Here is a 55,072-nt window from a genome sequence, read left to right as displayed (position 1 = left end):
ATCCACTCCACCCGCAGCCATATCCGTCTGCGAGACCGGCTTGTGCGCGACCGGCTGCCAGTTGTCACGAAGTTCGCGCACGCGCTTGTGCAGGGCGGTCAGGGCTTCGAGTTTGCCGCGACTGCTGCCGCCGCCGGTGCTGCTCAGCAGTTGCTGCAGGCCGGTGGCGTCACGGTTGATGGCTTCCAGGCGTTCGAGGTGCTTCTCGGCGGCGCCAAGCGCCTGAGTGACGATGTCCTCGAACTGCAGCGAGCGCACTGCCTCGGCCACAGACTGGTCGATCACGCGGGCGCTGCTGGCCACTTCGCTGATGCCGGCGGTCAGGCTGTCGTTGATTTCCTCCACCTGCGAGAACAGTTTGGCGGCTTCGTGCTTGGCCTGGTTGCTGCGACTTTGATCGCGGGTGGCCATGCTGGACACGGTGTCGCGCACCTTGTGCACAGCATCCTTTGAACTGTTCGCCAGCTTGCGGATCTGCTCGTTGAAGCTGGTCGAGCGCTCCGACAGGCTGCGTACTTCATCGGCGACCACCGCAAAGCCACGGCCTGCTTCACCGGCGCGCGCGGCTTCGATGGCGGCGTTCAAGGCCAGCAGGTTGGTCTGGTCGGCGATCGATTTCACGTCTTCCAGCAGGGCGAAGATGCCTTCCAGATGCTGGGTCATCGCGTCGATGTGATTGACCGTGATCGCGCTCTGCTCGCTGACCTGCTCCAGCGCCGAGGTCAGGTCGCCCATGTGGCGGCTGGCCTCGGAGGCGAAACGCCGCACGTCGATGCTTTTGCCTTCGCTGCTGCGGTCGACGATTTTGGCCAGGGTCTGGGTCTGATGTCGGGCGGTGGCATTCATGGTCTGGAAACTGTCGGCCAGTTTGCTGACTGACTGGTTCAACAGCGTTCGCGTGCGCCGGATCTCCTGCTGTGAGCCGGAGACCTCACGCGAAACGAACTCGCGCAGCTCGCCGAGCAGTTGGTCCTGCTCTTTCAGCAGGCGTGATTCGTCGGGCGACAGCGCATGTGCGTAGCTGGCGAACCACCAGCCGAAGGCGCCCCAGGCAAGGAACATCGTGGTCATCAGGGCGAGGTTGATGCCCTGCGGCCAGTCGACGAATTGCGCGATGACGAGGGCGATGCTCAGCAGCAGCGCGGGTGTCATGCGGATCAGGATTCCGGTGTGCATATTCGATGCTTCCTTTGACTCGTGCAGTTATCGGCAGGTCAGCGCAGTGCTTGAATCGGACGGACGCGCGGAGCCCGGCGAGGTCGACGGCAATCGTTCTGCAAGCGGCGTTCCATCGCGGCGTGGGCGGGCTTCATGGGCTGCGCCGACGCTCGTCTGCGGCGAGTTCGAGCAGGCGGCCGGCAATCCGGTTCAGCGGCAGGATCTCATCGACGCCCCCCTGTTTGACCGCAGCACCGGGCATGCCCCACACCACCGAGGTGGCCTCGTCCTGGGCCAGGGTGGGAATGCCAACCTGGTGCATCTCCAGCATGCCTGCGGCGCCGTCACTGCCCATGCCGGTCAGAATCGCCGCCACCGCATTGCGGCCGGCAGACGCCGCGACCGAACGGAACAGCACATCGACACTGGGCTTGTGCCGGCTGACCGGTGCGTCATCGCCGATCCGGCACAGCCAGCGCGCGCCGCTGCGCTCGATTCGCAGGTGATATCCGCCGGGGGCGATATAGGCATAGCCGGGCATCACCTGCTGGCCGTCTTCGGCCTCGCAGACCGCCATCGGCGAACAGCGATTCATGCGTTGCGCAAACGCTCGGCTGAACTCGGCCGGGATGTGTTGGGTGATAACAATGCCCGGTGCGTCGGGCGGCATCATCTCCAGCACCACCCGGATGGCTTCGGTGCCGCCAGCGGAGGCGCCGATTGCGATCAGCCGGTCAGTGGTGCGGAAGCCGGCGGCGCCGCGTGCTTTCGGCCGTTCGGCGCCGCGTGCGGGTGCCGAGCGTGCCTGCACGCGCGCGCCGGCCGCGAACTTGACCTTGGCCGCCAGCTCGCCGGCGTACTCCGTCAATCCTTTGGCGACTTCGAGCTTCGGCTTCGTCACGAAATCGACGGCACCCAGGCTGAGTGCATCCAGGGTCACTTCGGCGCCGGCCTCGGTCAGTGATGACACCATCACCACCGGCATCGGCCGCAGGCGCATCAGGTTTTCGAGGAAGGTCAGGCCGTCCATCCGCGGCATCTCGACATCGAGTGTCAGCACGTCCGGGCTGAGCAGCTTGATCATGTCGCGAGCGACAAAGGGATCCTGCGCGGCGCCGACTACCTCGATGTCGGGGTCTTCGCTCAGCACGCGGGTCAGGACCTGGCGCACCAGGGCCGAGTCGTCGATGATCAGTACGCGAATGGCCATTAGTCGAACAACTCCACGCCGCCCGCCGCTGGCTGCTGTCTGAGCTGGTTGCGGTAAGCGATTTCTTCAGTGGCCACCGTGGTGTCGTGCGCGTGCGGCAGGCGCCGCACCAGCACTTTACCGGTGGAGGGGATGTACCAGACCTTGCGCGGATGGATGCTGCCCAGATCCTGGGCGACCACCGGGATGCGCTCGGCCTTCAGGTAGGCGATCACGAATTCGGCATTGCGAGTGCCGACCGGATTGGTGGTGAAACTCTTCAGCACATTGCCGCCGCCGAACACCTTGGCCTCGATGCGCTCGCGGCGCGCGCCGGCTTTCAGCAGTTCGTTGATCAGCAGCTCCATCGCATAGCTGCCGTAGCGCGCTGAGGTGTCCTCGGCGCTGCCGTCGGGCAACATGAAGTGGTTCATGCCGCCGATGCGCAGCACCGGGTCGCGCATGCAGGCGGCCACGCAGCTGCCGAGCACGGTCGATAGCGCGATCTCTTTCGAGGTCACCACGTAGTCGGCGGGCATCAGTTTCAGCGCGTCCATCTGCAGCTGGACATCGAAGTAGGGCATCGGACCCTTCATGACCCGCGCAGGGACGCTCATGCACCCGGCTCCCGGCGATCACTCGGCACATAGATGGTGCGGCCGAGGTTCTTGAACAGGTCGGCGGCGTGGAAGAAGCTCTCCGAGTGCCCGGCGTACAGAAAGCCAGTCGGTTCCAGCAGGGGCTTCATCCGCGCCAGGATCGCGCGCTGGGTCGGCTTGTCGAAGTAGATCATCACGTTGCGGCAGAAGATCGCCGCGAATGGGCCGCGCAGTCCGTAGCTCTCGTGCAGCAGGTTCAGCGGCGCGAAATCGATCAGCGCCTTCAGCGCCGGATTGACCCGCACCTTGCCCGAGTTGGCGCCGGTGCCACGCTGGAAGAAGCTGCGCTTGCGCTCGGTCGACAGACGTTCGATGCGCTCCAGCGGATAGACCCCGCGCTCGGCGGTGGCCAGCACCTGGGTGTCGATGTCGGTTGCGATGATCGACACCGGCGGTGAGAGCGTGCCGAAGGCCTCGCAGGCGGCGATCGCGATCGAGTAGGGCTCTTCGCCGGTGGAGGCCGCCGAACACCAGATCTGCACGTTGCCGCCGGCCTTGCGCATGCTTGGCAGGTGCTCGCGCAGATGATCGAAATGGTGCTCCTCGCGAAAGAAGCTGGTCAGGTTGGTGGTCAGCGCATTGACGAACGATTGCCACTCATCGCCGCTGTCGCCGTCGCGCTCCAGAAAATTCAGGTAGTCGGAGAAGTTCTCCAGCCCCAGCGCGCGCAGCCGCCGCGAGATCCGGCTGTAGACCATGTCGCGCTTGCTGTCGGCCAGGGCGATGCCGGCGCGGGCGTGGATCAGGCTGCAAACCCGGCGGAAGTCGCGCTCTGAGAACTCGAACTCGCGCTGGCTCTCGATCGTCTCGTTGCTCATCGGGCGCGAACACCTGGGTCTGGCCGGGGGGCCGTGCAGGCCCGTGTTGAATCGATGCAGCAAGGCGTGTGCCGCGCGCGGATGGCGGGATTACGCCGGTGGCTCTTGGGGGAATGGGGAATGGGAAATCGTTCCAGACCTGCCGGGTGACGGAGGTGGTGGCTCCGGGTGGCGGGGTGTGGTGGGCCTGGTGGGTTGGGACTCACGCCATGGCGCCCGGATCACATCGCTCGCATACCGATGTGGGATTCCCAAGCGGGATTGACTGCGTTTTGGCGGATGCTTGCGCCATGCGGGGGCTTGGCAGTCGGGACTGCTTCGACACTTGGCTGGATTGGGGGCTGCGCTTTGGCCGAACCCTCTCCCCAACCCCTCTCCCGTGGGGAGAGGGGCTCAGGCGCAGACCACTGCAACGCGGTGCTTGAAGCTCCCCTCTCTCTGTGGGAGAGGGGCAGGGGGAGAGGGTTCGGGAGCCCTCAGGCTTCGCCTAGGAACACGCTCACCGCGCGATAACTGACAGTCGGGACGCCCAGACCGCGGCAGCCGACTCGCGCGATTCCCCTCGGCCCAGGACTCGGCCTGCGTTGACCTAGAACTCCGTCCATTCCATGTCGTCAGCCTCACCGCCCGCGCCACGGGCGGGCTTGCCTGCGCTCGCCACCGGTTTGATCGAGGACTTGGCGACCGGCTTGGGCGTGGATCTGGCCTGCGACTTGTCGGCCGGTTTTGCCGGTGCGCTCGTGCTGCGCACGGCCTGCAGCTCAGGCTTGCGCGGCGGCGCGGCGGACGCCATCGGCGCCCTTGCTGCGGGCGAACTGTTGCGGCTGGGCGTGGTCGCGCGCGGGCTGGCGGCCTGTGCATTGCTCGACAGTCGGAACCGCGAGACCGAATCGGCCAGCGTGCCGGCCTGGTCTTCCAGCGCGCGTGCCGAGGCGGTGGCTTCTTCCACCAGCGCCGCGTTCTGCTGGGTGACTTCGTCCATCTGGGTCACGGTGGCGTTGACCTGCTCGATGCCGCTGGACTGCTCGGCCGAGGCCGCGCTGATCTCGCCCATGATGTCGGTGACACGCTTCACCGAAGTCACGATCTCGGCCATGGTCTTGCCGGCCGAATCGACCAGCGCGCTGCCGGTGGCGATTTGATCGACCGTATCGCCGATCAGGGTTTTGATCTCCTTGGCGGCACCCGCCGAACGTTGCGCGAGCGAACGGACTTCGCTGGCGACCACGGCGAACCCGCGGCCCTGTTCGCCAGCGCGCGCGGCTTCCACCGCGGCGTTCAGCGCCAGGATATTGGTCTGGAAAGCGATGCCGTCGATCACGCTGATGATGTCGACGATCTTGCGTGAGGCCGCGTCAATGCCGCCCATGGTCGTCACCACCTCGCTGACCACGCTGCCGCCCTTCTCGGCGACTTCGCCGGCGCCGATCGCCAGCTGGTTGGCCGAGCGCGCGTTCTCGGCGTTCTGGCGCACGGTGGAGGTGAGCTCTTCCATGCTGCTGGCGGTTTCCTCCAGCGAGGCCGCCTGCTGCTCGGTGCGGGCCGACAGATCCGCGTTGCCGGCGGCGATCTCGCGCGCCGCGGTGTTGATCGAATCGGTGGCTTCCTTGACCTGGCCAATCAGCTCGCCCAGCGCCTTCACCGTGCCGTTGGCGGCCTGCTTCATCGCGTCGAACTGGCCCGAGTAGTTGGCACTGATGGTTTCGGTCAGGTCGCCTTTGGACATCGCGCCCAGCACGCGGTTGACATCGTTCAGGCCGGTATCGGTCACCTGCATCAGGCTGTTCAGGCCTTCGACCATGCGTTTGAACTCGTGCTGGAAGCGGTCAGCGTCACCGCGCGCGCTGAAGTCGCCGGCGTTGGCAGCACCGACCAGGCGCTGGATCTCGGCGTTTATCGCGCTGATGTTTGACTTGGTGGTGCGCATCGCGGCCGTGGTGCGCTTCTTTTCACCCGGCAGGTCAGGCATGTCGGCGCTGAGGTCGCCGTTGCCGTAGCGGCCCATCAGCTCGACCGCCTGGGTGTTGGTCTGGATATGTGCATCGACCAGCTCATTGACGCCCTCGGCCAGCTTGCGGTACTCGCCCTGGAAGGCCGTTCCGTCGATGCGATGGCTGATGAGCCCGGCCGCGTGCTGATCGGACATCTCGGTCTGCGCAGCGGCGAAGCGGCCGACGGCCTTGCTGACCGATTCCATTGCATTGGCGATCTGGCGCAGTTCGTCATTCGACGACACCGCGACGCGGTCGCGGAACACGCCGCGGGCCAGATCATTGGCGGCAGCGCCGATCTCGCGCACCGCACGGCCGACGCTCTGGGTGAAGCCGACGAACAGATAGCCGGCGATCAACAATGCCAGCACGATGCCGCCGATGACCAGGGTGCGTTCGTTGGCTGCGGCTGCCAGGCGCGACTCGATGCGTGCTTTCAGCTTCGGCTCCACCAGCCCCAGCATCGCGTAGACCGAGTTGTCCGCCGCCTGGCCGAGTGCCAGCAGTTCAGAGGCCTCCATCTGGATTTCCTCGGCATCCAGCAGGCCGGTCTTCATGCCGTCGCGCAGGGCAGCAAAGGCGGTTTCCACTCCAGACAGGCTGGTGCGCACATCCTCGTATTCGGCGTCCAGGTTGGCGACGACGGTCGCCAGGGTTTCCAGGGCTGTAGCGATCTCGCGGTCCGAGCTGGTGAGGTCGATGCGGTCGTCAACCCATACAGCGCCGCCATCGATCACCAGGTTTCCGAGCGCCTGGATGCGCAGCGACCGATCCAGCAGTGCAGGGGCATGCTCGGTGACGACTTCGCCCATCAGCAGGGTGGCCGGGTCGTTGTCCAGGTAGAGGTCGCTGGCCATGTGCAGCGCCGTCAGGAAGGTGCGTGCCTTGCCGAGGGCGGCCATGTCGCGCTGCATGACGACGTTGACGTCGTCGGAGGGCTGCTGGGCGTCGTCGAGTGCTGTTTTGAGCTCGGCGGAAGACCGCTCCAGGCGTTCGTCCGGCGGCAATGCCGCGCTCAACCCCAACAGCGCGGTGGCCTCCACATTGAGCTTGGCGAGGACAGTGGCTTTCTCGGCTTCGGCGCCGGCATCGCCGCCGAGCGCGCGCCGCGACAGCGTCGCATGCAGGGACAGGTCCCGCATCAGCGCAATCGAGTCAACAAACAAGGCTTCGCCAGCCGCCATTTTCTGCAGGTGAGCGATGTCCGTATTGGTCTGGCGCACCAGCACCACCGCCAGCACCAGCGACACGGCCACGAAGGCGGCAGCGATCAGAACCAACTTTGAATTGAGCTTCAGCCGGTCCATCAGGCGGGTGGCGGGCGCGGCGGCGGAGGTCAGCAGTTGGAGTGGCGTCATGGACGTGCTCGCAGTCGGGGAGGCGTTGCGACGGGCGGATACCCGGCGTGGAGTTCGCCGATCGGGCTGCAAGCGACGTGCCGGTGGCGGCGCCAAACTGTCGACATCCCGACGGTGGCGCTGCGGTACGCGGTTTGCACTTTGGACGCTGTTCGCAGTTTCGCGAGCGCCGCGGTTCACCCGCACCTCAGCCGCCCCAGTCCGATGAACGGAGACGCCCATGCGCCACATTGAATTCTCACCCTTGGTCCGCTCCCTGCTGCTTGCCTTGCCGCTGGCGACCTTGATCGGGATAGCCAGCCCGGCGCTGGCGACCGCCGGCCCGCCGACGCCGCTGAAGACCGATCCACCCAACTACCCCGCAGACGCCGCTCGCCGCGGCACCGAAGGCTATGTCGAACTCGAATTCGTGGTCGGTGTCGACGGTAAAGTCAGTGGCATCAATGTGCTGAAGGCCGAGCCGCCGCGTTTGTTCGAACGCGAGGCTCTTACCGCCGTGCGCCGCTGGACCTTCAACCCGGCGACCGAGAACGGTGCGCCGGTCGAAGCGCGGATGAAGCGGCGGATCGATTTCAAGCTTTGAGTGAGGCCAGGGCGGGCAGACCCCGACCCTTGATCGACCCGCTGCATTGGCCACTTGCGCTGCTGCCGAGTCTGCCGGCAGCGGCGTCGCGTGCGTGAATCCGCCGCGCTGATATCGCGCTGGAGCGTTCGCGCGATCGGGCCGATCTGCAGGCTCAGGGCTGGCCAGGCGGCGGCAATCGACCTGTGGCTCCGCTTGCCGCGCCGCGGCAGGTCTCCAACGCCGCCGTAAGGGCGCGCAACAGTCCGCCCGGTGTGCGGTTCAACACGGGTCTGTGCAAGCCAAGTCCAGATTGAAGGCGCCTGCGTGTGTAGCGCTGCCGCCTCGATCCGCTGCGAGAGCTTCGAGCGACGGCGGGACCCGCCGAGTTCGAGTGTCGGAACTTGCGCCGCGCCTACAGCTTGAACTGTGCGACGCGCTGCGCCAGCCGCTCGGCCTGTTTTTCCATTGTCCGTGCGGCGGCGGTGGCTTCTTCGACCAGGGCGGCGTTCTGCTGGGTGGCCTCGTCCATATGGGTGACCGTGGCGCTGACCTGCTCGATCCCGGCGCTCTGCTCGGCTGAGGCAGCACTGATCTCGCTCATGATGTCGGTGACGCGTTTCACCGAGGCCAGTATCTCGGCCATGGTGGTGCCGGCGGAGTCGACCAGTCGTGAGCCGCTGCCGACTTTGGCGACGGTGGCGGAGATCAGGTTCTTGATTTCTTTCGCCGCCCCGGCCGACCGTTGCGCCAGTGAACGGACCTCCGAGGCCACCACCGCGAAGCCGCGCCCCTGTTCACCGGCGCGGGCGGCCTCGACCGCAGCGTTGAGCGCAAGGATATTGGTCTGGAAGGCGATCCCGTCGATCACGCTGATGATGTCTTCGATCTTGCGCGACTGCGCATTGATCTCGCCCATGGTGGCGATCACCTGGGTGACCACCGCGCCGCCGCGCTCGGCGACGCCGGCCGCGCCGATGGCGAGCTGGTTGGCTGAGCGGGCGTTCTCGGCGTTGCCGCGCACGGTCGAGGTGAGTTCTTCCATGCTGGCGGCGGTTTCCTCCAGCGAGGCGGCCTGCTGCTCGGTGCGCGAGGACAAGTCGGCGTTGCCGGCGGCGATTTCGCCGGCAGCGGTATTGATCGCATCGACGCTGCGGCGCACTTCGCCAAGGATCTCGGCCAAGGCGTCGGCGCTGCGGTTGCCGTCGGCGCTCATGCGGCCGAACACCCCGGCGTGTCGCGCCGTGATGCGTTCGCGCAGATCGCCCTCTGCCAGCTTGGCCAGCATCCGCTGCACATCCTCGATGGCTGCCGACAGGGTGGCGATCAAGCCGTTGAAGCGTTCGCCGAGCTGGCGCAGAAAGCCCTCGCTGTGGCCGGTGTCAATGCGGCGGTCAAGTTCACCGCGTTCGGCGGCGGCAATGGCGTCGGACAGCGCTCGCTCAAGCTCCACTTCATCGGTGCGGTCGCGCCACTCGGTGACGGTGGCGATACGGCGCCCGGCCTCATCGAAGACCGGCGCACGGGTTTGCGCGAACACCAGCCCACCGATTTCCAGCTCGCGGCTGCCGTCGCTGAAGCTGGCGGGGGGCGCCAGCGCGGAGCAGGCCGTCCCGACCAGCTCCTGCGGCGGCGGCGCGCCGAGCGCCGCTTGCAGGGCGCTGGCGTGCCTGTCGATCAAAGTGCGCATGGCGAGGTTGGCGTAGACGATACGTTCATCGGCATCGCAGATCAGCATCGCCACGCCGGCACTGTCGAGCGCAATGCGAACGCGCTGGTTTTCGCGTGCGAGCGCACGCTCGCCCTCGATCCGGGTCTTGAGGTCGCCTTGCATCTGCCGCAGCGCCGCGCCCATCTGCCCCACCTCATCATCACGGCCGACCGGCACCGGGTAGTCGAGCTTGCCGGCAGCCACGGCGCGTACCGCCGTCACCAGCGCCCGCAGCGGCCGGCCAACCAGGGCGCGTTGGATCAGCCAGACCGCAGCCACTACCACCAGCACGCTCAGCAGGCCGATCAACAGGATGCGATTGCGCACGGCGCTGACGCTCTGCATCACCACATCGACCGGGGCGGAGACCTGCAGGATGAACACATCGGCGCCGCCGCCCACCTTGAAAGGCATGAACAGCTGGAAGGCGCGACCGCCGACGGCCGCGTCATCGCGCTCGAAACGCAGGATCTCACCCGCAGCCAGACGCGGCAGCGCGGCCTGCAGTTCGGGGTCAGGCAAAGGCTGCGCCAGCAGCTCGGTCTCCGGTGCTGCCATCACCATGCCGGAGGGCGACAGCAGGCGCAGCACGCCGCTCTCGAAGGGTCGCACCGCGCCCAGCGTGCGCTGCATGTCATTCAGGCTGATGTCGGCGCCGGCAACGCCGCGCACCTCACCGTCGATGATCACCGGCATCATCAGGCTGGTCATCAGGATTTCGTGTCCAAACACCTTGTAGAGGTAGGGCTCGAACATCATTTCGGCGCCGCGCTCGCGCGCGGCGACGTAATAGTCCTCCGTGGTGAGGTCGGTATCGTTTTCGACTCCGAGGGTGTTCTCCAGCGCCACCGCGCCGGCCTCGTCGCGCACCCAGTAGATCGAGAAGCGGCCGGTATCCGACGAGGCGAGATCGCCACGCCCTGCATGTTCGGTGTCGCGGGCGTCGAAGCCCTCGCGCTCGAACTCGATCCAGTAGCCGAGGCTGCGGCGGTCGGACAGCGCGAACTGGCGCACCACCTGGAGCATCCGCCCGCGGTCAGGTTCAGCGGTTCCCATCTCGGCCACGGTAGCGGCGGCCAGAGCACGGCTGAAGGCCAGCGGCGTTTCCGCCAGCCGCTGCACGTGGCCGGCCTGGGCTTCCGCGATGGCCTGGAGTTCGCGCTGCGCGGCGCGGGTCTGTTCGAGTGCGGCCTTGCTCTGGATCAACCACGTGGCCAAGGCGAAACTCAGCGCCGCGAGAAGGCCCAGAATCAGAGTGCTGCGAGCCTGGATGCTCTTGAACATTGCTTCGACTCCGCAGCGTGGGATGCGCCGGCCGGCGCTGGATCAAGCCGTTGCGGCAACGAGGCTGAGTGCTTCGGCTTTCAGCATTTCGTCAATATCGAGCAGCAGCACCATGCGTTCGGTGGCCATGCCGATGCCGGTCAGAAAGCGCGCGTCGACGCCCTTGCCGAACTCCGGCGGGGCCTTGATCTGGTCCTGGGTGAAAGGGGTGACGTCGGACACGCTGTCAACCACGATGCCGACCACCGTGGTGGCCATGTTGAGCACGATCATCACGGTAAAGGCGTCGTACTCGGCGGCGAGGCGGAACTTCAGCCGCATGTCGACCACCGGCACCACGGCGCCGCGCAGATTGATGACGCCCTTGATGTAGTCGGGCGTGTCAGGAATGCGGGTGACGTTTTCGTAGCCGCGGATCTCCTGCACTTTCAGGATGTCGACGCCGAACTCCTGGCTGCCGAGGCGGAAGGTCAGGAACTCCTGCTGCACCACGTTGGCCGCATCGGCGGCGCGGGCAGAGGCGGAACGCTTGGGGCCGGACAGGGCGAAAGACATGGAGGCTCCGCGGTAGGGCGATGATGGCGCTGATCAAGCAAGCGGTGTGCCGGGCACAGCGCCGGACAAGCGCCGCGATAGGAGGGCACGCGTGCCGGGCTGGAGCTTTCGGCTGGTCCACACTTTGCAGCAGACTGCGCTGCCGCCGGCACGCCCAGCCGAGTGATGAGGTTTGATCCGATTGAACAGCGGCAAGCCAGACAGGCCGAGCCCGGAGAGTGCTCCAGCAGCCCATGCGCCCAAGCGCCGGCGCAGCCTGGGGCGGTTGTTGGCGAGCCGTGTGCTGGCCTTCGGATTGGTGACCTTGCTGCTGCTCACCGGGCTGCTGCTGTGGTGGGAATACGGGCGCGAGAACGCCTCGATCGATGCCCACGCGAAGGAGATTTCTGCGGCCTACTCCGACAGCATTGCCTTGAGTCTATGGGCGCTGGACGTGGCGCAGGCGCAGCTGCAGATCGATGGCATCGCGCGTCAGAGTGGAGTGGCGTGGGTCAGCGTGCTTGAACTGCCGGAGGCCGAAGCGAGCACGCCTTGGGTACAGGCAGGTCGGGTTGATCATCGCCCGGTACTCAGCGTCGAGTTTCCGCTGCGGCCGCCCGCAATCGCGCGGGTCGGCGACCCCACCGAAGACCTGGGCGTATTGCGGGTAGGCTTCGATCTCGAAGCGCGCGATGCACGGCTGCTGCAGCGTGCACTGCAGAATGTTCTGGTGCAGGCGGCTTTGCTGCTGATCGTCTGCGTGCTGCTGCTGTGGCTGGTGCAGCGGCTGGTGATCCGCGACCTGCGTCAGCTGGCCGCGCGCGCCAGTGGTTACTCGCCTGGCGCAGTCGATGTCTCGTTTGCCGTGCGCGATGTCGCCAAAGCCCAAGGCGATGAGATCGACGCGGTGATCGGCGCCCTCGAAAGCATGCGCTCGGGCCTGGCCGACAGTTACCGCGCACTGCAGTCTGGCAACGAAGCTTTGCAGCGCGACGTGCTGGCGCGCGAGCAGGCCGAGGCGCAGGCGCGGTTTTTGGCGCGCCACGATGCGCTGTCCGGGTTGCCCAATCGGCTGGCCTTTCTGGAGGCGCTGGATACGGCGCTGGGTGCCGGCTCAGCGTCGCCAGCGGGCGCGGGCTGGGTCGCGTTCATCGACATCGATCGATTCAAGCGGGTCAACGATGCGCTGGGCCATCGCTTCGGCGATGCCCTGCTGCGCGAGGCGGTGAGCCGGTTGCGCGCAAGTGCCGATGGTGACGTTCCGCTGGCGCGGCTGGGCGGCGATCGGTTCGGGCTGCTGGTGTGCGCCGAGCAGGCCTCGCCGGTGTCGATCGGTGCGTGCCTTGATCGCCTGCAGGCTGCGTTCGCGGCGCCCCTGAGCGTGCAGGCGCAGGTGGTGCGACTGAGCATCAGCATCGGCGCGGTGCAGTATCCCGCGCAGGCCGAAGCGTCCGACAGCCTTATTCGACTCGGCGAGGCGGCGCTGGCGCTGGCCAAGGCTGAAGGCGGCCGCTGCTGGCGCCTCTACAGCGACGAGATCTGCAACAGCACCGAGCGCCGCCACCGGCTGCAGGCTGACCTGCGGCGTGCGTTGGACGACGCCTCGCTCAGCCTGGTCTATCAGCCGATTTTTGACAGTGAGGGCCGCTTGCGGTCCGCCGAGGCGCTGGTGCGCTGGCAGCATCCGGAGTTCGGGCCGGTGCCGCCGCAGGAGTTCGTTGCCTTGAGCGAATCGATCGGTCTGATCGGTGAGCTGGGCCAGCTGGTGCTGGACATGGCCTTGGCACAAGTCGCCCGCTGGCGGGACGCAGGGCTGTGGCCGGACGACGCATCCATGGCGGTGAATGTCAGCGCCGGTCAGCTGGTGCTGGCCGAGTTCGAAGGCGTGGTGCTGGCAAGCCTGGCGCGGCACGGCGTGCCGCCGCAGCAGCTCAGTCTGGAGATCACAGAGAGTGTGCTGATGGGCGATCTCGACGGCTGCTCGGCGATGTTCGCGCGGCTGCGCGATGCCGGCGTGCGCAGCCTGATCGATGACTTCGGCACCGGCTTTTCATCGCTGTCCTACCTCGGCCGTTTGCCGGTCGCTGGCCTGAAGATCGATCGCAGCTTCGTCGCGGCGATGGGCACCCCGGCCGGTGGCGACGCGGTGATCGGTTCGGTCATCGACATCGCCCGCCACTTCGGCCTGCAGGTCACCGCCGAAGGCGTGGAGACGCAGCCCCAGTACGAGCACTTGCGACTGTTGGGCTGCGACCGTTTCCAGGGCTTTCTGTTGGCACGGCCGGAAACCGCCGAACGTCTCGGTGCCCGGCTGGCGCAGCATGATGCGAGCTCGATTGCCTGACAGGCCCGGATATCGTCAGGCCCGTGAACCCTGCGTACGGCCCAGGCTCGCCTGGAGATTGCGCGCGCAGCGACGCCGGTGTTTGCAGTGGTTGAGTGGCGCCGCCGACGGATTGGCGTCCGCGCAGCTGCCGGCCGCTGTGCCGCCGGAAACCCATCGCAGCCTGCGGGTCAGCGCCGGTGAAAGCGCGGATGACCGCCGCTAGAGTTTTGCCGTCGAACTGCAGGCTGCGGCGCTGACTGCCGCGGGTGCGCCCAGCACCCTTGTGCCGCTGATCGGCAGGAACCAGCGCCGGATCCAGCGCTCGCTGATCAACCGCAGCCTGGACGTCGGCGTGCTGCCCTCGCTGGGGTGTGACCGCCGCCGGCTGGCGCATGCCGCGTTCCCGCTGCGCCGCGGCCTGTTGGGTGTGCGCCTGCTGCGGGTGCCTGCGGGTGAGGCTGGTCCGTTCGCCCGGATGGAAGTTTCAAGCCGGCTGAAAAAGGCTGCGCATGGGCGTCGGAGCCGACTGGCCCGAACGCCGATGCAGCTGTTCGACGTGCAGAAACTGCAGCCACTGCGCGGCGAGTTCCGCCTGCCGGCGAGTCCTTGAGCTTCGGCTCCAGCCCAAGGCCCGCGTCACGCCCGGTGGCTGGCGGCATCAACCGTGCGCCAGTCCCATCAAGCTCAGCTTGAAAAGACGCACACGCAGACGGAGCCCGGACTGCAGGACTCGAGTCGCGTCTTGAACGATTCCCCATTCCCGATTTTCCACTCCCAGCCCTCAAAGCCTGAAGCGCGACACGTTGGCCGCCAGCTTGCCCGCCTGTTCCTCCAGCGCGTGCGCTGAAGCCGAGGCCTCTTCGACCAGGGCGGCGTTCTGCTGGGTCGCCTCGTCCATGTGGGTGATGGTGGCGCTGACCTGCTCGATGCCGCTGGACTGCTCGGCCGAGGCCGCGCTGATCTCGCCCATGATGTCGGTGACGCGCTTCACCGAAGCCAGAATCTCGGCCATCGTGCTGCCGGCGGAGTCGACCAGTTTGCTGCCGCTCTCGACCTTCGCCACGGTGTTCGAGATCAGGCTCTTGATCTCACGCGCGGCGCTGGCCGAACGTTGCGCAAGTGAACGGACTTCACTGGCGACCACGGCGAAACCGCGGCCCTGTTCGCCGGCGCGGGCCGCCTCGACCGCAGCGTTCAGCGCCAGAATATTGGTCTGGAAGGCGATGCCATCGATCACGCCGATGATGTCTTCGATCTTGCGCGACTGCGCGTTGATCTCGCCCATGGTCGAGACCACCCGGGTCACCACACTGCCGCCGCGCTCGGCGACATCGGCAGCACCGATTGCGAGCTGATTGGCCGAGCGTGCGTTCTCGGCGTTGCCGCGCACGGTCGAGGTGAGTTCTTCCATGCTGGCCGCGGTTTCCTCCAGCGAGGCCGCCTGCTGCTCGGTGCGCGCCGACAGGTCGGCATTGCCGGCAGCGATCTCGGCGGCGGCGGAGCGCACGGTGCCGGAGGAGTCGGCAATCGCGCCGATGATCGAGCGCAACTGGTCGACCATCTTGTTGGCATCGTCGCGAATGCGCGCGAACACGCCTTCGGCCTTGCCCTGCATGCGCTGGGTCAGGTCGCCCTGGGCCAGGCCCTGCAGCAGGCGCGACACCGATGCCAGCTGGGTGTCGCTGGTTTCCATCAGGGTGTTCAGGCCCTGCACCATCGCGTGGAAATCGTGCTCGAAGCGACTGGCATCGCCGCGCACCGAGAAATCGCCGCGCGCGGCGGCCGAGGCCAGCTCGCGGATCGAGGCATTGATTTCGCCCAAGCGCCGCTTGACCGTGTCCATCGCCTCGGAGATCTGTGCCTGGCGGCCGGGCAGGCGGTCCATGTCGGGCTTGAGATCGCCCTGCGTGTAGTGATGCATCACCTCGGCCATGCGCATCTGCACGCGTACGTGGCCGTCGACCACGCCGTTGACCTCCTCGACCATGCGCGCGAAGTCGCCGGCGAAGCGGCTGCCGTCGATGCGCTCATCCAGCATGCCGGCGGCATGCTGATCGGCCAGCACGCGCTGGGCATCGCGCACGCTGTTGATCTGGGTCTGCATGTCGCCCATGGCGCGCAGCAGGCGCCCGGCCTCGTCGCGATTGCTGGCCTCGATCCGCTGATCGAAGCGGCCGCGGGCCACACCTTCGGCGACCCGTGTGGCCTGTTCGAGCGGCTTGGTGATCGAGCGGGTAATGGTCCAGCCGAACATTGCGGCCAGGACCACCACGACACCGAGCCCAATGCCGAGCTGGGTCAGGGTGGCGGCGAATTCGGCCTCGGAGGCGCTGACCTGCACAGCCAGCTGGCTGCCGCGCTCGTCGATCAGCTTCTTGATCTCTTCCATCAACGCACGCCGCGCCGGTCGGGCGACATCGCTCGACAGCGCACGCGCGGTATCGAAGTCATCGGCATCGATGGCGGTCGCCATCTGGACGCCCGCTGCGAAGTAGGTTTCGCCGCCCGTGCGCATGCCTTCGAACAGGGCGCGCTCGGCGTCGGACGCGATCAGCGCCGAATAGTTGGCGGTGGCGGTATCGAAGTCGCCGCGCAGCCCGGTCACGCGTTGACGGTAGTCGGCCAGCTCGGCCGCCTGGCCCTGGTAGCCGAGCTGAGCCACTTCGAATGTGCGGTATTCGCCGAGGATGCCGCGCAGCTCAAGCAGGTAGCGCTACGCCGGCATCGATTCGGTGGTGATGTTGCGCACCAGGGCCTGGCTGTTGCGCAGCTCGTACATCGCGAACAGGCCGAGGATAAGCGCCAGCAGGGTGATGGCGGTGAAAGCCAGGCCGAGTTTGCGGCCGATTTGCAGATCTCTGAACCATTGCATTTTGGAGCTCCTGAAGACGGGGGCAAGCGACGGCGAAGCCGCCGGCTCAGTAGCTCAGCTGGATGCGGAACTGGAACAGCGAGGGGTCGTCGCTGATGCCGCGTCGCGTGCTGCGCACATTGATGTGATTGGCCATCAGCCGAACATTCGGATGCACGTACCAGGTGGCACCGAGCGCCCAGTCGCGCTGCTGGCCGCCCAGCACCGGGCCGTCGTCGAGATCGATCCGGCTGTAGCGCACAAACAGTTCCCATGGCCGCTCGTTCTCGCCGGCCTTGGGCGCGCCGACCACGCCGTTCTTGTAGCTGCGCGCGTGTCCGCTCGGCGACCAGCTCGCCAGCACATAGCTCGCGTCGGAATTGAAGTCAGGCAGGATTTCGCGGCTGCTGCGGCCAACCACATGCTCGGCCTGCAGTGACCATGGGCCATGCAGCACCAGGGCTTCGGCCGCAACGCGCAGGTTCTGGTCCACGTCGACAAACACGCCAGTGTCGACCAGCGAGCGCGTGGCGATACCGGCCTCCGGACGGGTCGAGAAACGCGCGCTGTCGTTGCGCGGGTTGTCCAGCGCCAGCGAGCCGCCCAGATGCAGCAGGCCCTCGTCCCAGCGCTTGGCCACGCGGCTGTAGCGGGTTGCGAGGCCCACGCCTTCGAGCAGGCCGTCCAGACGCTTGCCGAACACCGACACGTTGAAGCTGTAGTCCGCGCCGACCTGACCGAAATCGGCGCCGATCCGGCGGCTGATCGCATAGGCGGTCGCCAGCGATTGCTCCATCAGCGGGGTCTGCCTCTCGTTGATGACGTCATCCAGCAGAAAAGGATGCTTGAACTGGCCGAAGCGCAGGCTGCGGCCGTTCTGCAGGAATACCTGCAGGCTCAGTTCGGGCGCTGTGCGGTTCTCGACATCGTGCTCGGCGCGCACCTGCCAGCGTTCGCCGCCGCGCAGGGTCAAACCCAACCGCGCGCGGCGAAAATCTGTTTTGTCGGGGAGCGGTCGGCTGTCTTCGTCCACGCGCAGCCAGTCGTAGTTGGCGCTCAAGGTCGGGCTGAGCTGCCAGTCCGAGGGCAGCAGGCTTTGGGCGGAGACAGGGGAGACAGACAGCAGGCTGCTGACAGCCAGCAGCAGGGCAGTGCGGCGACGCTTCATTGGGGGCCTGGGGAATTCGTAGGTGACGATCCACCCATGCAAGTGCTAAGCCGTGCTCACAAGAAAATGTAGTGATATTTCTGTGACGAATCTCAAATTTCTCGATGAAAGGTGATAGATGGTCAATGGTCTCGGGTGGCGACGCTGCGGTGGGGCTGCAGACGCGATTCAGAGCGGCGGAACGCCCTCGCCTTGAGCTGAGTCGGTGCGCATCGAGCCGGAGCGAACGCACAGAAACAACGACGGCCGCTCGCGCGGCCGTCTGTTTGAAGAGATCAGTGAGTTCGACCCTGCGAAGAGACTCCGCGTCCGCGCGCCTACAGCCGGAAGCGACGCACCGACTGTTTCAGCTGGGTGGCCTGGTCTTCCAGCGCGCGTGCAGCAGCGGTGGCTTCCTCGACCAGGGCGGCGTTCTGCTGGGTGCCCTCATCGAGCTGCACCACCGTGGTGTTCACTTGCTCGATGCCTTCACTCTGTTCGGCGGCCGAGGTCGAGATTTCCGCCATCAGATCGCTGACGCGGCGCACCGAGCTCAGCACTTCCTTCATGGTGCCGCCCGCGCTTTGCGCCAACGCCGCGCCGGCGCGGGACTTCTGCACCGACTCGCCGATCAGCGTCTTGATCTCACGCGCGGCGGTCGCCGAACGCTGGGCCAAGGCGCGCACTTCCGAGGCGACCACCGCAAAACCGCGGCCCTGCTCGCCGGCGCGGGCGGCTTCGACGGCCGCGTTCAGCGCCAGGATATTGGTCTGGAAGGCGATGCCATCGATGGTGCTGATGATGTCCTCGATGCGCCGACCCTGGGCATCGATTTCGCCCATGGTGGTGACCAGGCGCTCCACCGCATGGCCGCCGGTGTCGGCGGTGCTGCTGGCGGTCTGCGCCAGTCGATTGGCCTGCTGCGCATTCTCGGCAGTGCCGCGCACGGTGGAGGTCAGTTCCTCCATGCTGGCGGCGGTTTCCTCCAGCGAGGCCGCCTGTTGCTCGGTGCGCACCGACAGATCCTGATTGCCGGACGAAATCTCGCCGGCGGCGGTGGTGATGGTGTCGACCGATTGCTGGATGTCGCGCACGATCTCGGCCAGCTGCGCCACCGTGCTGTTGGTGGCCTGCTTCATCTCGTCGAACAGGCCCTGCAGCGGCACCTCGATGCGCTTGCTCAAGTCGCCATCGGCCAGCGCCAGCAGCACCGTGCGCACGGCTTGCAGGCTGCCGGCGGTACTGTCCATCAGCGAGTCGATCGATTCGGCCACGTTACGCACAAAGCCCGATTTGCCTTCCAGCGGAATGCGCTGGCTGAAGTCGCCGCGTGCGGCAGCAGCCACAACTGCAGCGACGTTGTCCTCGATCAGGATCTCGGCAGTGCGGTCGCGCCATTCAGTGACCGTACCGACCCGGCTGCCGTCGGTTGCGAACACCGGCGTGACCACCAGATCGAGCTTGCGTCCGCCAAGATCCAGGCGGGTGCGATAGGTCTGCTTGAGCGCGTCCAGCATGCGTCGCTGGTGGCTCGGATCCTTGTGGAAAATGTCGATATTCGAGCCGACCACTTCGCTGGCGCGGAACTGCGGAAGCACCTTGCGGATATCTGACTCGGCGGCGTCGAACATGCGTCGCAGGGCGGCATTGGTGTAGATGATCGTGTAGTCCGCATTGGCCAGCATGGTGTTGGTGTCAGCGGTTTCCAGCGCAGCGACGATGCGCGCGGTTTCGGCCGCTTTGATCTGCTGCTCCTGCACTTCAAATCCCAGCCGCACCTGCATCGACTGCAGCCCCAGCATCACCCTGCCGATGCTGTCGTTGCGGTCGAGCGGCAGCCGGCTGTCGTAATGGCCGGAGCCGATGCGGCGGAAGGCGGCGGCAGCCTGATGCAAGCGCCCGCTGATGTCTTCACCCAGCCACCAGGCCGAATAGAGGGCAAACACCCCGGCCGTACCCAGCAGCCACCAGCGCAGCGGGCTGGAGTCCAGCAGGATCAGGGCCAGCCCGAAAGCGATCACCCCCGCCGCAGACAGGTACAACCGGCTGCGCAGGTTCAACAGCCACAGCGGATTGAGTCGGTGCAGTGCGCTGGAGCGATCAACTGCGCCAAAGCGCAGCCGCAAACCCCCTGCAGTGCCGGTGCGCATGCTGGCGTAGACGCGTTCGGCCTCATTGATCTGGGCGCGGGTGGGCTTCTTGCGCACCGACATGTAGCCGGTGACGGTTTCGCCATCGAACAGCGGCGTGGCGTGCGCTTCAACCCAGTAGTGGTCGCCGTTCTTGCAGCGGTTCTTGACCATGCCGACCCAGGGCCGACCGGCCTTCAGGGTGTCCCAGAAGTCCTTGTAGGCGGCTTCGGGCATGTCCGGGTGACGCACGATGTTGTGCGGCTGACCGATGAGCTCGGCTTCGGTGAAGCCGCTGATGCGCACGAAACTGCGGTTGACCGAGGCGATCTTGCCCTTGGTGTCCGTGTGCGAAACGATGATCTCGCCCTCGGCGAGTTCGATCTCTTTGCCGGTAACCGGAAGATTGCTGCGCATGCGGGAGCCCTCCGAGTGTGGAGGTCCGCCCTCCAGAAGGTCACTGTGACGACTCAGTGACGGATCATGCAGTCAAGGCAATTCCCGTGCCTCTTGTTCACGCTCGCAACGACCGCCGGATGGCTTCACTCAAGCTGCGTCGGTCAAGGCCATATCACGGCCCAGCATCAGGTGCTCGATATCCAGCAGCAGCAGCATGCGCTCGCCAACGGTGGCCACGCCGCGCAGGTAGCGCGTATCGACCGAGCCGCCGAGGTCGGGTGAGGACTTGATCTCCTCGCTCTGCAGACGCACCACATCCGACACGCTGTCGACCACCATGCCGACCACGCGGGTGCCGAGGTTCAGGATGATCATCACCGTCAGTTCGTTGTACTCGGCCTGGCCGAGTTGGAACTTCAGGCGCAGATCGACGATCGGCACGATCACGCCGCGCAGGTTGATCACGCCCTTGATGAAGCTGGGCGAATCCGGCAGCCGGGTGACGTTCTCGTAGCCGCGGATCTCCTGCACCTTGAGTATGTCGACGGCGTATTCCTCGTCGCCCAGGCTGAAAGTCAGAAACTCATCGCCGATGCCGGCATGGGCTTCGTGGATGCGGGTGGTGTTGGCGAGTTCATTGCTCATGCCGGGTCTCCGGTGGCAGGGCGTGTTGGGGAGGGCTCAAGCTTCTGCTTTGAGTCGGAAGGCGGCGGCCGCCTCGACCAGATCGCGCGCCTGATCTTCAAGGCTGCGCGCCGAGGCCATGGCTTCTTCGACCAGGGCGGCGTTCTGCTGGGTCATGTCGTCGAGCTGGGTTATGGTCAGGTTGACCTGGGCGATGCCGCTGCTCTGCTCGCCCGAGGCGGCCGAGATTTCGGCGATCAGGTTGGTCACCTGCTGAACCGAGCGCACGATGTCCTGCATGGTGGTGCCGGCCTCGTCAACGAGCTTGGAACCGGCACCAACCTTGTCCATCGAGTTGCCGACCAGCTGCTTGATCTCTTTGGCCGCTTCCGCCGAGCGCTGCGCCAGCGCGCGCACCTCGGTGGCGACCACGGCGAAGCCGCGCCCGGCTTCACCCGCACGAGCGGCCTCCACCGCGGCATTCAGGGCCAGGATATTGGTCTGGAAGGCGATACCGTCGATAGTGCCGATGATGTCGCCGATCTGTTTTGATGCGGTACGAATCTCGCCCATCACGCTGATGACCTGGCCGACCACTTGGCCGCCCTGCACCGCGACACCGGCGGCGCCGGCTGACAGCTCATTGGCTTTGCGCGCGCTCTCTGCGTTCTGCTGCACGGTGGCGGTGAGTTCTTCCATCGAGGAGGCGGTCTGCTCCAGCGAGGCGGCCTGCTGCTCGGTGCGAGTCGATAGATCGACGTTGCCGGCGGCGATCTCGCCCGCGGCGGTGTTGATGCTGTCGGCAGCCGACTGGATCTGGCCGATGATCTCGCGCAGGCGGTCGACCGTGGCATTGGTGTCGGCCTTCATCTCGTCGAACACGCCGCTCATCGAGGCCTCGATGCTGCGGCTCAGGTCCCCGTGCGCCAGTGCGCCGAGCACGCCGCGAATCTCGCGGATGCCCTCATTGACCTTGTCGAGCAGGGTGTTGAGGTTATCGGCGAACAGTCGGTAGAAGCCGCTGCGGCCAGCCGCCTGCATGCGCTTGCTCAAGTCACCGCTGGAGGCCGCGCCGACCACATCGGCGATCTCCTGCTGGATCTGCGCTTCGGTGGTCCGATCCAGCCATTCGGCGACAAAACCCAAAGTGACGCCAGCCTCGTCGCGCACCGGCGACACATTCAGATCGAACACGGCCTCGCCGTACACGAGTTCGAACTTCTCCGGTGCAGTGAGCGCGGCCAGGCGTTGATCGAGATCGTTGCTGGCGTCGGAGAACAGGCCGAGGCGCTGGCCGAGCAGTGCGTCAGCATCGAAGTCGGGCGCGCGCTGGCGGATCTCCGTACTGCGCGCACCCAGCACCCGCGTCGCCATCGGGTTGACGTAGATGATGTGGCCGCCGCTGTCGGTCAGCAGTGCACCGACGCTGGCCTGATCGAGCGCCAAGCGGATGCGCAGATTCTGCTGCGCGATCGTGCGCTCGGCCTGCATGCGGCCCCTGATCTCCGCGCTCATGCGGGTCATCGCTGCGTACAGCCGGCCCACCTCGTCCTCGCGTCGCGTGTTGAGTGCGACATCGAGCTTGCCTTGGGCCACGCTCTCGACCACGCGCACAGCCTCACCCAGCGGCCCGGTGACCAATCGCCTGGCGATCCAGCGCAGGCCGAACAACAGAAACGCCAGCGCGAACACCGACAGCACCGCCATGGTGCCGAGCAGGCCGACCGCTGAGCTGATCGCCGCGTTGCGTGATTCCAGCGCGACCAGGCGCCAGCCCCAGGGGGCGAAGTCCCGGGTGCGCGCAACCATGGTCTGCACTTCGCCGGTACGCGATTTCAGTTCGACCTCAAGCTCGTCATCGCCGCTTTTCATCAGCTGTTCGAGGGCTGCGCGCAAGCTCGGATCTTCGAGTTCCTCGATCTTCTTGCCTTCGTGCTCCGGGTGCACTTCCAGGCGGCCGTCGGCAGTGTTGATCGCGATGAAATAGCCGTCGCTGCCCAGCTCGGCCTCGCGCAACGAGCTGCGCAGCCCGACCAGGGTCTCGCCGTAGGGCAGACCGATGAAGAACACGCCCAGCACTTCGCCATCCAGATTGGTGACGGGGCTGTAGTAGGTCATGTAGTCCTTGCCGAACAGGCTGGCTCGACCGATGAAGTCCTGTGCTTCAAACAGCCCTTTGTAGGCGGGGTGCGCCCGGTTCAGCGCGGTACCGACCGCGCGCAGATTGTTGTCGTCGCGCAGCGAGGTGGTGACTCGGATGAAGTCTTCGCCATCGCGCGCGAACACGGTGGCGACGCCGCCGGTGGCCATGGCGAACAGGTCGACCGGATCGTCATTGCCGTTCAGCAGGGTGTCGCCCATGTACAGCGCAGGCGGAGTGAACGTGCCGACTTCGATGCGCTGTTCGGGGTCGGCCACCAGGTCCTGCTCGGGCAGGAAGGCCAGGAAGGTGTCGTACATCCGCCGTGCGGTGTCCTGCAGGCTGCTGTCGTAGGTGCTGAGCAGGCGCTCGCCGACATCCGCGGCAGTGCCGAGTTCATCCTTGGCCTGCCGGGTCAGCGCACTGGAGGCCTGCCAGCCCACCACCAGGGTGGTGCTGCCGAGTACGGCCAGCACGCCCATGGCAACCACGATGGCAAGGCGCAGGCCGAGCGAGCTGCGAATCAACGCGGCGCCGCGGCTGAACAGCCGACCCCGGCGCAGCTGCGACAGCAACGCGGTGGCCACTGGCTGCACCGAGCGGCCCATGCGTGCGCCGAGCGCCCGCGCCTGAGCCGCGGCTGCGGCGATCCTGCCCTGCCACGTCGTCATCGCTGTCTCCCTCCGGTGCTGCGTTGCGCTGAGCTCAGGCCGCCGAAGCAGTGGCCAGCGCGCGAACCAGGCCACCGATGTCGACGATGAGAGCCACTCGGCCATCGCCGAGAATCGTGGCGCCCGACACCGCCGGGATACGCCGGTAGTTGGCTTCGAGATTCTTCACCACCACCTGCTGCTGGCCGAGCAGTTCGTCGACGACCAGGGCGAGCTTGCGGCCCGAACCCTCGACCACCACCACCAGGCTGTTGTCGTCGATGCGGGCATCGCCGAGCCGATAGAACTCCGCCAGGTTGACAAGCGGCAGATAGTCGCCGCGCACCTTCAACACCTTGCCGCTGCCGTGCACGCTGCGGATTTCGTTCAGATCCGGCTGCATCGCTTCGATCACATAGCCGAGCGGCAGCACGAAGGTCTCGCCGCCGACCGCCACCGTCATGCCGTCCAGAATTGCCAGAGTCAGCGGCAGCCGGATGGTGACCCGGGTGCCTTCGCCGGCGTGACTTTCGATATCGATCTCGCCGCCGAGTTCGGAAATGTTCGACTTCACGACATCCATGCCGACGCCGCGGCCGGACACATCGGTGATGGCGTCCGCGGTTGACAGGCCAGGGTGGAAGATCAGCCGCCAGACGTCGGAGTCGGGCATGCCCTCGTGGGCATTCAGGCCGCGCTCCATCGCTTTGCGCAGGATGCGTTCGCGATTGAGGCCGCGACCGTCGTCGGTGATCTCGATGACGATGTGGCCGCCCTGGTGCGAGGCGCTGAGCTCGACCGTGCCGACCGGATCCTTGCCGGCGGCCTCGCGTTCTTCCGGTGTCTCCAGGCCGTGGTCGACCGAGTTGCGGACCAGATGCACCAGCGGGTCGACGATACGTTCGATCACACCCTTGTCGAGTTCGGTACCTTCACCAGTGGTGCGCAGGTTGACCTTTTTGTTCAGCCGCGCTGCCAGATCGCGAACCATCCGCGGGAAGCGCGAGAACACGAATTCAACCGGCAGCATGCGCACGCTCATCACCGCTTCCTGCAGGTCGCGGGTATTGCGATCGAGCAGGGCGAGCCCATTCAGCAGCTTCTCGTGATCGCTGGGATCGAGTGCATGCGACTGCTGGCGCAGCATGGCCTGGGTGATGACCAGCTCGCCGACCAGATTGATCAGCGCATCGACCTTGGAAACGTTGACGCGGATCGAGCTGTCGACTGGATCGGCGGTGGTGCGCTCAGCTTTGGCGGCGCCGGGCTTGGCCAGATCTTTGCGCGCGCCGGGCTGCGGCATCGGGACGATGTCGGCGCTGGGTTGGGTGACGGGGGCGATGGCGGTTGCTGCGGTTGCAGCGGGGGCCGCGGGGGCTGCGGCTGTGGCGGGTGCTGCGATCTCTACCGGGGTGCTCGACGGTGCCGCCCCGACGCTGGTTTCGATTGCACTGATGCTCAGATCGCATTCGTCTTCGACCCAGGCAAAGGCGTCCTCGATCGCGGCCTTCTTGACGCTGGCGGGCAGCTCCAGGGTCCAGCGCAGATACGAGGTGCTCGCCTCCAGCGCGCCGAGTTCAGGCAGCTGGCTGGTGTCGCAGACCGACTTCATCTCGCCGAGCCGATCCAGCTCGCGCAGGATGCGCAGCGGGTCATTGCCGGTAATGAACAGGTTCGCATGTGGAGCAAAGCTGACCCGCCAGCCGGCGGCACGCGCCGCAGCGGCCACGGGCTTCGATGCAGGGGATGCAAGAATCTTGGGCGCCGCCGGCATCCCACCCGGGCCATCGGCCAGCATGGCCGACAGTCGCGCGTTCAACTCTGCGCTGGGGCTGGCGTCATCGGGGTCACCGGTTTCAGCCGCGACCAGCAGCTCGCGCAGGATATCGACCGACGCCAGCAGCGAATCACTGAGTTCGACGCTGATCGCGCGCTTACCACCGCGCACCTGGTCGAGCAGGGTTTCGAGCAGATGGGTGGTGTTGGTGATCGCCGAAAACCCGAAGGTCGCCGCGCCGCCCTTGATCGAATGGGCAGCGCGGAAGATCGTGTTGATTGTGTTGGGATCTTCGCCGGAAGTCTCCAGGCTCAGCAGGCCGGCTTCCATCGCATCAAGGCCTTCCCGACTCTCGGCGAAGAAGACCGCCTGGAACTGCTTCATGTCGATGGGCATGGCGGCCTTACCCCATCACTTTGCGGATGGTGGCGATCAGCTGATCGGGGTCGAACGGCTTGACGATCCAGCCGGTCGCACCCGCGGCCTTGCCTTCCTGCTTTTTGTCCATGCCGGCCTCGGTGGTCAGCATCAGCAGGGGGGTGAATTTGTAGTCGGGCAGCTGCCGCAGGTGGCGGATCAGGGTGATGCCGTCCATGTTCGGCATGTTGACGTCCGCCACCACGCAGGCGAATTTCTGCGTCTTCGCTTTGTCCAGCGCAATCACGCCGTCTTCGGCTTCATCCACCTCCCAGCCGGCAGATCGAAGCGCGAAAGCGACCATTTGCCGCATCGAGGCGGAATCGTCCACAGCCAATATGCGTGTCATCTCGCGTTACTCCGTATGCCTTTCAAAGTGAGGACCAGCCGAACACGGGGCTCAAGCCGGAGATCCGGGCGGCGGCCTTGAGTTCGTCTGAAGGGTTTTCGATTCGGGTTTCAAGCCCGGCAGCGCTGCGCTGCCGGAACAGAGCGGCGAGTACCTGCAGCGAGGCGGCATGCAGACGCCCGACCTGGCTGCCGCCCAAGGTCAGCGCGGGTGCGCTCTGCACCGATGTCTGCAGGCTCTCCTGCAGCGGGCCGGCGGACTCGATACCGAGATCGGCCGGAAGTTCGACTGTGTTCATGGGGTTGCAAGGTCCTCGATCAGATGCTGACGCGTTGCGTTGAGGGCGCCGTGTTGAGACTCAGGCAAGCTGCATGCCGCGATGGTGGTGACGGCTTAACGGCGCTTGGTTCTCGTGGGGAATCGGGATTCGGGATTCGGGATTCGAAGCGTGGCGGGGCCTCGATGAGTGGCGGCGTGGCTTCAAGACGGCGAAGGTCTGTGCGGCGGCGGAAGTGGGCTGCGCGGCGCGTGGCCTTGCAGCCCAGCCATCCCGCGAATCCCGAATCCCGAATCCCCGCTACTTCAAGAACGCCGTCGCATCCAGCAACACACTCATGCCGCCGGAGTGTCGCGCCATGCCGATCAGGGCTTCGCGGGGAAGGGTGGGGATGGAGCTGATCGGATTCTCGATCGCGCGCTCCGACAGCGAAATGACTTCGGCGACCGCGCTGACCAGCAGGCCGACAGTTTCTTCCTGGGTCTCCAGCACAATTACGCGAGAGGCTTCCGTTCGGGGCTCGAGCGCGAGTCCGAGGCAAAGGCCCAAGTCAATCACCGCGATCACCTGACCGCGCAGGTTCATCACCCCAATCACGTGCCGGGCAGCGCCGCGCACCGGCATGATGTCGGGCACGCGCTGCACCTCCTGCACCTTCAACAGTTCCACCGCATAGCTTTGGCCCTGCATCTGGAAGCGCAGCCAGCGGTTGATGCGCTCGGTGGGAACCTGGTTGGTCCGTTCACCCTCCTCGCGGCGCCGGGTCAGGCGGCGCTTGATCGCCTCGCTGCGGCGCACCAGCTGTGGCTTCAGCAGGCCGTGCTGCGGCGGTGTCTGCGCCGGGCCCGGTAGCGGCACCTGGCTCGGTACCGGTACGGGCGTGGGTGCGGGTACGGCAGCTGCGGCGGCGGGTACGGCGACGCGCGCGTCGCGCGCGGCTGCGGAGGCCGCCTCGAAGGCGGCTTCCAGTTCATCGAGTTCATTGGTGCTCGGCCCGCCCTGCAGCGGCGCACGCGCCGGCTCAGCGGCTGGGGCAGCGGCCTGATCGAAAACGCCGGCAGCGCGGGCTTCGGCCTGGGTCTGTTCGAACAGCGTCTCAAGTTCATCCAGCGGATCGCCCAGCGGCGCGGCGAATGCAGCAGGGGCCGCAGTGACGGCGGTTGTGGCTTGGTCGAACACACCGCCGGCGCGGGCTTCGGCCTGGGCCTGTTCGAACACCGCCTCCAGCTCGTCCAGTGGATCGCCCAGTGGCGCGGCGAATGCAGCGGGGGCCGCAGTGACGGCGGTTGTGGCTTGGTCGAACACACCGGCGGCGCGGGCTTCGGCTTGGGCCTGTTCGAACACCGCCTCCAGCTCGTCCAGTGGATCGCCGAGAGGCGCCGCAAACACGCTGGGCGCTGTGGGCGCAGCTTCGGCCGCGGGCGCGTCCACCGCGGTCGGTTGCGCGGGCGCGGCCGGCACGATGGCAGCAGCCGCGGCTGCGAGCGCGGCGGGGGACGCGGGGTTCGAGCCCTCGCCCAGCAGCGCATCGAAGTAATCGTCCAGCGCGGGAGTGCCGCTCATGTTGGCAAGCCTTTGGTATCGGTGGTGGCAGCGACATCGCGCAGATCGGCAGTCAGCAGCCAGTCGGAAAGCCGCATGTAGGCGCTGGCGCCGCGTGCGCCGGCGCCCAGTGATTGCGGAGTCAGCGCCTGGCGGCTGGCTTCGCGCAGGCGGGTGTCGATCGGGATCTCTTCGTCCCACACCGCTTCGCCATGGCGCGAGCGCAGCTCGGCCAGGCTCTCCTGCGCCGAACGGGTGCGTTTGTCGTACAGGGTTGGAACAATCCGTACCGGCACCGGCACGCCGCGCGAGCGCTGCACCATCGCGGCGGTGCGCAGCATCGCGTTCAGCCCGTGCAGGGCCAGCGGCTCGGTCTGGGTCGGAATGATCAGCGCATCGGCGGCGGCGAGTGCGGCCACCATCAGCACGCCGAGAGTGGGCGGGCAGTCGAGCAGGGCGTAGTCGTAGCGATGCTGGTTGGCGAAGGCGCGTACCAGTGCGCGGCCCAGGCCGGTGCGGTTGGCGCTCTGGCGCTCCAGGGTCGCCAGCGCCGGCTGCCCGGGCAGCAGATCCAGGCCGGGTTGGCCGCTGGGGTGGGTCAGGGTGACCAGCGGCGGTGGCGCCTCGGCGAACAGCTCGTAGACGCCGGCCGGCGTCGGCTCTTCGGGCACGTCCAGCCAGCGCGATAGCGAAGCGTGCGGATCGAGATCGACCAGCAGTGTGCGGAAGCCGCGTTCGGCCAGGCAGGCGCCGATCGCGAGCGCCGAAGTGGTCTTGCCGACGCCGCCTTTCTGGTTGGCGATGCACCAGGTGCGCATGGATCAGGCTCCTGCCTCGGATGTCGGGGGTTCAAGCGAATCGCCATCGCCGTTACGGGCCAGAATCACCAGCACCACCCGCCGATTGCTGTTGCGGCCGGCTTCGCTGCTGTTGTCGGCGATCGGCTGGTGCTCGCCGTAGCCGACCACGGTCAAGCGTCCGGGCGCCACGCCGCTGTTGGTCAACACCCGCACGATGCTGGCCGAGCGCGCCGCCGACAGCTCCCAGTTGCTCGGGAACACCGCGGTGGTGATCGGCACGATGTCGGTATGGCCTTCAACGCGAATCAGGTTGGGCGACTCGCGCAGCACTTCGGCGACGCGGGTGACTGCGGCCAACGCGCCCGGCAGCGGCGCGGCCGAGCCCGAGGCGAACAGCGTGTCGGACTTGATCTCGACTTCCAGCCAGTCGCCGCGGCGATACACCTGCACCACGTCGTCGAGGATCAGAGTATCGAGTGCACGCTCGATGTCGGTGGCGATCGCCGACAGCGCGTCGCGCGAGCGGGATTGCTCGAGGCTGTTCTCGCGCGACTGCTGGTCGAGCCAGCGCTGGCGCTCGGCGTCGGGCAGGGCCTGCGCCAACCGTTCGGTCAACAGGCCGCGCGGCAGCTGGCTGCCGATGATCGAGGTGGCCGTGCCGCTGCCGGCGCCGCCGGGGAGGACATCGCCGATCTGCACCGGCAGCGCTTTCTGGCCACTGCCGAAGGCGACCGCCAGCGAATCCGATACCACCCGGTACTTGCCCTCGTTGACCGAGGAGATCGAGTACATCACCACGAAGAAGGCCAGCAGCAGGGTCACCAGGTCGCCATAGGGAATCGCCCAGGCTTCGTGGTTGGCGTGTTCTTCGTGGCTGTGCTTGTGGCGCGACATGGTGGGCGTCGGGTGCTCGGCTTGAGTGCGTGGCGCCCAGACCGTGGGCGCTCAGCGCCACTGCCTTGCAAGCCGTGCGCCGGAGCCTGCCGTCACGTCACGTAGCCCTGCAGGCGCGCCTCGATATTGCGCGGGTTCTCGCCCTCGGCGATCGCGATCAGGCCTTCGATGATCAGCTCCTGGCTGCGCGAGCGCGCGCGGATCACCGCTTTCAGCTTGTTGGCCAGCGGCAGAAAGAACAGGTTGGCCGAGGCGATGCCGTAGATGGTTGCGGTGAACGCCGCCGCGATGCCGGTGCCGAGCTTGGAGGGGTCGGCGAGGTTCTGCATCACCGCCATCAGGCCCAGCACGGCGCCGATGATGCCCAAGGTCGGCGCGTAGATGCCCATGCCTTCGAATACCTTGGCGGCGGCGATATCGGCCTGCTCCTGGCTGTGCATGTCGATCTCCAGCACCTTGCGCAGGGTGTCGGGCTCGTTGCCGTCGACCAGCATCTGCAGGCCCTTGCGCAGGAACGGATCGTTCAGCCGTTCGATGTCGGACTCCAGCCCCAGCAGGCCGTCCTTGCGGGCGCGGGCGCTCCAGCCGACGATCCGATTGAGCAGCTCGCGGCCGGGAATCTTCGGCGGCTGGAACAGCCAGCGGAAGATCACCAGGGCGCGCTTGAAGGTGGGCATCGGCGTCTGCACCAGAATCGCCGCGACGGTGCCGAGCATGACGATGATGAAAGCCGCCGCCGACCACAGCGAAGACAGGCCCGCGCCCTTGGCAAGGCTGCCGCCGATGATGGCGACCAGGCCGAGTACGACGCCAACAACGCTGAGAATATCCATGGCTTGAACTATCGACCGATGCGCTGCGCGCTGGGGGGGCGGAGTGCAGCTGGTTCTGCAAGGACAGCGCCAGAAGCCTGACGCCCGCAAATCAGCAGCGACGGCGCTAGACGGCACTGTTCAAGCCGCCGATGTCGAGGATCAGCGCCAGATTTCCGTCGCCGGTAATGGTGGCCGCGGCCAGGCCGGTCAGGCCGCGCAGCGAGGCCGGCAGTGGCTTCACCACGACCTCTTCGCGGCCGCGCACCTGGTCGACAACGATGCCGAGCTTGCGAGTCGGGGTCTGCACCACCACCACGCCTGCATCTTCGGTGACCACCGGCTTGCCCAGCCAGCGGCGCAGGAAGATCAGCGGGAAGGTCTGCTGGCGCAAGTCCAGCACTTCGCGGCCATCGATGAAGCGGACCAGGTTCTCGCGGTACTTGAACACTTCCAGCACGTTCGACAGCGGCAGCGCATAGGGCCGGTCGGCGACGCTGACCATCAGGGTCGGCAGGATCGCCAGGGTCAGCGGCACGCGGATCACGAAGCGGGTGCCTTCGCCGCGCACCGACTCGATCAGCACCTGACCGTTCAACTCGGACAGCTTTGACTTCACCACGTCCATGCCGACGCCGCGGCCGGAGACTTCGGTGGCCTGGTCCTTGGTCGAAAAGCCGGGCAGGAAGATCAGCTGGAGAGCTTCGATCGGCGACAGCCGTGCGGCGGTGTCGGCGTCGATCAGGCCCTTCTCGCGCGCCTTGGTGCGCAGCATGTCGGGATCGATGCCGCCGCCGTCATCGCTGACGATGATCACGATGTGGTCGCCTTCCTGCTGCGCCGACAGCTTGAGCGTGCCGGCGCGCGGCTTGCCGATCGTCTCGCGCTTGTCGGGCGCCTCGATGCCGTGGTCGATGGCGTTGCGGACCAGATGCACCAGCGGATCGGACAGCGCCTCGACCAGGTTCTTGTCGAGCTCGGTGTCTTCGCCGATCAGCTGCACGTTGACTTCTTTCTTCAGCGTGCGGGCGACATCGCGCGCCACTTTCGGAAAGCGCGAGAACGCGCGACCGACCGGCTGCATGCGCACCCGCATCACCTCGGCCTGCAGGCGTGCGGTGACCACATCGAGGTTGCTGACCGCGCGCTCCAGATCTTCATCGCGAGTGTGCCGGCGCAGTGCCTTCATGCGGTTGCGCGCCAGCACCAGTTCGCCGACCAGATTCATCAGGCCATCCAGCCGCTTGGTGTCGACGCGCACGCTGGATTCGGCCGGCGGTGCTGCTTTCGTCGGCGCCGCGGCAGCAGGCTCGGGTGCGGGCTCGCGCGCGGCGGCCGGCATATGCACGGGGCTCGGCGGCAGCGGCGAAGGCTTGCCGGCCGGGACCTGATTCGCGCCCTGGAACATGTCCAGCAGCGCTTCGAATTCGTCTTCGGTGATCGCATCGCCGGCCGTGGCCGGTTCGTCGGCGAGTGCCGAGGCCGCGGCGACCGGCTTCGGCGCTGCCGGCGCGCGCTTCGGTGCCACTGCCGGCTTGGCTGCTGCGGCCGCCGCGGCATCGGGCAGCGCAGCAATGCGGATCGCGTTCAACAGCGTTTCCGGTGCACGCTGCGCCGGTTGGCCATTGCGCAGTGAGGCCAGTTGGCCAGTCAGTTGATCGAGCGCGCCCTGGGCGAGGTCGAACAGATCGCCGTCGACGCTCAGCCGGCCCTTGCGCAACAGGTCGAACATTTCCTCGACGCCGTGGCAGAGCTCGACCAGCTCGCCGAAATTGAGAAAACTGGCGCCACCCTTGATGGTGTGGAAGCCGCGGAAGATCGCATTCAGCAGTTCGCCGTCCTGCGGCTTGATCTCCAGCTGCACCAGCTCGTCGCCGAGGCGTTCGGCGATTTCGCTGGCTTCGACCAGGAAATCGGCCGCGATGTCGTCATTGCCGCTCATGGGCGCGCCTACAGGCCGAGGTCGGAGAGCAGATCATCGGCCGCGTCCTGCGACACGCCGTGCTTGTCGATGCCCGGCAGGGCGGGGCCCTGGGCCTCGATGCCGGTGTTCTTCTGGTGGTCAGGCAGGCCCAGCGCGACGCTGAGCTTGCCGATCGCCGCCTCGACCTGATGGACGATGCCGACCACCCGCTTGATGGTCTGGCCAGTCAGGTCTTGATACTCCTGCGCCAGCGCGATGCTGGACAGGTTGCTGCGTACGCCCATCAACTCGTTCTCGATCTCGGAGTCCAGCCCGCGCGAGCGGATCAGGTCGATCCGGTTGCGGCAGTCTTCGACCAGATCGAGCGTGCGGTGGGTGGCTTGTTCGGTGGTCTGCACGACGAAGTCCAGCCGCGCGCGGGCATCGGGCAGGTCTTCGCCGGCCAGCGCACCCAGGCGCGCATCGATGGGCAGATTGGCCAGCGCGCCGGTGAGCTCGCGGGCGAGCCGGTCGATGGCGGCGTAGATCGGTCGCGAGCGCCACTGCGTCAGCGATTCGATGCAGCTGCGATACAGCGAGTCATCGTCCTGCTCAAGCGCACCCAGTGCCGAATGCATCAAGTGCAGCAGGTGCTCGCGTTCGGCGGCACTGGCGTTCATGCAGCCGAGCCCATCCGCTCGAAGATCTTCTGCAGCTTCTCCTGCAGGGTCTGGGCGGTGAAGGGCTTGATGATGTAACCGTTCACGCCCGATTGCGCGGCCTCGATGATCTGCTCGCGCTTGGCCTCGGCGGTGACCATCAGCACCGGCAGATGGGCCAGCTTGGGGTCGGTGCGGATCGCTTTCAGCAGCTCGATGCCGGTCATGCCGGGCATGTTCCAGTCGGTCACCACCAGGTCGCACGGAGCCGAGCGCAGGTGCGCCAATGCGCTGTTGCCGTCCTCGGCTTCCGCGGTGATGGTGAAACCCAGATCGTTGAGCAGGTTCTTGACGATTCTCCGCATGGTGGAGAAGTCGTCGACGATCAGGATCTTCAGGTTCTTGTCCATGGAAGGCAGCTCGAAGGTGTGCGGTGGGAAGGGTGTCGGAGTCGCTAGCCGGCATCGACCGGATCGCGGATCCACTCGGCCAGGCGGGCGCGCAGGCGCACCAGTGCCTGGCCGTGCAATTGGCAGACCCGCGATTCGGTGACGCCCAGCACGGCGCCGATCTCACGCAGGTTGAGCTCTTGTTCGTAGTACAGGCTCATCATCAGCTGCTCGCGCTGCGGCAGCCCGGCAATGGCCTTGACCAGCTCGGCGGCGAAGGCATCGCGTTCGAAGCCGGCGGCCGGCGAAGCGGCATTGACGCTGGTTGGCAGGCGCAGCTCGCCGGAGTCGTCGGCATTGGCGTCGATGCTGAGCACCTGTCCACGCACTGCATCTTCGAGCAGGCGGTTGAGCTCCAGCACGGGAATCTGCAGCGCTTCGGCGACCTCGACATCGCGCGCGGCGCGGCCAGTTTTCTGTTCGATATTGCGGGTGGCCGCGGACAGTTCACGCACCTTGCGATGCACCGAGCGAGGCACCCAGTCGCCGCGGCGGATCTCGTCGAGCATGGCGCCGCGGATGCGGATCGAGGCATAGGTCTCGAACGCCGCGCCCAGGCCGGAATCGTAGCTGCGGGTGGCCTCGATCAGGCCGATCATTCCCGCCTGGATCAGGTCGCCGACATCCACGCTGGAGGGCAGCCGCGCCGCCAGATGGTGGGCGATGCGCGCCACCAGCGGGCCGTGCTGGACCACCGCCTCGTTGGGATCCTGCCGGCGAACCGACCGGTATTCGGCTTCGGCCTGGCTCATCTGCCGGGCCCTCGCATGTTCACGCCCTCGGCGAGTGCCGCGCACGTCCGCCCGCAGGCGCCAGCCGAAAGGCGACAGGCCATCGGTGGGCGCACGCGTTCATGCGCGCGAGCGAGGCTCATACATGCGCCTCGGGCGGAGCAACCAGGCGCTCGACGAAGAACTCGACCGGGCCGCGCGGCCCGGTCGGCGCCGTCCATTGATCGATACGGCGGGCGATGCCGCGCAGCGCATGCGCCGAGGGGCAGGCCGGAAAGGCCTCGACCACCGCCTGCTGGCGCTGGATCGAGCGGCGCAGCCATTCGTCGTGCGGGATGATGCCGAGCAGGCTGATGGTGACGTCGAGAAAGCGGTCGGTGACGCGCGACAGCTTGTCGAACAGCTCGCGGCCTTCGGCCGGGCTGCGCACCATGTTGGCGATGATCTGCACCCGGTTGACCCCACGCTCGCGCGACAGCACCTTGATCAGCGCATAGGCGTCGGTGATCGAGGCGGGCTCGTTGCAGACCACCAGCACCACGTCCTGCGCGGCCTGGGCGAAGGTCAGTACGCTGTCGCTGATGCCGGCGGCGGTATCGACCACCATCACGTCGAGATCGCGGTCAAGTTCGCTGAACGCGCGGATCAGGCCGACCTGCTCGGGTGCGGACAGTTCGGCCATCGAGCGTTTGCCCGAGGAGGCCGGCACCACCGCCAGATTGTGCGGGCCTTCGAGGATGGTGTCCTCCAGCGAGCAGCGGCCTTCGATCACGTCGGCCAGGGTGAAGCGTGGCGACAGCCCGAGCAGGACGTCGACATTGGCGAGGCCAAGATCAGCGTCGAGCAGCAGCACGTGACGGCCGGCATCGGCCAGAGCGACCGCCAGGTTGACCGAGACGCTGGTCTTGCCGACTCCGCCCTTGCCGCCGCTGACCGCGATCACGCGCACCGGCTTCAGCCGCGGCTTGCGCAGGCCCTGGGCCTGGTCGTCGGGGCTCGTACCGGCGCGGCCTTCAGCCTGCGACATGCGCGATCTCCTCGACGGCGTGCGCCGAGGCGCGGCGCTGTTCGGTCACCCGCAGCGCCAGCCGGTGGGCCTCGGCGCGGTGCAGATCTTCGGGCACGCGCTGGCCGTCGGTCAGGTAGCTGATCGGCAGGCGGTGGCGCACGGTGACCGACAGGGCCGAGCCGAGCCGGCCGGTTTCATCGACCTTGCTCAGCACCACGCCGCGCGGGCGGGCGATCGAGAAGCGGCGGACGACCTCATCGAGATCATCGGCATGGGTGTTGGCCGGCAGCACCAGCTGGGTGTTGACGTGCTTGAGTTTGGCCAGTGCGCCGAGCTGGGCGCCGAGCGCGATATCGCGGTGCGACAGACCCGCGGTGTCGACCAGCACCAGCCGGTACTCGCCGAGGCGGTCGAGGGTGTCGCCGAGTTCGGACGGGTCGCTGACTTCGATCACCGGCATGCCGAGCAAACGGCCGTAGGTGAACAATTGCTCGCGGGCGCCGATACGGAACCCGTCGGTGGTGACCAGGGCGACATCGCGGGCGCTGTGGTGGGCGGCGTAGCGCGCGGCGAGCTTGGCCAGGGTGGTGGTCTTGCCGACGCCGGTCGGCCCGACCAGGGCGATCACGCCGCCGGCTGAGATCGGATCCTCGGCGCAGACCTGCAGCGATTTCGCCAGCAGGCCGAGCAGCATGCCGCGCGAGCGTGCCGGGTCGGCGTCGGCCGGAATGCGTTCAACGATGCTGCGCGCGAAGGCCTCGTCGCAGCCGTAGCCGGCGAGTTCCTCAAAGGCCGCGGCGCGCGCCGGTGACAGCCGCATGCGCTGGTCGGAGAAGCGATCCAGCTCGTGCTTCAGCGACTGCCGCATCAGCGCCATCTCGCGCTTCATCTCGGCGATCTGCGGGTCTTCCACGCACAGCTGCTGCACTTCGTCGGGGATTTTCGACAGCCGCCGCGAGGTGATGCGCTCGACCGTGTCCAGCGCCGTCAGCGGGCGCTGCGGGGTTTCGAACGGCGCCGTTGCCGCTGCGGCGGGTGCGGCTGCCAGCGCGGCGGCGGCCTGACGCGCGGCCAGGCGCGGGTTCATCGCCTCGGCGCGGGCGGCCGCAGCCACTTGGGCAACGCGCGGCGGCAAGAGCGTGTCGACCGGTGCCGGTGCCATCTGGCTGATATGGGCAGGTGCGGCAACACGTGGTTCCGGCGCCGCCGGCAGTGCACTGGCGGCGGCCTGTTGGGCAGCGGCCTCGGCCGAGCGGCGCGCGGCCGTCAGCGACTGCTGCACCAGGGATTCGTCGTAGTCGGTTGCGGAGACCACTTCGACTCCGCCTTCAACCCGGCGGTTGGACAGGATGACCGCGTTCGGGCCCTGCTCCTCACGCACCAGGCGCAGCGCGGTGCGCATGTCCTGGGCAAAGAACCGTTTGATCTTCATGCCTGCTTCCGCCTGTCTTGCATCAGTTGCCGGCTGCGGATCTCAGCCGGATGTCCTATCCCACGTTGCCGACCAGCTTGAGTTTCTTGTCGTCCGGCACTTCGTGATAGGCCAGCACGAACAACTCGGGGATGCCGGTGCGGGTGAGCTTGGCGATCATCGATCGCACCGCCCCCGGCACCAGCAGCACCGCCGGCTCGCCGACCGCTTCCTGCCGTTTCACACACTCCAGCAGTGACTGGTGCATGCGTTCGGCGAGTCCCGGTTCGAGCGCGGCGCCGTTGCCGCTGACGGACTCCTGCAACACCCGTTCCAAGGCCGGCGCCAAGGTGTAGACAGGCAGTTCGGGGGCGAGGCCATTGATCTCCTGGACGATGAAACGGCCGAGCGCGGCGCGCACCGCGGCGGTCAACTGGGTCGGATCCTGCGTTTGCGGCGCGTGTTCCAGCAGGGCCTCGGCGATCCGCCGCAGCTGCCGGATCGGCACCTTTTCGGTCAGCAGGTTCTGCAGCACGCGGACCACGACGGAAAGTGGCAGCGCGCGCGGCGTCAAATCTTCGACAAGTTTGGGGTGGGTGCGCGCCAGCGCCGTCAGCAGCTGCTGCACTTCCTCATGCCCGAGCAGATCAGGGCCGTGCTGGCGCACCAGATGCGAGACATGGGTGGCGATGACGGTGGCGGGGTCGACCACGGTCAGGCCCATCGCCTCGGCCTGCGCGCGTGCGGTCGGCATGATCCACAGCGCATCCAGGCCGAAGGCCGGGTCGCGAGTCGGGATGCCGTCGATGTTGACCGGCACGCGGCCGGGATTCAGCGCCAGCTCGCGCTCCGGGTGGATGTCGCCGGCGCCGATCGGCACGCCGTGCAGCAGGATGCGATAGGCGCCGGGCGAGAACTCCAGGTTGTCGCGGATGTGCACCGGCGGAATCAGAAAGCCCAGCTCCTGGGTCAGCTTGCGGCGCACGCCCTTGATTCGCGCCATCAGCTCGCCGCCCTGGGCGCGGTCGACCAATGGGATCAATCGGTAGCCGACTTCGAGCCCGAGAGAGTCCACCGGGGTCAGGTCGTCCCAGGACAGCTCGGTGGGCGCGGGCGGTGCAAGTGCTTCCAATGGCGGTGCCTCCATCTGCACCACCAGGGAACGCTTGTGCAGCATCCAGGCCGCGTAGCCGAGCACCGCAGCAAGGCTCAGGAATGCGAAATTGGGCATGCCCGGCACCAGCCCGACCGCGCCCAGCACAACGGCGGCGATGGTCAGCGCGCGGTGGTGCCCGAACAGCTGGGACATCACCGTCTTGCTCATGTCGTTGGAGCGCGAGACGCGGGTGACCAGAAGCGCCACGGCCGTCGAAATGAGCAGGCCGGGCAGCTGCGCGACCAGGCCATCGCCGATGGTCAGCAGGGTGTAGATGCGCGCAGCCTCGCCCGCCGAAAGATCATGCTGCAGCATGCCGATGGCGAAGCCGCCGAACAGGTTGATGAACAGGATCAACAGACCGGCAATGGCGTCACCGCGGATGAACTTGGAGGCGCCGTCCATCGAGCCGTAGAAGTCGGATTCCTCGCGCACTTCCTCGCGTCGTCTGATCGCTTCTTCGCGCGAGAGCAGGCCGGCATTCAAGTCGGCGTCGATCGCCATCTGCTTGCCGGGCAGCGAATCGAGGATGAAGCGTGCGGACACCTCGGACACGCGGCCGGCGCCCTTGGTCACCACCACGAAGTTGATGATGGTGAGGATCGCGAACACCACGAAGCCGACCGCGTAGTTGCCGCCGATGACGAAGGCTGCGAACGACTCGATGACCTTGCCGGCGGCGTCCGGGCCCTCGTGGCCGTGCAGCAGAACCACCCGGGTCGAGGCGACGTTCAGCGCCAGCCGCAGCAGGGTGACCATCAGCAGGATGCTCGGAAACACCGAGAACTCCAGCGGCCGCTGCACGTACAGCACCGCCAGCAGGATCACCAGCGACACCGCGATGTTGAAGCTGAATAGCGCGTCCAACATGATCGGCGGCAGCGGCACCACGATCATGGCCAGCATGGCCATCACGATCAGGGGTGCGCCCAGGCCGTGCCGCAGCACGTTCAGGATTTGCGTGCCGCGGCTGGTGGCGAGCGCCGGCTGGGCCATGAATTAGGGATCTCGCGTCTGGGTTTCGTCGATTTCGATCGGCTTGAGCGGCGGCGGCGGGCTGCCGCCTTCGCGACGCCAGCGCCGCAACTGGTAAACGAAGCCCAGCACCTGGGCGACCGCGGCATACAGCCGGACCGGGATTTCCTGGTCGAGCTGCACATCCCTATACAAGGCGCGTGCCAGAGGCGGTGCGGAGACGATCGGCACCCGGTTTTTCTCGCCGAGTTCGCGGATGGTGATCGCGATCAGATCAACGCCCTTGGCCACCAGCTTGGGCGCGCGCATCTTTTTCGGGTCGTAGACAATCGCCACCGCGTAATGGGTCGGGTTGACCAGGATGGCGTCGGCGGTGGGCACCGCTTCCATCATCCGGCGGTTGGCGATCTCCTGCTGCACCTGCCGGATGCGCCCCTTCACCTCCGGGCTGCCTTCGGATTCCTTGAACTCGTCGAGCAACTGCTGGCGGGTCATCTTCAGCTTGCGGTGATGGTTCCAGAGCTGGAACGGCCCATCGATCAGCGCAACAAGAATCAGCGTTGCGGTGAGGTAGGCCAGCAGGGTCAGGGCCATGATGCCGCCGTGGGCGGCGGCGCGCGGCAGCGGCTCATGCAGCAGGCTGAGCAACTCCGGCATCTGTGCGCGCAGGGTCAGCACGCCGACCAGGATGATCAGACTGACCCGCAGCACCGCCTTGAGCGTCTCGACCAGGCCCTCCGCACCGAACAGGCGCTTGAAGCCGGCGATCGGGTCGAGCTTGCTGAACTTCGGCACCAGCGACTTGCCGCTGAAGTTGAAGCCGCCCAGCGCCAGCGGCGCCAGCGCACCGGCCAGTACCCCGACCAGCATCAGCGGCAGCGCGGCCAGGAACAGCTCCAGCAGCATTTCGCCGGTGCGCAGGATCGGATCTCCGCGCAGCAGGTCTTCGCGGCTGAGCGACAGTGCGCGCGCCAGCCAGTCGCCGCTGTGGGCGACCAGGCTGGCGCCGCTGTAATACAGCATGCCGACGGTGAGCCCGAGCATGGCCGCGCCACCGAGCTCACGCGAGCGCGGGACCTGGCCCTCCTTGCGGGCGTCCGCAAGGCGTTTCTGGGTAGGTTCTTCGGTCTTGTCGGCGCCGTCGTCTTCGCCGGCCATCAGCGGATCAACCGTGCGGCTTCGTCCAGCGCCTGGGCGAACAGGGCCTTCAGCGGTTCCAGCAGGTTCGGCATCAGAGCGATCAGCAGCACGAAGCCGACCAGCAGCGCCGCCGGCAGGCCGATCGCGATCGGGTTCAGCGAGGGCGCGGTGCGTGCCATCACGCCGAAGGCGATGTTGACCGTGATCATCGCGATCATCACCGGCAGCGACAGGCTCACCCCGGCGACGAAGATGATCCCGGCAAAGCCCGGGATCGCGTCGAGCAGGTCGATCATCGCCACCGGGGTGGCCCCGGCCGGCAGTACCGAATAGCTCTCGAACAGCACCGACAGCAGAGCCAGGTGCGCATCGACCGCGAAGAAGGTCAGCCCGGCCACCACGGTCAGCCACTGCGTGACCACGCCGCTCTGGGTGCCACGCATCGGGTCGATCATCTGCGCAAAAGCCAGGCCCATGCCCTGGGCGATCAGCTCGCCGGCCATCGCGGTGGCCTCCAGCGCCAGCCGCATCAGAAACCCGAGCGAGGCGCCGATCGCGAGTTCACGCGCCACTGCCAGCACGGTTTCGGCATTCAGCCCGGCCACCACCACCGGTGCCGGCACCAGCGGTGCGACCGCCGCCGACAGCGCCAGCGCGAAAATCAGACGGATCCGCCGCGGCACCGCGCGGGTGCCGAGAAAGGGCGACAGCAGCAGCAGCGCGCCGATCCGCAGCGACAGCCAGACCACCTGCTGGGCATAGGCCAGCAGGTGCAGGCCTTCAAGGGTGATGCCGGTGGTGGCGTCCATGGCTGTGCGCCTTGGCCTAACCGAGCATGGACGGAATGCGCTGGATCAGGCTGGTGGTGAAGGTCACCAGTTGGGCCAGCATCCAGCCGCCGCTGATCGCCAGCACCAGGGCCAGCGCAAACAGTTTGCCGATGAAGGCGATGGCGGGCTCATTGACCTGGGTGGCGGCCTGCAGCAAGCCGATCACCACGCCGATCACCAGGGCCATGCCGAGCATCGGCGTGGCGATCACCAGGGCCATGGTCAGCGCCGCCTGCAGCTCGCCCATGACGGTATCGGGGGTCATGGCTCTAGGTGGTCACGAAGGACGCGGCCAAGGTGCCGACCACCAGGGCCCAGCCATCCACCAGCACGAACAGCAGAATCTTGAAGGGTGCGGAGATCAGCATCGGCGACAGCATCATCATGCCCATCGACATCAGCACGCTGGCGATCACCAGGTCGATGATCACGAACGGCACGAACAGGAAGAAGCCGATCTGGAACGCGGTCTTCAGCTCGCTGGTGAGAAAGCTCGCCATCAGCACCGGGAAGGGCACTTCATCGGGGCTGGCGTAGCCGGTGCTGCCGGACAGACCGGCAAACAGCATCAGGTCGTTCTCGCGCACCTGCGCGAACATGAACTCGCGGATCGGCACCAGGGTGGCCGTGAGCGCGGGCTCGAATCCGATCTGGCCGTCCAGATAGGGGCGGACACCGCCGATCCAGGCCGCATCGATCACCGGCATCATCACCAGCGCGGTGACGAACAGGGCCAGCGCCAGCAGGATCTGGTTGGACGGCGTCTGGCCGGTGCCCAAGGCCTGCCGCAGCAAGGCCAGCACCACGATGATCCGGGTGAAGGCGGTCATCGCCAGCAGCATGCCCGGCAGCAGGGTGATCATCGTCATCAGGGCGAGGATCTGCAGCGGCACGCTGATGGTCTGGCCGCCCACATTGGCGATGTTGACGTCGGGCAAGGTCGGCAGGGTCGGCATCACCGGCGCGGCCGGAGTGGCCAGCACCGGCGCCGCGAAGCACAGCAGCAGCACCAGCAGGAGCAGGCGCAGCGGGCTCATGGTTTGGCCTCCCGGCGCGCGCCGAGCCGCTGCGCCAGCAGGGCTGCGAAATTGGGGCCGGTTTCAGTCGGCTCGGGCAGCGGTGCATCGAAGCGATGCAGACACTGCACGCCGCTGGCGCTGACGCCGATCAGCAGGGTTTCGCCGCCGGCCTCGACCAGCAGCAGGCGTTCCTTCATGCCCACGGCCAAGGTGGCGCGCACCTTCAGCAGCGAGTTGCCGGAGGCATTGATGCCGGGCAAGCGGCGCAGCAGCCAGGCGGCGAGCAGGATCACCCCGATCACCAGCAGCAAGCTGAGCAGCAGGCCGCCGAGGCTGCTGGCGCTGGTCAGGCTGGGCATGGCGGCAGGGACAGTGCCGGCGGAGGTGGCAGCGATTTGCAGCATGGCGGGCTTCAGCGCAGCCGACGCAGGCGTTCGGCCGGGCTGACCACATCGGTCAGACGCACGCCGAAGCGATCGTTCACCACCACCACTTCGCCGTGGGCGATCAGGGTGCCATTGACGTACACATCCAGCGGTTCGGCCGCGCCGCGCTCCAGCTCGATCACCGAGCCGGGGTTGAGCTGCAGCAGGTTGCGGATCGGCACGCGTGCGCGGCCCACTTCCAGTGCCAGGGTGACCGGAACGTCGAGCAAGACTTCCAGATTCAGTTCGTTGCCGCCGCCTTCGGGCGACAGCGCCCCGAACTGGGCCGGGCTGGCGCCAAGTGCATCGGTGTTGTTCATGGCATCGGCCTCTGCAGATGGGGTGACAGTGGAATCGCCGGCTGCCGCACCTCGGTGATCTTCACCGCGCGCTTACCGCCGTGGGCGCCGAACTCGCCGCGGAACACCGGCACGTTCTCGACCAGCAGGTCGATCTGTTTGGGCATTTCGATCGGCAGGATGTCGCCGGGTTTGAGGTTCAGCAGGTCGCGCAGGGCCAGGGTTTTGCGGGTCAGCACGCTGCTGATCTCGACCTCGGTGTCGTGGATCTGCGCGCGCATCTCGGTGACCCAGCGCTCGTCGCGCTCGGCGCGGTCGCTCTGCAGACCGGCGTCGAGCTGTTCGCGCAGCGGCTCCAGCATTCCGTAGGGAAAGCTGACGTGGATGTCGGCGATCACGCCTTCGAGCTCGACCGAGAAGCGCGAGACGACGATGTACTCGCGCGGGGTGAGGATGTTGGCGAAGTGCGGATTGACCTCGGAGTTGGTGTACTCGAACTCCAGCTTCAACACCGGCGACCAGGCTTCGGTGAGGTCGTGGAAGACCTGCTCCAGCAGCAGCTGGATCACCCGCATCTCGGTGGCGGTGAATTCGCGGCCTTCGATCTTGGCGTGGAAGCGTCCGCCGCCGCCGAAGAAGGTGTCGACCACCGCGAACACCAGCTTGGGCTCGAAGATGATCAAGGCGGTGCCGCGCAGCGGCTTGACCTTGATCAGATTGATATTGGTCGGCACAAACAGGCCGTGGGTGTACTCGGCGAACTTCAGCATTTCTATTCCGCGCACCGAGATCTCCGGCGAGCGTCGCAACAGGTTGAAGATGCCGATCCGGATCAGCCGAGCGAAGCGCTCGTTGACCATCTCCAGGGTGGGCATGCGCCCACGCACGATGCGGTCCTGGGTGGCGAAATCGTAGGCGCGCGCCTCGCCGGGCGCGAAGTCCGGCTCGGTCGAAACCACCCCGGCGTCGACGCCGTGCAGCAGGGCATCGATCTCGTCCTGGCTGAGGATGTCCCTGTTCACGGGCGGGCGCTTACTGGGTCACGAAGCTGGTGAAGAACAGTGCTTCCACGCCGTCGTAGCCGGTTTCTTCCTTGAGCACGCGGTTGATTTCCTCCAGCGATTTGGTCTGCAGTGCTTCGCGTCCCTCCGGCGAGCGCAGCTCGGACTGGGTCTGGCGCGCAAACAGCATCAGCAATGCGTTGCGCACCGCGGGCATGTGGGTGGTGAGATCCGCGATGGTCTGCGGGTCGCGCGCCATTACCTGGATCTCGGTCTGCAGATAGCGGGTGCTGCCTTCGTCGGCGAGATTGACCACGAAGGCCGGCTCCATCGCCACGTACTGCGCGGGCAGGCGCTTATCGGTCTTGCGCTCTCCGCCGGCGCGCGGGTCCTCTTCGGCATGGGCTTCGGACTCTCCCTTGGGCAGCATGAAGTACGCAGCGCCGCCGCCGGCACCGAGGCCGACCAGCAGCACGATCAGCACCAGAACGATCGGAAAACCCTTCTTGGGCTCGGCGGCAGGGGCGCCAGCAGCGGCGGGGGCGGGCTTGGGGGCAGGCTTGGCAGCCATGGACATCTCCGATCAGGTCTGCGGAGCGGTGTGCAAGCGGCGTGCCGAAGGCGCGGGGGAGCGATGCAGGCGTAGCTGCGACCGCCAGAGTGCGTGTTGCGCCGCGCCAATCAACGGCCGGTGCGGCCCCCTGGCGTGGGGAGGCTCGGCCCCAGGCGGGCTCAAAGTCGGCGATTCGGCGAGGTGCTGTGTGGCTTGCGCAAGCCGTGCTGCTGGAAGCCGCCGGGTTCGGCGGACGATTCGTCAAACTATTGGCGCACCCGTGTGCCGGTTTTGCGTCACCGCCTCAGGGATCGCGCACAGACCTCGCCAAGCATGGTCTGTGCGGAAGCGTACAGACTCCTCTGTTGAGGGGCGTAGGCTGGATGGTGGCGACTCGCCGCCCTACCGATGTCCACCATGCCCAATTCGCCGGAAATTCCGCAGGAAAATTCGCCCGAGCATTCTCCCCTGCAGAACCATCTGCTCGCCGCCTTGCCGGCCGAGGTGCAGGGCCGGTTGTTCGGATTCCTTGAGCTCGTCAAGCTGCCGCTGGGCAAGGTGCTGTACGAATCAGGCACGGCGCTGCGGCATATCTACTTTCCGACCGATTCGATCGTGTCGATGCTGTACGTGATGGAAAACGGCGCCTCGGCCGAAATCTCGGTGGTCGGCAACGAGGGCCTGATCGGCATCGCCCTGTTCATGGGCGGCGAAAGCACCACCAGCCGCGCGGTCGTCCAAAGCGCCGGCTGGGGCTATCGGCTGCCGGGCTCGGTGTTCCGCCGCGAGTTCGATCTCCATGCCGACATGCTGCACCTGATGCTGCGCTACACCCAGTCGCTGATTACCCAGATGGCGCAGACCGCCGTCTGCAATCGTCACCACTCGGTCGACCAGCAGCTGTGCCGCTGGCTGCTGCTGTCGCTGGATCGTCTGTCCTCGAACGATCTGGTGATGACCCAGGAGCTGATCGCCAACATGCTCGGCGTGCGCCGCGAGGGCGTCACCGACGCCGCCGGCAAACTGCAGAAGATCGGCGTGATCGACTACAAGCGCGGCCACATCCGGGTGCTCGATCGCGCGCGGCTGGAGGAGCTGAGCTGCGAGTGCTACGCGGTGGTCAAGACCGAAACCGACCGGCTGTTGCCCTGGCCGCTGCGCCGCAGCGCCGGCACCCAGCGTTCGCCCGCGATCGCGTGATTCCGCTGTGCTCGCGGGCAGCAGCCTTTTGCCACGGTCGGCCTGCGGTTTGCCGAGGCCACGGCGGGTGTGCTGCAGCGAACAGACCTGCCGCCTGCAGGCGCGCAATTTGAGCCACCTGCGGCACCCCTGCCGCCGGCCGAAGCGGCCCTGACGGCCGCAGTGCCAGGAGACGTGGATGCACATGGATGCGCGACATTCCGCCGGCAATCTGCTGCTGGATCGATTGCCGGCAGCACAGCGGGAACACTTGCTGGAGCACTGCGAGCTGCGCGCACTGAGCGCCGGCAGCGAGTTGTCGACCGGCGACGGCAGCGTGCAGGCGCTGGTGTTCCCCATCACCGGCGCGGTTTCAGAGTCGCCGGGAGGTGAGGAGCACGGAGCCTTGCAGCTGGCCCTGGTCGGCCGCGAGGGCATGCTCGGCGCCGCGCTGATGCTGTCGAGCTGCAGTTCGCCCTTGCGCACCATCGTGCGGATCGAGGGCAGCGCCCTGTATCTGCTGCGAACCCGTTGGAACGAGGCGCGCCGCGCCGTGCCGCAGCTGCATGTGCTGGCGGAATGCGCGCTGTGCCTGCAGCTGCGGCTGTTCTCCCGCGCTGCGGTGTGTCTGCGCTACCACTCGGCCGAATCGCGGCTGGCGCGCTGGCTGCTGGCGGCCGCGGACCGCGCTGAAGAACCCTTGATCGCGATCACCCACGAGCGCCTCGCCGAACTGCTGGGCCTTCGCCGCAGCGGTGTCACCGTCTGCGCTGGCCATCTGCAGTCGCGCGGCCTGATCGACTATCGCCGCGGTGAGATCCGCCTGCTCGATCTGGACGGCTTGCGCGACGCGAGCTGCGCCTGCTACGCGCAGGATGGAGCCTCAGTCACTGCCGCGTTCGCCGCGGCCCTGACCGCGCCGCCGACGCGCCGGCTGGTGCCGCGTTCGCGGCCTACGGCTGCCGTACTGGCGCCGCTCGGTCTGGGGCCATCGCCGTTGCGCACGTACTGATTGCACGCGCGGAAGCGCTGCGCCATCGCCAGCGCGATGGGCAGCGACCCTCCGGGGCCGCTGCCCATCCCGTGCTTCACATCTTCAGACGCGCATTGGCTTCTTTGAGAAAGTGTTCGACCTGGCGCTTGGCCTCGTCGCGGTTCACCGCATAGCGCTCTTCGATCAGGCCGGACAGCTTTTCGGCATGGCCTTCGGACTGCAGCAGCTCATCGTCGGTGAGCTTGCCCCAGGTCACTTTCGCGCTGCCCATCTGCTGCTTCCAGCGCGCCTTGAGTTCGTCACCACTGGGCAGGCTCATGCCGGCGGATGGGTCGGTGTCGGCAGCTTGCCGGTGGGCTTTGTTCCTGGCTTGTGGTCGGACTTCGAATCGGGCTTGGCCGCTGCCGCGTGCTGCGGTGACCGGTCCTCGCCCTTGCCACTGGGCTGCGGAATCGGAGCGCCGAACTTGCCTTGTTTGCGGTCTTTGTCGTGACTGCCGGGGGTGCTCTTCATGGAGATCTCCTGGATGCGAGGCGCGCCGCGGGATGCAGCGACCCTCGCTCGGAAGCCTGATTGTTCGGGTGGGGTCAGTCGGTGCGTTGGCCCACCCAGCGCAGGCGGTGCCGACAGCGCATTCGCAGACTGCGCAGCTGGGCGATACGGCTTGGCCTGCGCGGTTGGAATCGTGGTCGTCGGCAGATCGCACAAGTGCGGGACCGCACCGACGGCAGGGTCAACCGCGACCACTCTGCTTCGCAACCGGCGTGAATCTCGCGCTACAGCAGGTGGTGGCCATGTGCGCTGTGATGTCAGTGAAGTCAGAACCCGCACTGAGCGCGTCGACCCACGACGGTGGCCACCGGTGATCCGGCTGCTGCGCTCGCTGGAGGTGGGCTGCTGGTCGGCAGGACTGGCGCTGGGCCTGGCCTATCTCGGCCCACGCGGCTTGGGCGAATGGGAGCGCACGCAGGCGGTGGCCGAGTTTCATCGGACCGCGCCTGCAGCCTCGCCGGAGCCGCTGACTGCAGCTGCAACGCCCGGCAATGCGCGGCCTGCGCCAGCGCCCGATCAGTCGCTGTGGTCGGCAGGCCGGATTGCACTGCACGCGGCCGAAACCGCTGGCGCCGGGTCGACCCCGCATAGCCGGCCGCTGGCCCTGCTGAAGATCGCGCGACTGGGCCTGGAAGTGCCGGTGTACGCCGAACTCAACGAGCGCAACCTCAACCGCGGCGCCGCGCACGTGGCCGGCACCGCGCCGCCCGGCGCCGTGGGCAACAGCGCGATTGCCGCGCACCGTGATGGCTATTTCCGCGTGCTGCAAACGGTCGCCATCGGCGATCTGGTCGAGCTTGATCTCGGCCGCGGCAGCGAGCGCTACCGGGTCAGCGCGCTGTCGATCGTCCAGCCCACCGATCTCAGCCCGCTGGATGCGTCCGACACCGCGGCCCTGACTCTCATCACCTGCTACCCCTTCTTTTTTGTCGGCAGCGCGCCGCAGCGATTCATCGTGCGCGCCGAGCGGATTCCCCCGGACCCGGGTGTCGCCACTGACACGCGTGTGGACGGGGCCTTGTTGCAGATCCACGCCAGGAGCACCACGCCATGACTACCTCCAATTCCAAACCACGCCTTTGCCTGCCCGCGTTCGCCATCGGTGGGCTCCTGCTTGCCGGCGGCGCGCTGGCAGCCCCGCAGATGGACACCAGCAAGCTGCCCACCCCGAGCAACCACACCGAGGACTGCGCGCAGGTGATCTGGGACACCCAACTGGTTTCAACCTACCCGCGCATCGCCAGCGGCTGCCGCGAGGTGGTGATGGTCAACGGCAAGAAGTGGGCGCGCTTTGAAGGCGACTTCGTGCGCAATAACGAGGACGGCTCGTTCACCACCGAGTTCATCGATCTGCGCGACCGCTCGCTGGGCAACGTCACCCTGATGCCGAAGCCCGGCCAGCAGGTCACCCTGTCCGGAACCAAGACCTATTTCCGCGAACTGCGCGCCGACCAGCGGCTGAATCTGTATGTGCCCGAAGGTGCAAGCGGTTTCGCCATGGACACCACGGAGCCGGTGGACCGCTATGCCAGCCTGGTCCGCTATGAGGCCGCGCCGGAGATCGAGCCCGCGCCGCAGCCTGAACCCGACCGTCGCATGGCTCAGATGACGCCCGCCAACCCGCCGCTGGCCCGCCTGCCCGACACCGCTGGTCCGCTGCCGCTGTTGGCGCTGGGTTCGGTGCTGTCGCTGTTCGGCGGCTCGGCGCTGGCGCTGCGTCGTCGACTGCGCGCGCGCAAGGCTTGATCCAGCGCTGACGTGGCTGGCCGGCACCCGTGCGGATGCGCGGGCGCCGGCCACGCCGCAGGTCGGTTGCCGGGCTCGCTCGGCGGCCGCGTTTTGCATTCTCTGGAGCACACATCCATGTACGACATCCTTCGCAAGGCCCTGCTGCTCGCGGGCGTCTCCCTGCTGTTGTCCGCCTGCGTCGGCTACGAGCGGCAGGACCGTGGCTACAACTCGCAAGCGGGCTATGCCAGCAGCGATCGCGACTACGCGCGCAATGACGATGATCGTCGCCGCGACGATCGCTACAGCCCGCGCCGCTGCGACAGCTGCGGCACCGTGGAAGCCATCCATGAGGATTGGGAGCGCGAGCACGCGAGCGGCGGCGGTGCCGTGCTCGGCGCGATCCTGGGCGGCGTGGTCGGCAACCAGGTCGGTTCCGGCAGCGGCCGCCGTGCAGCCACCGTGGCGGGCGCCGTGATCGGCGGCGTGGCCGGGAACGAGGTCGAACGCCGACGTGGCGACGAGCAGCGCGTTTATCGCTTCGAAGTGCGGATGGACGACGGGCAGTGGGCTGAGGTCACCCAACGCGAGCTGCGCGGCCAGAGCATCGGCGACCGCGTGGATCTGCGCCAGCAGCAGCTTTATGCGATCGACTGAACAATCGGGCAGGGCGGGTGCCGGCTGCCTGGCTCACCGCGCGCACCGGCCGTCACGCCCGACCTCGCGCGAGCTGGATGGAGATCCGCGGCCGTGACTGTTGGCGCGTGAGTGATGCATGGACTTCTGAGTGAAGGCAGCCGGCATGTGCCGGCTGCTTCCTTGTCACGACTCAGACGGGCGCTCAGCGCGACTTGCGTGCCGAGCCGAGCAGCACCACGCCCGCGATGAGACTGGCCAGGCCGGCCCAGATCGGGATATGCAGATAGCTGCGTTCCTGAACTTTCAGCTGCAACGGGCCGATATCGACAGCATGGGTGTCGCGGGTGTAGCTGAAACCACCGTAGGCCAGCGCGAGTGCGCCAGCGACGATCAGGACAATGGCGAAAGAACGCAGCGGATTCATGTGGAGTTCCTTGGAACGGGTTGTTGCCCGAGCCCGCAAAACGGCGGGCGGGTAGGGCGTTCCTGTGTTTCGGTGCGGAGGCAGCGCGGGGGGCGAAGCGCGTCTCAGCCCACGCAAGGCTGCCGCGTCGGCCTGTGCCTAAGCGGCAGCTCGTGCGAGCGGATCAGTGCTTGCCAACGCAGGGCTGACTCGAAGCGCACGCGTGTCGCTAGAGAACTCTGCGGCCGCCGATGACCCGCAGCAACACGACCACGATGGCGATCACCAGCAGGATGTGGATGAGCCCGCCCATGGTGAACGAGGTGACCATGCCGAGCAGCCACAGGATGACGAGGATGACGATGATTGTTTCAAGCATTGCGCTCTCCAGAACGATGAAGCGGACAGCGTGGGCACGCTGAGGATGCGCGGTGTGGACTCCGCGGATGCTGCCTTGGCGAGACGAACCGATAGCGCTTGCGCGGCACCAAGATGGGGCCCGAGTCGCCGGCGGCTTCGTTGCGGGTGCCCGACCCGACAGGAGTGAAGGCTGCGCTCACCCATGGCCAAGTTCTGTGCGCTGTCGAACACAGCTTGCTCCAGTGGGTAACTGAATTCTGCGCGACTGATCCGGACGGTTCTGTGTGCGTCAGCGAACTGAACTCGGGCGCGCTGTGGCTCAACCTTGTGTCCTACCCGCAGGAGAGTCTCCATGCACACGTCCAACCCCCAGAACATCGCGCGGCTCGCTGCCGTCAGTCCCCGCCGGTGGTGCTTGCTGCTGGCCTCTGTGCCGCTGCTGCTGTCGGCCTGCGCCAGCGCACCGGTGTACGACCGCCAGCTGGCGGCTGCCGAGACCGCGGTGGAGAACGCCAACACCGCCAGCACCCAGGAAAACGCCGCAACCGAGCTGCGCGTCGCCACCGACAAGCTGGCCAGCGCACAGCGCGCGGCCAGCAACAAGCAGCCGGCGCTGGCCCTGCAGCTCGCGCAGCAGGCTGAGCTTGACGCCCAGGTCGCGGTGCTCAGCGCGCGCTCGGCACGCGCGCTGAAATCGGCCCAGGAGTCGCAGGAGGCCGCGCGCATCCTGCAGCAGGAAATGCAGCGCAGCAGCACGCGTTAAGCGCAGCCCTTGTCGGTTCGCCCGCTGCGCCCGTCAGCCCTTGAGCCGGCCCTGGCGAAGCTGACCAGATCCACCCCGTCAAGATCGGCCCCATCAAGATTCGACTCCTCAGGAACAATCCAATGAACATCAGACAGGCTTCGGCCGTCGCCATCACCCTGATCGCTACGCTCGCCCTCGCGGCCTGCAGCTCCACCCCCAAGCGCAACCTGGCGCTTGAAGACGCGCGCCAGCTGCATCAGCGCGCCCAGTCGAACCCGCAGGTGTTGAGCCTTGCCGGCGAAGAAATGGCGCGCGCCGATGCCGCACTGGCCGAGGCCGAGCCGGCGAAGAAATGGCGCGCGCCGATGCCGCACTGGCCGAGGCCGAGCGCGCCTGGAAGGCGCGTGAGCCGTTGGGCACGATCGATCATCTGGCCTACATGGCGGGCCGCCGGGTCACTCTGGCCGAAGCGACCGCTTCCAGCATCGCCTCGCAGGCGATCGTGGATGGCGCCGCCGCCGAGCGCGACCGCCTGCGACTGGCGCAGCGCACCCAAGAAGCCGATGCCTCGCGCGATGCCGCCGACCGCAGCCGGATGGCGGCGAATAGCGCCCAGCGCGATGCCGAATCGGCCCAGCGCGATGCCTCGCAGTCGCAGCGTGACGCCGAGTTCGCCCAGCGCGAAGCGCAGATGGCGCTGGCCGATACCGAGGCCGCGCGCCGCGAGATCGCCAGCCTGGAAGCCGATCTGGCCAGCCTGAATGCGCGGCAGACCGAGCGCGGTCTGGTGGTGACCTTGGGCGATGTGCTGTTCGATACCGGCCGCGCCCAGGTGCGGCCGGAGGGCAACACCAATCTGCGCAAGATCGCTGAAGTGCTGCGCGATCACCCCGGCTATCGGGCGGCGATCGAGGGCCACACTGACAACGTCGGCAGCGCCAGCTCCAACTATCTGCTGTCGGAGCGTCGTGCCGCCGCCGTGCAGCAATCGCTGGTCGGTTTCGGCGCTGCGTCTTCGCAGCTCAGCACCACCGCGCGTGGGCAGGAGTACCCGGCTGCGAGCAACGAAACCGCCTCGGGCCGGCAGATGAACCGCCGCGTTGAAGTGATCTTCAGCGCGATCGAGCCGGTGGCCGCGCAGTAGGTCGAACCACCGGCGCGGTTCGACTCGCGCCTACGCTGCAAACAGCGCGCCCGCACCTGCTGCGGGCGCGCTGCTGTCTGCGCTACGGACGCACTCCGCCGCGACTATTGAATGCTCAGCCGCGGAACGAACCGGACAGCGCCTACTGCTCGTGCAAACGGCGCAGCGCCAAGGTCAGCAGGGCGCGGCTGCCGTGCTTGAGCGCGTCTTCGTGCAGCAGGAACTCCGGCGAGTGGTTGTTCGGCGCGGTGTTCGGGTGCACCTCAGGGCCGGTGCTGCCGACCAGCAGGAAGAAGCCCTCGCTGCGGTTGGCGAACTCCGAGAAATCCTCGGCAATCGTCTGCAGCGGCATCTCCACCACCTGATCGGCGCCGAACAGCTCGACCAGCCACGGCCGCACGCGGCGGGTCAGGCCGACATGGTTGGCGGTGACCGGCGCATTGTTCTTGACCATCAGCTCGGCGCTGCCGCCGGCGGCCTCGGCAATCGCCTTGGCGGTGCGTTCGAAGCGGCGCAACACGTCATCGCGCACCTCCATGTCGAAGGTGCGCAGGGTGCCTTCGATCTCGACCACATCGGGAATGATGTTGAAGCGGATCCCGCCGCGGATTGCACCGGCGGTCAGCACCACCGGCGAGCGGCTGATGTCGATCTGGCGGGCGATGATGCCGTGGCTTGCCACCACGATCTGCGCGGCGATCGAGATCGGATCGACACCGCCCCAGGGCCGCGAGCCGTGGGTCTGCTTGCCCTTGATTTTCAGCACCCAGCGGTCGGAGCTGGCCAGCATCGGGCCGCCGCGAAAGCCGACCGTGCCGACCGGCAGCTGCGCCCACACGTGCAGGCCGTACACGGCGGCCGGCTGGAAGTCATCGAACACGCCCTCGGCCAGCATCATCCGCGCGCCGCCATCCTCGCCGTGTGGCGGGCCTTCTTCGGCCGGCTGGAACACGAACAGCACTTCACCCGGCAGCTCTTCGCGGATGCTGGCCAGCGCCTGCGCCACGCCCATCAGGATGGCGACATGCGCATCGTGGCCGCAGGCGTGCATCACGCCGGTGGTCTGGCCGTTGTACTCGGCGGTGGCGGTGCTGGCGAAGGGCAGGCCGGTGGCCTCGGTGACCGGCAGCGCGTCCATGTCCGCGCGCAATGCGATCTTCGGGCCGGGCTTGCCGCCGCGCAGCAGGCCGGTGACGCCGGTGTGGGCGATGCCGGTTTTCACCTCAAGCCCGAGCGCGCGCAGATGCTCGGCGACCTTGGCGCTGGTGCGAACCTCGCGGTTGCCGAGTTCCGGATGCTGATGAATATCGCGCCGCCACTCGACCATCGACGCATCGACGCTGCGCGACAACGCCTCCACGTCGAAGGCCGCGGCGGGCAGAGGCAGGGCGAGCAACGCGGTGAGCAGCAGCGGGAGCCGCAGGCGCAGATTCGGCAACAGACGCATGAGCATTCCTTGGGCAGGCGAAGAATCGAGATGATGCAGTAGGGCACAGTGTGCCGGCGGGTTGCTTAGTGCCTCTGCGCCTTCGATGAGCTGCGATGGCACAAGCGGCGCGCGCGGCACAACCCGCTCGATGCGGCATGCTGCTGCAGCCGGTCGGCGCAGTTCCGTCGGCTCAGCCTTGTTTCAACCCACCCTGGATTTGAACGATGTCCTACGTGCGCTGCCTGCGCGGCCTGGTTTCGGGCCATGAGTACCCGGCCGATGTGCCGATGAATCTCGACCCCATCGATGGTCGGCCGGTCGAGATGGTGCTGGACCTCGAACGGCTCGCGCGCGAGCAGCCCGATCTCGGCTGGTACCAGCCGCAGCGCCGCGACATGTGGCGTTTCGGCGGGCTGATGGCGCTGGACATCAACGATCCCGCCGACGCCGCGCACGTTGTTGCCCTGGGCGAGGGCGGCACGCCCCTTCTCCCGTTCGAGCATCCCGCAGCCAGCGCAGCCGGGCTGCGCCTCCAGCTCAAGGAAGAGGGACGCGCCGTGCCCGGGTTCGGCGCCAACCCGACCCAGAGCTTCAAGGATCGAGGCATGGCGATGGTGGTGGCGCAGGCGCGGCGGCTTGGACTTCGCAAGCTGGCGGTGCCGACCCAGGGAAATGCAGGCGATTCGCTGGTGCGCTATGCCTTGTCAGCAGGCATCGAGGTGCACGTCGCGATGCCGCCGGATACGCCATTGCCGATTCTGGGCAGCGTCGCCGCTGCGGCACTCCGGTTTCCTCAGCAAATCCGGCTGAGCCTGGTCGGCCCGACCATTCGCGAAGCGGGGGCATTCCTGAAGACCGAGGTGGTTCCTCAGGGTTGTTTTCTGGTCGCTACCTTCCAGGAGCCGGGCTGGCGCATCGAGGGCAAGAAGAGCCTGGGCCTCGAACTGGCCGAGCCTGCGCCGGGCGAGACCCGCTGGCAGCTGCCGGACGCGGTGATCTATCCCACCGGCGGCGGCACCGGCGTGCTCGGCATGTGGAAAGCCTGGGATGAGCTTGAAACCCTCGGCGTGATCGACAGCCGCCGGCCGCGCATGCTGTGCGTGCAGAGTGAGGCCACGCCGCCGCTGGTGCGCGCCTTCGAAACGGGTGCCAGCGACACCACGCCGGTGATTGCAGGGCATACGCTTTCGACCGGCTTGAACGTGCCGGGCGGCGTCGGCCACTTCCGTGTACTGGAGATCATCCGCGCGTCCGGCGGCGCCGCGGTGGCGGTGAGTGAGGACGATACCGCGGCCGAGTTGCGCCGGATCTGGGCGGGTCAGCGCCTGTGGATCAGCCCGGAAGGCGCCGCCTGCGCGGCGGCCATTCCCCAGCTGCTGGACCGCCGATTGCTGAAGCGTGACGAGCGGGTGGTGGTGGTCAACACCGGCTCGGCGGAGAAGTATCTGCCCGAGCTGCGGCACCTTCTGAGCTGAGCCACTGCAACAGCGGAGCGCGCGAGGCTGCCGATGTTGGCAAGCTCGCGCGGCGCTGCCGCGCGAGCTTGGATGCGCGGAGCCGCCGCGATCAGTTCACCGGCAGACCATAGCCATGGCCGCGGTAGATCTTCAGGCGCCAATCGCCGGTCTGCCATTCGCCCTCGGTGTCACGGCTGGAGAGGCGCTCACGCACCAGCAGGCGTGCCTGCGGGTCGAGGCTGCCATCGCCCGGCGCAAAGGGATTGCCCAGCAGTGTCCATTCGCGCAATTGCTGCAGCTGGCAGCTCGGCTCGATCGGCTGCGGACATTGCGCGTGCCAGACCTGGGTGACGCTGTCGTAGTGTAAGCGTCCGCCCACCTCACCTACCTTCCTGACCTGATTCTCCCGACCGTCTCCGGTTTCCCCAACGGAGGAGCGGTCGATGGCGTGTTCGGAGGTGCGGCGGTGGCGGGCGCATGTGCG

At 67.1% G+C, this 55,072-nt stretch carries 52 protein-coding genes (1 of these 52 cut by a window edge); 11 read left to right on the top strand and 41 right to left on the bottom strand.

The annotated features are described in order from the left end of the window. The 5 genes from ACIQ7H_RS06980 to ACIQ7H_RS06960 all read right to left on the bottom strand — a co-directional run. On the bottom strand, nucleotides 1-735 hold the 5' portion of the coding sequence (locus ACIQ7H_RS06980) for a methyl-accepting chemotaxis protein (RefSeq protein WP_395789836.1). The gene continues 9 nt to the left of window position 1, outside the view; the window shows 735 of its 744 coding nt (coding positions 1-735); it begins with the start codon at nucleotides 733-735; its stop codon lies off the left edge, out of view. 574 nt (nucleotides 736-1,309) lie between these two features. Beyond that, a complete protein-coding gene (locus ACIQ7H_RS06975; RefSeq protein WP_395789786.1) occupies nucleotides 1,310-2,368 on the bottom strand; it encodes a chemotaxis response regulator protein-glutamate methylesterase in 1,059 nt (352 codons plus the stop codon). Beyond that, a complete protein-coding gene (gene cheD / locus ACIQ7H_RS06970) occupies nucleotides 2,368-2,964 on the bottom strand; it encodes a chemoreceptor glutamine deamidase CheD (protein ID WP_395789784.1) in 597 nt (198 codons plus the stop codon). The genes ACIQ7H_RS06975 and cheD overlap by 1 nt, the downstream gene beginning before the upstream one ends. After that, entirely contained in the window at nucleotides 2,961-3,824 is an 864-nt protein-coding gene (locus tag ACIQ7H_RS06965; RefSeq protein ID WP_395789782.1) for a CheR family methyltransferase, read from the bottom strand. Before ACIQ7H_RS06965 ends, cheD begins: the two co-directional genes overlap by 4 nt. Nucleotides 3,825-4,413: 589 nt before the next feature. Then, nucleotides 4,414-7,173, bottom strand: a complete 2,760-nt coding sequence (locus ACIQ7H_RS06960; protein ID WP_395789780.1) for a methyl-accepting chemotaxis protein — start codon at nucleotides 7,171-7,173, stop codon at nucleotides 4,414-4,416. Between the two features lie 220 nt (nucleotides 7,174-7,393). Between ACIQ7H_RS06960 and ACIQ7H_RS06955 the strand changes: the two genes are divergently transcribed. Next, complete coding sequence (locus ACIQ7H_RS06955) at nucleotides 7,394-7,756, top strand: energy transducer TonB (RefSeq protein ID WP_395789778.1); 363 nt, start codon at nucleotides 7,394-7,396, stop codon at nucleotides 7,754-7,756. Between the two features lie 394 nt (nucleotides 7,757-8,150). Here ACIQ7H_RS06955 and ACIQ7H_RS06950 read toward each other — a convergent pair whose 3' ends face one another. Further along, entirely contained in the window at nucleotides 8,151-10,730 is a 2,580-nt protein-coding gene (locus ACIQ7H_RS06950) for a methyl-accepting chemotaxis protein (RefSeq protein WP_395789776.1), read from the bottom strand. Between the two features lie 42 nt (nucleotides 10,731-10,772). Further along, nucleotides 10,773-11,285: a chemotaxis protein CheW gene (locus ACIQ7H_RS06945; RefSeq protein ID WP_395789774.1), complete on the bottom strand. Its 513-nt coding sequence runs from the start codon at nucleotides 11,283-11,285 to the stop codon at nucleotides 10,773-10,775. Nucleotides 11,286-11,553: 268 nt separating this feature from the next. On the opposite strand from ACIQ7H_RS06945, the gene ACIQ7H_RS06940 reads away from it, so the two are divergent. Next, on the top strand, nucleotides 11,554-13,608 hold the full coding sequence (locus tag ACIQ7H_RS06940) for a putative bifunctional diguanylate cyclase/phosphodiesterase (RefSeq protein ID WP_395789772.1): 2,055 nt from the start codon (nucleotides 11,554-11,556) through the stop codon (nucleotides 13,606-13,608). A gap of 265 nt (nucleotides 13,609-13,873) precedes the next feature. Next, nucleotides 13,874-14,200, top strand: a complete 327-nt coding sequence (locus ACIQ7H_RS06935; RefSeq protein ID WP_395789770.1) for a hypothetical protein — start codon at nucleotides 13,874-13,876, stop codon at nucleotides 14,198-14,200. A 171-nt stretch (nucleotides 14,201-14,371) separates the two neighbouring features. On the opposite strand, the gene ACIQ7H_RS06930 is transcribed toward ACIQ7H_RS06935, so the two are convergent. The 28 genes from ACIQ7H_RS06930 to fliL all read right to left on the bottom strand — a co-directional run bounded on the left by ACIQ7H_RS06930 (nucleotide 14,372) and on the right by fliL (nucleotide 43,976). Then, nucleotides 14,372-16,252 (bottom strand): methyl-accepting chemotaxis protein, encoded by a 1,881-nt coding sequence (locus ACIQ7H_RS06930; protein ID WP_395789768.1) that lies wholly within the window; start codon nucleotides 16,250-16,252, stop codon nucleotides 14,372-14,374. A gap of 51 nt (nucleotides 16,253-16,303) precedes the next feature. After that, nucleotides 16,304-16,462, bottom strand: coding sequence for a hypothetical protein (locus ACIQ7H_RS06925; RefSeq protein ID WP_395789766.1), 159 nt, complete (start codon nucleotides 16,460-16,462; stop codon nucleotides 16,304-16,306). A 46-nt stretch (nucleotides 16,463-16,508) separates the two neighbouring features. Further along, on the bottom strand, nucleotides 16,509-17,609 hold the full coding sequence (locus tag ACIQ7H_RS06920; protein ID WP_395789764.1) for an OprO/OprP family phosphate-selective porin: 1,101 nt from the start codon (nucleotides 17,607-17,609) through the stop codon (nucleotides 16,509-16,511). A 317-nt stretch (nucleotides 17,610-17,926) separates the two neighbouring features. Then, on the bottom strand, nucleotides 17,927-20,134 hold the full coding sequence (locus ACIQ7H_RS06915) for a methyl-accepting chemotaxis protein (RefSeq protein ID WP_395789762.1): 2,208 nt from the start codon (nucleotides 20,132-20,134) through the stop codon (nucleotides 17,927-17,929). 129 nt (nucleotides 20,135-20,263) lie between these two features. Then, complete coding sequence (locus tag ACIQ7H_RS06910) at nucleotides 20,264-20,761, bottom strand: chemotaxis protein CheW (RefSeq protein WP_395789760.1); 498 nt, start codon at nucleotides 20,759-20,761, stop codon at nucleotides 20,264-20,266. A gap of 36 nt (nucleotides 20,762-20,797) precedes the next feature. Further along, nucleotides 20,798-23,551 (bottom strand): Cache 3/Cache 2 fusion domain-containing protein, encoded by a 2,754-nt coding sequence (locus ACIQ7H_RS06905; RefSeq protein WP_395789758.1) that lies wholly within the window; start codon nucleotides 23,549-23,551, stop codon nucleotides 20,798-20,800. Between the two features lie 34 nt (nucleotides 23,552-23,585). Then, entirely contained in the window at nucleotides 23,586-25,703 is a 2,118-nt protein-coding gene (locus ACIQ7H_RS06900; protein WP_395789756.1) for a chemotaxis protein CheA, read from the bottom strand. Between the two features lie 7 nt (nucleotides 25,704-25,710). Further along, nucleotides 25,711-26,073, bottom strand: coding sequence for a response regulator (locus ACIQ7H_RS06895; RefSeq protein ID WP_395789754.1), 363 nt, complete (start codon nucleotides 26,071-26,073; stop codon nucleotides 25,711-25,713). 22 nt (nucleotides 26,074-26,095) lie between these two features. Continuing rightward, the gene (locus ACIQ7H_RS06890; RefSeq protein ID WP_395789752.1) at nucleotides 26,096-26,371 is read right to left on the bottom strand and encodes an STAS domain-containing protein; all 276 of its coding nucleotides are present in this window, start codon (nucleotides 26,369-26,371) and stop codon (nucleotides 26,096-26,098) included. Between the two features lie 279 nt (nucleotides 26,372-26,650). After that, nucleotides 26,651-27,913 carry a chemotaxis protein CheW gene (locus ACIQ7H_RS06885; RefSeq protein ID WP_395789750.1) on the bottom strand — a complete coding sequence of 421 codons (1,263 nt, stop codon included), beginning with the start codon at nucleotides 27,911-27,913 and terminating at the stop codon, nucleotides 26,651-26,653. Further along, nucleotides 27,910-28,710: a ParA family protein gene (locus ACIQ7H_RS06880; RefSeq protein ID WP_395789748.1), complete on the bottom strand. Its 801-nt coding sequence runs from the start codon at nucleotides 28,708-28,710 to the stop codon at nucleotides 27,910-27,912. The genes ACIQ7H_RS06885 and ACIQ7H_RS06880 overlap by 4 nt, the downstream gene beginning before the upstream one ends. A gap of 3 nt (nucleotides 28,711-28,713) precedes the next feature. Next, the gene (motD, locus tag ACIQ7H_RS06875) at nucleotides 28,714-29,586 is read right to left on the bottom strand and encodes a flagellar motor protein MotD (RefSeq protein WP_395789746.1); all 873 of its coding nucleotides are present in this window, start codon (nucleotides 29,584-29,586) and stop codon (nucleotides 28,714-28,716) included. A 92-nt stretch (nucleotides 29,587-29,678) separates the two neighbouring features. Continuing rightward, complete coding sequence (locus ACIQ7H_RS06870; RefSeq protein ID WP_395789744.1) at nucleotides 29,679-30,419, bottom strand: flagellar motor protein; 741 nt, start codon at nucleotides 30,417-30,419, stop codon at nucleotides 29,679-29,681. Between the two features lie 106 nt (nucleotides 30,420-30,525). Further along, entirely contained in the window at nucleotides 30,526-32,340 is a 1,815-nt protein-coding gene (locus ACIQ7H_RS06865) for a chemotaxis protein CheA (RefSeq protein ID WP_395789742.1), read from the bottom strand. A gap of 8 nt (nucleotides 32,341-32,348) precedes the next feature. Then, entirely contained in the window at nucleotides 32,349-32,981 is a 633-nt protein-coding gene (locus ACIQ7H_RS06860; protein WP_395789740.1) for a protein phosphatase CheZ, read from the bottom strand. After that, nucleotides 32,978-33,370: a chemotaxis response regulator CheY gene (gene cheY / locus ACIQ7H_RS06855; protein ID WP_395789738.1), complete on the bottom strand. Its 393-nt coding sequence runs from the start codon at nucleotides 33,368-33,370 to the stop codon at nucleotides 32,978-32,980. Before cheY ends, ACIQ7H_RS06860 begins: the two co-directional genes overlap by 4 nt. 44 nt (nucleotides 33,371-33,414) lie before the next feature. Continuing rightward, the gene (locus ACIQ7H_RS06850; protein WP_395789736.1) at nucleotides 33,415-34,161 is read right to left on the bottom strand and encodes an RNA polymerase sigma factor FliA; all 747 of its coding nucleotides are present in this window, start codon (nucleotides 34,159-34,161) and stop codon (nucleotides 33,415-33,417) included. Between the two features lie 118 nt (nucleotides 34,162-34,279). Beyond that, entirely contained in the window at nucleotides 34,280-35,167 is an 888-nt protein-coding gene (locus ACIQ7H_RS06845) for a MinD/ParA family protein (RefSeq protein WP_395789734.1), read from the bottom strand. Continuing rightward, nucleotides 35,154-36,581, bottom strand: coding sequence for a flagellar biosynthesis protein FlhF (gene flhF, locus ACIQ7H_RS06840; protein WP_395789732.1), 1,428 nt, complete (start codon nucleotides 36,579-36,581; stop codon nucleotides 35,154-35,156). The genes ACIQ7H_RS06845 and flhF overlap by 14 nt, the downstream gene beginning before the upstream one ends. Before the next feature lie 55 nt (nucleotides 36,582-36,636). Further along, nucleotides 36,637-38,712: a flagellar biosynthesis protein FlhA gene (gene flhA, locus ACIQ7H_RS06835; protein ID WP_395789730.1), complete on the bottom strand. Its 2,076-nt coding sequence runs from the start codon at nucleotides 38,710-38,712 to the stop codon at nucleotides 36,637-36,639. 3 nt (nucleotides 38,713-38,715) lie between these two features. After that, a complete protein-coding gene (flhB, locus tag ACIQ7H_RS06830; protein WP_395789728.1) occupies nucleotides 38,716-39,849 on the bottom strand; it encodes a flagellar biosynthesis protein FlhB in 1,134 nt (377 codons plus the stop codon). Continuing rightward, complete coding sequence (gene fliR / locus ACIQ7H_RS06825; RefSeq protein WP_395789726.1) at nucleotides 39,849-40,640, bottom strand: flagellar biosynthetic protein FliR; 792 nt, start codon at nucleotides 40,638-40,640, stop codon at nucleotides 39,849-39,851. The genes flhB and fliR overlap by 1 nt, the downstream gene beginning before the upstream one ends. 16 nt (nucleotides 40,641-40,656) lie before the next feature. Next, the gene (locus tag ACIQ7H_RS06820; RefSeq protein WP_395789724.1) at nucleotides 40,657-40,926 is read right to left on the bottom strand and encodes a flagellar biosynthetic protein FliQ; all 270 of its coding nucleotides are present in this window, start codon (nucleotides 40,924-40,926) and stop codon (nucleotides 40,657-40,659) included. A 4-nt stretch (nucleotides 40,927-40,930) separates the two neighbouring features. After that, nucleotides 40,931-41,698: a flagellar type III secretion system pore protein FliP gene (gene fliP / locus ACIQ7H_RS06815; protein WP_395789722.1), complete on the bottom strand. Its 768-nt coding sequence runs from the start codon at nucleotides 41,696-41,698 to the stop codon at nucleotides 40,931-40,933. Beyond that, nucleotides 41,695-42,084 (bottom strand): flagellar biosynthetic protein FliO, encoded by a 390-nt coding sequence (gene fliO, locus ACIQ7H_RS06810; protein ID WP_395789720.1) that lies wholly within the window; start codon nucleotides 42,082-42,084, stop codon nucleotides 41,695-41,697. The genes fliP and fliO overlap by 4 nt, the downstream gene beginning before the upstream one ends. A gap of 8 nt (nucleotides 42,085-42,092) precedes the next feature. After that, entirely contained in the window at nucleotides 42,093-42,425 is a 333-nt protein-coding gene (fliN, locus tag ACIQ7H_RS06805; protein WP_395789718.1) for a flagellar motor switch protein FliN, read from the bottom strand. After that, a complete protein-coding gene (gene fliM / locus ACIQ7H_RS06800; protein ID WP_395789716.1) occupies nucleotides 42,422-43,426 on the bottom strand; it encodes a flagellar motor switch protein FliM in 1,005 nt (334 codons plus the stop codon). Before fliM ends, fliN begins: the two co-directional genes overlap by 4 nt. Nucleotides 43,427-43,436: 10 nt before the next feature. Then, nucleotides 43,437-43,976 carry a flagellar basal body-associated protein FliL gene (gene fliL / locus ACIQ7H_RS06795; RefSeq protein WP_395789714.1) on the bottom strand — a complete coding sequence of 180 codons (540 nt, stop codon included), beginning with the start codon at nucleotides 43,974-43,976 and terminating at the stop codon, nucleotides 43,437-43,439. A gap of 399 nt (nucleotides 43,977-44,375) precedes the next feature. Between fliL and ACIQ7H_RS06790 the strand changes: the two genes are divergently transcribed. Then, entirely contained in the window at nucleotides 44,376-45,158 is a 783-nt protein-coding gene (locus ACIQ7H_RS06790) for a Crp/Fnr family transcriptional regulator (protein WP_395789712.1), read from the top strand. A gap of 184 nt (nucleotides 45,159-45,342) precedes the next feature. After that, the gene (locus ACIQ7H_RS06785; RefSeq protein ID WP_395789710.1) at nucleotides 45,343-46,149 is read left to right on the top strand and encodes a Crp/Fnr family transcriptional regulator; all 807 of its coding nucleotides are present in this window, start codon (nucleotides 45,343-45,345) and stop codon (nucleotides 46,147-46,149) included. Between the two features lie 76 nt (nucleotides 46,150-46,225). On the opposite strand, the gene ACIQ7H_RS06780 is transcribed toward ACIQ7H_RS06785, so the two are convergent. Further along, complete coding sequence (locus ACIQ7H_RS06780) at nucleotides 46,226-46,450, bottom strand: CsbD family protein (RefSeq protein ID WP_395789708.1); 225 nt, start codon at nucleotides 46,448-46,450, stop codon at nucleotides 46,226-46,228. Next, nucleotides 46,447-46,644 carry a hypothetical protein gene (locus ACIQ7H_RS06775; protein ID WP_395789706.1) on the bottom strand — a complete coding sequence of 66 codons (198 nt, stop codon included), beginning with the start codon at nucleotides 46,642-46,644 and terminating at the stop codon, nucleotides 46,447-46,449. The genes ACIQ7H_RS06780 and ACIQ7H_RS06775 overlap by 4 nt, the downstream gene beginning before the upstream one ends. A 349-nt stretch (nucleotides 46,645-46,993) precedes the next feature. On the opposite strand from ACIQ7H_RS06775, the gene ACIQ7H_RS06770 reads away from it, so the two are divergent. The 3 genes from ACIQ7H_RS06770 (at nucleotide 46,994) to ACIQ7H_RS06760 (ending at nucleotide 49,068) form a co-directional block, all read left to right on the top strand. Continuing rightward, nucleotides 46,994-47,737 (top strand): class D sortase, encoded by a 744-nt coding sequence (locus ACIQ7H_RS06770; protein ID WP_395789704.1) that lies wholly within the window; start codon nucleotides 46,994-46,996, stop codon nucleotides 47,735-47,737. Then, a complete protein-coding gene (locus ACIQ7H_RS06765) occupies nucleotides 47,734-48,429 on the top strand; it encodes a hypothetical protein (protein ID WP_395789702.1) in 696 nt (231 codons plus the stop codon). Before ACIQ7H_RS06770 ends, ACIQ7H_RS06765 begins: the two co-directional genes overlap by 4 nt. Nucleotides 48,430-48,546: 117 nt before the next feature. Continuing rightward, entirely contained in the window at nucleotides 48,547-49,068 is a 522-nt protein-coding gene (locus ACIQ7H_RS06760; protein ID WP_395789700.1) for a glycine zipper 2TM domain-containing protein, read from the top strand. Between the two features lie 184 nt (nucleotides 49,069-49,252). Here ACIQ7H_RS06760 and ACIQ7H_RS06755 read toward each other — a convergent pair whose 3' ends face one another. Together ACIQ7H_RS06755 and ACIQ7H_RS06750 are read right to left on the bottom strand one after the other, a co-directional pair. Continuing rightward, nucleotides 49,253-49,474, bottom strand: a complete 222-nt coding sequence (locus tag ACIQ7H_RS06755) for a hypothetical protein (protein WP_395789698.1) — start codon at nucleotides 49,472-49,474, stop codon at nucleotides 49,253-49,255. 208 nt (nucleotides 49,475-49,682) lie between these two features. Next, nucleotides 49,683-49,832: a lmo0937 family membrane protein gene (locus ACIQ7H_RS06750; protein WP_395789696.1), complete on the bottom strand. Its 150-nt coding sequence runs from the start codon at nucleotides 49,830-49,832 to the stop codon at nucleotides 49,683-49,685. Nucleotides 49,833-50,165: 333 nt separating this feature from the next. Here ACIQ7H_RS06750 and ACIQ7H_RS06745 point away from each other — a divergent pair, with 333 nt between their 5' ends. Then, complete coding sequence (locus ACIQ7H_RS06745; RefSeq protein ID WP_395789694.1) at nucleotides 50,166-50,576, top strand: DUF4398 domain-containing protein; 411 nt, start codon at nucleotides 50,166-50,168, stop codon at nucleotides 50,574-50,576. A gap of 334 nt (nucleotides 50,577-50,910) precedes the next feature. Continuing rightward, nucleotides 50,911-51,702 carry an OmpA family protein gene (locus ACIQ7H_RS06740; RefSeq protein ID WP_395789692.1) on the top strand — a complete coding sequence of 264 codons (792 nt, stop codon included), beginning with the start codon at nucleotides 50,911-50,913 and terminating at the stop codon, nucleotides 51,700-51,702. 142 nt (nucleotides 51,703-51,844) lie between these two features. On the opposite strand, the gene ACIQ7H_RS06735 is transcribed toward ACIQ7H_RS06740, so the two are convergent. Then, nucleotides 51,845-53,149: an amidohydrolase gene (locus ACIQ7H_RS06735; protein WP_395789690.1), complete on the bottom strand. Its 1,305-nt coding sequence runs from the start codon at nucleotides 53,147-53,149 to the stop codon at nucleotides 51,845-51,847. 206 nt (nucleotides 53,150-53,355) lie between these two features. Here ACIQ7H_RS06735 and ACIQ7H_RS06730 point away from each other — a divergent pair, with 206 nt between their 5' ends. Continuing rightward, nucleotides 53,356-54,606, top strand: coding sequence for a threonine synthase (locus tag ACIQ7H_RS06730; RefSeq protein ID WP_395789688.1), 1,251 nt, complete (start codon nucleotides 53,356-53,358; stop codon nucleotides 54,604-54,606). A gap of 91 nt (nucleotides 54,607-54,697) precedes the next feature. Here ACIQ7H_RS06730 and ACIQ7H_RS06725 read toward each other — a convergent pair. Beyond that, nucleotides 54,698-55,072, bottom strand: a 375-nt coding sequence (locus tag ACIQ7H_RS06725; protein ID WP_395789686.1) for a hypothetical protein, incomplete at its 5' end; no start/stop codon positions are given.

This window comes from Aquimonas sp. (genome assembly GCF_044377145.1).
Lineage (GTDB): Bacteria > Pseudomonadota > Gammaproteobacteria > Xanthomonadales > Xanthomonadaceae > Aquimonas.
The sequence above is the reverse complement of the archived record's forward strand: the minus strand, read 5'-3'. Positions and strand labels throughout refer to the sequence as shown.

Bases quoted from the DNA above. Each gene is read 5' to 3' on its own strand.
- ACIQ7H_RS06975 (WP_395789786.1), bottom strand. From the start codon at position 2,368: ATGGCCATTCGCGTACTGATCATCGACGACTCGGCCCTGGTGCGCCAG.
- cheD (WP_395789784.1), bottom strand. From the start codon at position 2,964: ATGAGCGTCCCTGCGCGGGTCATGAAGGGTCCGATGCCCTACTTCGAT.
- ACIQ7H_RS06965 (WP_395789782.1), bottom strand. From the start codon at position 3,824: ATGAGCAACGAGACGATCGAGAGCCAGCGCGAGTTCGAGTTCTCAGAG.
- ACIQ7H_RS06960 (WP_395789780.1), bottom strand. From the start codon at position 7,173: ATGACGCCACTCCAACTGCTGACCTCCGCCGCCGCGCCCGCCACCCGC.
- ACIQ7H_RS06955 (WP_395789778.1), top strand. From the start codon at position 7,394: ATGCGCCACATTGAATTCTCACCCTTGGTCCGCTCCCTGCTGCTTGCC.
- ACIQ7H_RS06950 (WP_395789776.1), bottom strand. From the start codon at position 10,730: ATGTTCAAGAGCATCCAGGCTCGCAGCACTCTGATTCTGGGCCTTCTC.
- ACIQ7H_RS06945 (WP_395789774.1), bottom strand. From the start codon at position 11,285: ATGTCTTTCGCCCTGTCCGGCCCCAAGCGTTCCGCCTCTGCCCGCGCC.
- ACIQ7H_RS06925 (WP_395789766.1), bottom strand. From the start codon at position 16,462: ATGCAATGGTTCAGAGATCTGCAAATCGGCCGCAAACTCGGCCTGGCT.
- ACIQ7H_RS06920 (WP_395789764.1), bottom strand. From the start codon at position 17,609: ATGAAGCGTCGCCGCACTGCCCTGCTGCTGGCTGTCAGCAGCCTGCTG.
- ACIQ7H_RS06915 (WP_395789762.1), bottom strand. From the start codon at position 20,134: ATGCGCAGCAATCTTCCGGTTACCGGCAAAGAGATCGAACTCGCCGAG.
- ACIQ7H_RS06910 (WP_395789760.1), bottom strand. From the start codon at position 20,761: ATGAGCAATGAACTCGCCAACACCACCCGCATCCACGAAGCCCATGCC.
- ACIQ7H_RS06905 (WP_395789758.1), bottom strand. From the start codon at position 23,551: ATGACGACGTGGCAGGGCAGGATCGCCGCAGCCGCGGCTCAGGCGCGG.
- ACIQ7H_RS06900 (WP_395789756.1), bottom strand. From the start codon at position 25,703: ATGCCCATCGACATGAAGCAGTTCCAGGCGGTCTTCTTCGCCGAGAGT.
- ACIQ7H_RS06895 (WP_395789754.1), bottom strand. From the start codon at position 26,073: ATGACACGCATATTGGCTGTGGACGATTCCGCCTCGATGCGGCAAATG.
- ACIQ7H_RS06890 (WP_395789752.1), bottom strand. From the start codon at position 26,371: ATGAACACAGTCGAACTTCCGGCCGATCTCGGTATCGAGTCCGCCGGC.
- ACIQ7H_RS06885 (WP_395789750.1), bottom strand. From the start codon at position 27,913: ATGAGCGGCACTCCCGCGCTGGACGATTACTTCGATGCGCTGCTGGGC.
- ACIQ7H_RS06880 (WP_395789748.1), bottom strand. From the start codon at position 28,710: ATGCGCACCTGGTGCATCGCCAACCAGAAAGGCGGCGTCGGCAAGACC.
- motD (WP_395789746.1), bottom strand. From the start codon at position 29,586: ATGTCGCGCCACAAGCACAGCCACGAAGAACACGCCAACCACGAAGCC.
- ACIQ7H_RS06870 (WP_395789744.1), bottom strand. From the start codon at position 30,419: ATGGATATTCTCAGCGTTGTTGGCGTCGTACTCGGCCTGGTCGCCATC.
- ACIQ7H_RS06865 (WP_395789742.1), bottom strand. From the start codon at position 32,340: ATGAGCGGCAATGACGACATCGCGGCCGATTTCCTGGTCGAAGCCAGC.
- ACIQ7H_RS06860 (WP_395789740.1), bottom strand. From the start codon at position 32,981: ATGAACGCCAGTGCCGCCGAACGCGAGCACCTGCTGCACTTGATGCAT.
- cheY (WP_395789738.1), bottom strand. From the start codon at position 33,370: ATGGACAAGAACCTGAAGATCCTGATCGTCGACGACTTCTCCACCATG.
- ACIQ7H_RS06850 (WP_395789736.1), bottom strand. From the start codon at position 34,161: ATGAGCCAGGCCGAAGCCGAATACCGGTCGGTTCGCCGGCAGGATCCC.
- ACIQ7H_RS06845 (WP_395789734.1), bottom strand. From the start codon at position 35,167: ATGTCGCAGGCTGAAGGCCGCGCCGGTACGAGCCCCGACGACCAGGCC.
- flhF (WP_395789732.1), bottom strand. From the start codon at position 36,581: ATGAAGATCAAACGGTTCTTTGCCCAGGACATGCGCACCGCGCTGCGC.
- flhA (WP_395789730.1), bottom strand. From the start codon at position 38,712: ATGGCCCAGCCGGCGCTCGCCACCAGCCGCGGCACGCAAATCCTGAAC.
- flhB (WP_395789728.1), bottom strand. From the start codon at position 39,849: ATGGCCGGCGAAGACGACGGCGCCGACAAGACCGAAGAACCTACCCAG.
- fliR (WP_395789726.1), bottom strand. From the start codon at position 40,640: ATGGACGCCACCACCGGCATCACCCTTGAAGGCCTGCACCTGCTGGCC.
- ACIQ7H_RS06820 (WP_395789724.1), bottom strand. From the start codon at position 40,926: ATGACCCCCGATACCGTCATGGGCGAGCTGCAGGCGGCGCTGACCATG.
- fliP (WP_395789722.1), bottom strand. From the start codon at position 41,698: ATGAGCCCGCTGCGCCTGCTCCTGCTGGTGCTGCTGCTGTGCTTCGCG.
- fliO (WP_395789720.1), bottom strand. From the start codon at position 42,084: ATGCTGCAAATCGCTGCCACCTCCGCCGGCACTGTCCCTGCCGCCATG.
- fliN (WP_395789718.1), bottom strand. From the start codon at position 42,425: ATGAACAACACCGATGCACTTGGCGCCAGCCCGGCCCAGTTCGGGGCG.
- fliL (WP_395789714.1), bottom strand. From the start codon at position 43,976: ATGGCTGCCAAGCCTGCCCCCAAGCCCGCCCCCGCCGCTGCTGGCGCC.
- ACIQ7H_RS06790 (WP_395789712.1), top strand. From the start codon at position 44,376: ATGCCCAATTCGCCGGAAATTCCGCAGGAAAATTCGCCCGAGCATTCT.
- ACIQ7H_RS06785 (WP_395789710.1), top strand. From the start codon at position 45,343: ATGGATGCGCGACATTCCGCCGGCAATCTGCTGCTGGATCGATTGCCG.
- ACIQ7H_RS06780 (WP_395789708.1), bottom strand. From the start codon at position 46,450: ATGAGCCTGCCCAGTGGTGACGAACTCAAGGCGCGCTGGAAGCAGCAG.
- ACIQ7H_RS06775 (WP_395789706.1), bottom strand. From the start codon at position 46,644: ATGAAGAGCACCCCCGGCAGTCACGACAAAGACCGCAAACAAGGCAAG.
- ACIQ7H_RS06765 (WP_395789702.1), top strand. From the start codon at position 47,734: ATGACTACCTCCAATTCCAAACCACGCCTTTGCCTGCCCGCGTTCGCC.
- ACIQ7H_RS06760 (WP_395789700.1), top strand. From the start codon at position 48,547: ATGTACGACATCCTTCGCAAGGCCCTGCTGCTCGCGGGCGTCTCCCTG.
- ACIQ7H_RS06755 (WP_395789698.1), bottom strand. From the start codon at position 49,474: ATGAATCCGCTGCGTTCTTTCGCCATTGTCCTGATCGTCGCTGGCGCA.
- ACIQ7H_RS06750 (WP_395789696.1), bottom strand. From the start codon at position 49,832: ATGCTTGAAACAATCATCGTCATCCTCGTCATCCTGTGGCTGCTCGGC.
- ACIQ7H_RS06745 (WP_395789694.1), top strand. From the start codon at position 50,166: ATGCACACGTCCAACCCCCAGAACATCGCGCGGCTCGCTGCCGTCAGT.
- ACIQ7H_RS06740 (WP_395789692.1), top strand. From the start codon at position 50,911: ATGGCGCGCGCCGATGCCGCACTGGCCGAGGCCGAGCGCGCCTGGAAG.
- ACIQ7H_RS06735 (WP_395789690.1), bottom strand. From the start codon at position 53,149: ATGCGTCTGTTGCCGAATCTGCGCCTGCGGCTCCCGCTGCTGCTCACC.
- ACIQ7H_RS06730 (WP_395789688.1), top strand. From the start codon at position 53,356: ATGTCCTACGTGCGCTGCCTGCGCGGCCTGGTTTCGGGCCATGAGTAC.